This is a genomic window from Pseudomonas sp. NPDC096950, from assembly GCF_044762525.1.
In the GTDB taxonomy this organism is placed as follows: Bacteria; Pseudomonadota; Gammaproteobacteria; order Pseudomonadales; family Pseudomonadaceae; genus Aquipseudomonas.
The window spans coordinates 19,534-73,689 of sequence record NZ_JBIWEL010000018.1 but is presented as its reverse complement, the minus strand read 5'-3'; the positions used below and the strand labels follow the sequence as shown (position 1 = coordinate 73,689).

55 protein-coding genes, 2 tRNA genes and 1 pseudogene (1 of these 58 only partly in view) are annotated in these 54,156 nt (G+C 58.8%); 28 read left to right on the top strand and 30 right to left on the bottom strand.

Features of this window, described 5'->3' with window-relative positions; genetic code table 11:
* The 3 genes from ACIQY3_RS24140 to ACIQY3_RS24130 form a co-directional block, all read left to right on the top strand.
* A protein-coding gene (locus ACIQY3_RS24140) for an ATP-dependent DNA helicase RecQ (RefSeq protein WP_403024536.1) crosses the window boundary here: on the top strand, positions 1–702 show its final stretch. The gene continues 1,233 nt to the left of window position 1, outside the view; the window shows 702 of its 1,935 coding nt (coding positions 1,234–1,935); its start codon lies off the left edge, out of view; the stop codon is at positions 700–702.
* A 231-nt stretch (positions 703–933) separates the two neighbouring features.
* The gene (locus ACIQY3_RS24135) at positions 934–2,160 is read left to right on the top strand and encodes a 3-hydroxyacyl-CoA dehydrogenase NAD-binding domain-containing protein (protein ID WP_403024531.1); all 1,227 of its coding nucleotides are present in this window, start codon (positions 934–936) and stop codon (positions 2,158–2,160) included.
* 147 nt (positions 2,161–2,307) lie between these two features.
* On the top strand, positions 2,308–2,739 hold the full coding sequence (locus ACIQY3_RS24130; protein ID WP_403024528.1) for an acyl-CoA thioesterase: 432 nt from the start codon (positions 2,308–2,310) through the stop codon (positions 2,737–2,739).
* A gap of 69 nt (positions 2,740–2,808) precedes the next feature.
* Here the strand turns inward: ACIQY3_RS24130 and ACIQY3_RS24125 are convergent, their stop codons facing one another.
* From ACIQY3_RS24125 to ACIQY3_RS24110, 4 genes are all read right to left on the bottom strand, one after another.
* Positions 2,809–3,294 (bottom strand): glycine zipper domain-containing protein, encoded by a 486-nt coding sequence (locus tag ACIQY3_RS24125; protein WP_123402668.1) that lies wholly within the window; start codon positions 3,292–3,294, stop codon positions 2,809–2,811.
* A 326-nt stretch (positions 3,295–3,620) separates the two neighbouring features.
* Positions 3,621–5,969, bottom strand: coding sequence for an FdhF/YdeP family oxidoreductase (locus tag ACIQY3_RS24120; protein ID WP_403024524.1), 2,349 nt, complete (start codon positions 5,967–5,969; stop codon positions 3,621–3,623).
* Positions 5,966–6,805, bottom strand: a complete 840-nt coding sequence (gene fdhD / locus ACIQY3_RS24115) for a formate dehydrogenase accessory sulfurtransferase FdhD (protein ID WP_054047742.1) — start codon at positions 6,803–6,805, stop codon at positions 5,966–5,968. The genes ACIQY3_RS24120 and fdhD overlap by 4 nt, the downstream gene beginning before the upstream one ends.
* A 94-nt stretch (positions 6,806–6,899) precedes the next feature.
* Positions 6,900–7,787, bottom strand: coding sequence for a LysR family transcriptional regulator (locus ACIQY3_RS24110; RefSeq protein WP_403024520.1), 888 nt, complete (start codon positions 7,785–7,787; stop codon positions 6,900–6,902).
* 136 nt (positions 7,788–7,923) lie between these two features.
* On the opposite strand from ACIQY3_RS24110, the gene lysM reads away from it, so the two are divergent.
* On the top strand, positions 7,924–8,373 hold the full coding sequence (lysM, locus tag ACIQY3_RS24105) for a peptidoglycan-binding protein LysM (protein ID WP_054047738.1): 450 nt from the start codon (positions 7,924–7,926) through the stop codon (positions 8,371–8,373).
* Positions 8,374–8,500: 127 nt separating this feature from the next.
* Here the strand turns inward: lysM and yrfG are convergent, their stop codons facing one another.
* Positions 8,501–9,163, bottom strand: a complete 663-nt coding sequence (gene yrfG / locus ACIQY3_RS24100; RefSeq protein WP_401328751.1) for a GMP/IMP nucleotidase — start codon at positions 9,161–9,163, stop codon at positions 8,501–8,503.
* 89 nt (positions 9,164–9,252) lie between these two features.
* Between yrfG and nudE the strand changes: the two genes are divergently transcribed.
* Positions 9,253–9,819 (top strand): ADP compounds hydrolase NudE, encoded by a 567-nt coding sequence (gene nudE / locus ACIQY3_RS24095; RefSeq protein ID WP_054047735.1) that lies wholly within the window; start codon positions 9,253–9,255, stop codon positions 9,817–9,819.
* The gene (gene cysQ, locus ACIQY3_RS24090) at positions 9,816–10,643 is read left to right on the top strand and encodes a 3'(2'),5'-bisphosphate nucleotidase CysQ (protein ID WP_403024516.1); all 828 of its coding nucleotides are present in this window, start codon (positions 9,816–9,818) and stop codon (positions 10,641–10,643) included. The genes nudE and cysQ overlap by 4 nt, the downstream gene beginning before the upstream one ends.
* A gap of 129 nt (positions 10,644–10,772) precedes the next feature.
* Here cysQ and ACIQY3_RS24085 read toward each other — a convergent pair whose 3' ends face one another.
* The 4 genes from ACIQY3_RS24085 to rfbC form a co-directional block, all read right to left on the bottom strand.
* Positions 10,773–11,228 carry a YiiD C-terminal domain-containing protein gene (locus ACIQY3_RS24085; protein ID WP_401328755.1) on the bottom strand — a complete coding sequence of 152 codons (456 nt, stop codon included), beginning with the start codon at positions 11,226–11,228 and terminating at the stop codon, positions 10,773–10,775.
* A gap of 40 nt (positions 11,229–11,268) precedes the next feature.
* Positions 11,269–12,663, bottom strand: a complete 1,395-nt coding sequence (locus ACIQY3_RS24080) for a sigma-54-dependent transcriptional regulator (protein WP_403024512.1) — start codon at positions 12,661–12,663, stop codon at positions 11,269–11,271.
* Positions 12,660–14,468, bottom strand: a complete 1,809-nt coding sequence (locus ACIQY3_RS24075; RefSeq protein WP_403024507.1) for an ATP-binding protein — start codon at positions 14,466–14,468, stop codon at positions 12,660–12,662. Before ACIQY3_RS24075 ends, ACIQY3_RS24080 begins: the two co-directional genes overlap by 4 nt.
* A gap of 105 nt (positions 14,469–14,573) precedes the next feature.
* Positions 14,574–15,119, bottom strand: a complete 546-nt coding sequence (gene rfbC / locus ACIQY3_RS24070) for a dTDP-4-dehydrorhamnose 3,5-epimerase (protein ID WP_403024504.1) — start codon at positions 15,117–15,119, stop codon at positions 14,574–14,576.
* Positions 15,120–15,285: 166 nt separating this feature from the next.
* On the opposite strand from rfbC, the gene ACIQY3_RS24065 reads away from it, so the two are divergent.
* The 4 genes from ACIQY3_RS24065 to ACIQY3_RS24050 all read left to right on the top strand — a co-directional run bounded on the left by ACIQY3_RS24065 (position 15,286) and on the right by ACIQY3_RS24050 (position 20,889).
* Entirely contained in the window at positions 15,286–18,198 is a 2,913-nt protein-coding gene (locus ACIQY3_RS24065) for an aminotransferase (protein ID WP_403024501.1), read from the top strand.
* Positions 18,199–18,442: 244 nt separating this feature from the next.
* Positions 18,443–19,321 (top strand): N-carbamoylputrescine amidase, encoded by an 879-nt coding sequence (gene aguB / locus ACIQY3_RS24060; protein WP_403024498.1) that lies wholly within the window; start codon positions 18,443–18,445, stop codon positions 19,319–19,321.
* Positions 19,322–19,325: 4 nt separating this feature from the next.
* Positions 19,326–20,432: an agmatine deiminase gene (aguA, locus tag ACIQY3_RS24055; protein WP_403024495.1), complete on the top strand. Its 1,107-nt coding sequence runs from the start codon at positions 19,326–19,328 to the stop codon at positions 20,430–20,432.
* 244 nt (positions 20,433–20,676) lie between these two features.
* Complete coding sequence (locus ACIQY3_RS24050; protein WP_054047717.1) at positions 20,677–20,889, top strand: hypothetical protein; 213 nt, start codon at positions 20,677–20,679, stop codon at positions 20,887–20,889.
* Positions 20,890–21,073: 184 nt separating this feature from the next.
* Here ACIQY3_RS24050 and ACIQY3_RS24045 read toward each other — a convergent pair whose 3' ends face one another.
* On the bottom strand, positions 21,074–23,170 hold the full coding sequence (locus tag ACIQY3_RS24045; protein WP_403024492.1) for a TonB-dependent receptor: 2,097 nt from the start codon (positions 23,168–23,170) through the stop codon (positions 21,074–21,076).
* 254 nt (positions 23,171–23,424) lie between these two features.
* Here ACIQY3_RS24045 and ACIQY3_RS24040 point away from each other — a divergent pair, with 254 nt between their 5' ends.
* The 6 genes from ACIQY3_RS24040 to ACIQY3_RS24015 all read left to right on the top strand — a co-directional run bounded on the left by ACIQY3_RS24040 (position 23,425) and on the right by ACIQY3_RS24015 (position 28,096).
* On the top strand, positions 23,425–24,093 hold the full coding sequence (locus tag ACIQY3_RS24040; RefSeq protein WP_403024489.1) for a DsbA family protein: 669 nt from the start codon (positions 23,425–23,427) through the stop codon (positions 24,091–24,093).
* Between the two features lie 279 nt (positions 24,094–24,372).
* Positions 24,373–25,659, top strand: a complete 1,287-nt coding sequence (locus tag ACIQY3_RS24035; protein WP_403024486.1) for an OprD family porin — start codon at positions 24,373–24,375, stop codon at positions 25,657–25,659.
* 230 nt (positions 25,660–25,889) lie between these two features.
* Positions 25,890–26,636: a 2OG-Fe dioxygenase family protein gene (locus ACIQY3_RS24030; protein WP_403024483.1), complete on the top strand. Its 747-nt coding sequence runs from the start codon at positions 25,890–25,892 to the stop codon at positions 26,634–26,636.
* Between the two features lie 13 nt (positions 26,637–26,649).
* Positions 26,650–27,087, top strand: coding sequence for a GNAT family N-acetyltransferase (locus tag ACIQY3_RS24025; RefSeq protein ID WP_403024480.1), 438 nt, complete (start codon positions 26,650–26,652; stop codon positions 27,085–27,087).
* Positions 27,084–27,800: an AzlC family ABC transporter permease gene (locus ACIQY3_RS24020; protein ID WP_403024477.1), complete on the top strand. Its 717-nt coding sequence runs from the start codon at positions 27,084–27,086 to the stop codon at positions 27,798–27,800. Before ACIQY3_RS24025 ends, ACIQY3_RS24020 begins: the two co-directional genes overlap by 4 nt.
* A complete protein-coding gene (locus ACIQY3_RS24015; protein ID WP_054054336.1) occupies positions 27,779–28,096 on the top strand; it encodes an AzlD domain-containing protein in 318 nt (105 codons plus the stop codon). Before ACIQY3_RS24020 ends, ACIQY3_RS24015 begins: the two co-directional genes overlap by 22 nt.
* On the opposite strand, the gene ACIQY3_RS24010 is transcribed toward ACIQY3_RS24015, so the two are convergent.
* Positions 28,013–28,939: a LysR family transcriptional regulator gene (locus ACIQY3_RS24010; RefSeq protein WP_403024473.1), complete on the bottom strand. Its 927-nt coding sequence runs from the start codon at positions 28,937–28,939 to the stop codon at positions 28,013–28,015. The two genes, ACIQY3_RS24015 and ACIQY3_RS24010, sit on opposite strands and share 84 nt — an antisense overlap.
* A gap of 487 nt (positions 28,940–29,426) precedes the next feature.
* Here ACIQY3_RS24010 and ACIQY3_RS24005 point away from each other — a divergent pair, with 487 nt between their 5' ends.
* From ACIQY3_RS24005 to ACIQY3_RS23985, 5 genes are all read left to right on the top strand, one after another.
* Complete coding sequence (locus tag ACIQY3_RS24005; protein WP_403024470.1) at positions 29,427–29,717, top strand: type II toxin-antitoxin system RelB/DinJ family antitoxin; 291 nt, start codon at positions 29,427–29,429, stop codon at positions 29,715–29,717.
* A complete protein-coding gene (locus tag ACIQY3_RS24000; protein ID WP_403024467.1) occupies positions 29,677–29,997 on the top strand; it encodes a type II toxin-antitoxin system YafQ family toxin in 321 nt (106 codons plus the stop codon). The genes ACIQY3_RS24005 and ACIQY3_RS24000 overlap by 41 nt, the downstream gene beginning before the upstream one ends.
* Positions 29,998–30,249: 252 nt before the next feature.
* Positions 30,250–30,660 carry an antitoxin Xre-like helix-turn-helix domain-containing protein gene (locus ACIQY3_RS23995; protein ID WP_403024464.1) on the top strand — a complete coding sequence of 137 codons (411 nt, stop codon included), beginning with the start codon at positions 30,250–30,252 and terminating at the stop codon, positions 30,658–30,660.
* A complete protein-coding gene (locus tag ACIQY3_RS23990; protein WP_403024461.1) occupies positions 30,660–31,337 on the top strand; it encodes an RES family NAD+ phosphorylase in 678 nt (225 codons plus the stop codon). Before ACIQY3_RS23995 ends, ACIQY3_RS23990 begins: the two co-directional genes overlap by 1 nt.
* 449 nt (positions 31,338–31,786) lie before the next feature.
* Positions 31,787–32,134: a type II toxin-antitoxin system RelE/ParE family toxin gene (locus ACIQY3_RS23985; RefSeq protein WP_403024458.1), complete on the top strand. Its 348-nt coding sequence runs from the start codon at positions 31,787–31,789 to the stop codon at positions 32,132–32,134.
* Here ACIQY3_RS23985 and ACIQY3_RS23980 read toward each other — a convergent pair.
* Entirely contained in the window at positions 32,131–32,454 is a 324-nt protein-coding gene (locus tag ACIQY3_RS23980) for a helix-turn-helix domain-containing protein (protein WP_403024455.1), read from the bottom strand. The two genes, ACIQY3_RS23985 and ACIQY3_RS23980, sit on opposite strands and share 4 nt — an antisense overlap.
* Positions 32,455–32,678: 224 nt before the next feature.
* On the opposite strand from ACIQY3_RS23980, the gene ACIQY3_RS23975 reads away from it, so the two are divergent.
* From ACIQY3_RS23975 to ACIQY3_RS23965, 3 genes are read left to right on the top strand one after another with little or no spacing between them, the layout of a single operon-like run.
* A complete protein-coding gene (locus tag ACIQY3_RS23975) occupies positions 32,679–32,900 on the top strand; it encodes a 4-oxalocrotonate tautomerase family protein (protein WP_403024452.1) in 222 nt (73 codons plus the stop codon).
* Complete coding sequence (locus ACIQY3_RS23970) at positions 32,897–33,553, top strand: DsbA family oxidoreductase (protein WP_403024449.1); 657 nt, start codon at positions 32,897–32,899, stop codon at positions 33,551–33,553. The genes ACIQY3_RS23975 and ACIQY3_RS23970 overlap by 4 nt, the downstream gene beginning before the upstream one ends.
* 43 nt (positions 33,554–33,596) lie before the next feature.
* Positions 33,597–34,307: an SDR family NAD(P)-dependent oxidoreductase gene (locus tag ACIQY3_RS23965; protein ID WP_403024446.1), complete on the top strand. Its 711-nt coding sequence runs from the start codon at positions 33,597–33,599 to the stop codon at positions 34,305–34,307.
* A gap of 136 nt (positions 34,308–34,443) precedes the next feature.
* On the opposite strand, the gene ACIQY3_RS23960 is transcribed toward ACIQY3_RS23965, so the two are convergent.
* The 8 genes from ACIQY3_RS23960 to ACIQY3_RS23925 all read right to left on the bottom strand — a co-directional run bounded on the left by ACIQY3_RS23960 (position 34,444) and on the right by ACIQY3_RS23925 (position 41,386).
* On the bottom strand, positions 34,444–35,274 hold the full coding sequence (locus ACIQY3_RS23960) for a TIR domain-containing protein (protein ID WP_403024443.1): 831 nt from the start codon (positions 35,272–35,274) through the stop codon (positions 34,444–34,446).
* 616 nt (positions 35,275–35,890) lie between these two features.
* Positions 35,891–35,966 (bottom strand) — tRNA-Thr (locus ACIQY3_RS23955).
* Positions 35,967–36,044: 78 nt separating this feature from the next.
* Entirely contained in the window at positions 36,045–36,869 is an 825-nt protein-coding gene (locus tag ACIQY3_RS23950) for an FkbM family methyltransferase (RefSeq protein WP_403024439.1), read from the bottom strand.
* 310 nt (positions 36,870–37,179) lie between these two features.
* Positions 37,180–38,412, bottom strand: a complete 1,233-nt coding sequence (locus ACIQY3_RS23945; RefSeq protein WP_403024436.1) for a methyltransferase — start codon at positions 38,410–38,412, stop codon at positions 37,180–37,182.
* Positions 38,393–39,082, bottom strand: coding sequence for an ABC transporter permease (locus tag ACIQY3_RS23940; RefSeq protein WP_054054362.1), 690 nt, complete (start codon positions 39,080–39,082; stop codon positions 38,393–38,395). The genes ACIQY3_RS23945 and ACIQY3_RS23940 overlap by 20 nt, the downstream gene beginning before the upstream one ends.
* Positions 39,079–39,774: an ABC transporter permease gene (locus ACIQY3_RS23935; RefSeq protein WP_403024433.1), complete on the bottom strand. Its 696-nt coding sequence runs from the start codon at positions 39,772–39,774 to the stop codon at positions 39,079–39,081. Before ACIQY3_RS23935 ends, ACIQY3_RS23940 begins: the two co-directional genes overlap by 4 nt.
* A 78-nt stretch (positions 39,775–39,852) precedes the next feature.
* On the bottom strand, positions 39,853–40,599 hold the full coding sequence (locus ACIQY3_RS23930; protein WP_054054366.1) for an ABC transporter substrate-binding protein: 747 nt from the start codon (positions 40,597–40,599) through the stop codon (positions 39,853–39,855).
* A 13-nt stretch (positions 40,600–40,612) separates the two neighbouring features.
* Positions 40,613–41,386 carry an ABC transporter ATP-binding protein gene (locus tag ACIQY3_RS23925; RefSeq protein WP_027922189.1) on the bottom strand — a complete coding sequence of 258 codons (774 nt, stop codon included), beginning with the start codon at positions 41,384–41,386 and terminating at the stop codon, positions 40,613–40,615.
* 562 nt (positions 41,387–41,948) lie between these two features.
* On the opposite strand from ACIQY3_RS23925, the gene gabP reads away from it, so the two are divergent.
* A complete protein-coding gene (gene gabP / locus ACIQY3_RS23920; RefSeq protein WP_403024430.1) occupies positions 41,949–43,340 on the top strand; it encodes a GABA permease in 1,392 nt (463 codons plus the stop codon).
* A 74-nt stretch (positions 43,341–43,414) separates the two neighbouring features.
* Here the strand turns inward: gabP and ACIQY3_RS23915 are convergent, their stop codons facing one another.
* Genes ACIQY3_RS23915 through ACIQY3_RS23900 form a run of 4 tightly spaced genes read right to left on the bottom strand, consistent with a single transcriptional unit; the run spans position 43,415 to position 46,418 of the window.
* Complete coding sequence (locus ACIQY3_RS23915; protein WP_403024428.1) at positions 43,415–43,867, bottom strand: hypothetical protein; 453 nt, start codon at positions 43,865–43,867, stop codon at positions 43,415–43,417.
* A gap of 6 nt (positions 43,868–43,873) precedes the next feature.
* Entirely contained in the window at positions 43,874–44,290 is a 417-nt protein-coding gene (locus ACIQY3_RS23910) for a hypothetical protein (RefSeq protein WP_403024426.1), read from the bottom strand.
* A 37-nt stretch (positions 44,291–44,327) separates the two neighbouring features.
* On the bottom strand, positions 44,328–45,302 hold the full coding sequence (locus ACIQY3_RS23905; RefSeq protein ID WP_403024424.1) for an alpha/beta fold hydrolase: 975 nt from the start codon (positions 45,300–45,302) through the stop codon (positions 44,328–44,330).
* 48 nt (positions 45,303–45,350) lie between these two features.
* Positions 45,351–46,418: a YhcG family protein gene (locus ACIQY3_RS23900; RefSeq protein ID WP_403024421.1), complete on the bottom strand. Its 1,068-nt coding sequence runs from the start codon at positions 46,416–46,418 to the stop codon at positions 45,351–45,353.
* 262 nt (positions 46,419–46,680) lie between these two features.
* Between ACIQY3_RS23900 and ACIQY3_RS23895 the strand changes: the two genes are divergently transcribed.
* Positions 46,681–47,130: a carboxypeptidase regulatory-like domain-containing protein gene (locus ACIQY3_RS23895; RefSeq protein WP_403024418.1), complete on the top strand. Its 450-nt coding sequence runs from the start codon at positions 46,681–46,683 to the stop codon at positions 47,128–47,130.
* Positions 47,131–47,162: 32 nt separating this feature from the next.
* On the opposite strand, the gene ACIQY3_RS23890 is transcribed toward ACIQY3_RS23895, so the two are convergent.
* From ACIQY3_RS23890 to ACIQY3_RS23865, 6 genes are all read right to left on the bottom strand, one after another.
* Entirely contained in the window at positions 47,163–47,513 is a 351-nt protein-coding gene (locus ACIQY3_RS23890; protein WP_403024415.1) for a hypothetical protein, read from the bottom strand.
* A 124-nt stretch (positions 47,514–47,637) separates the two neighbouring features.
* Positions 47,638–47,713 (bottom strand) — tRNA-Phe (locus ACIQY3_RS23885).
* 103 nt (positions 47,714–47,816) lie between these two features.
* Entirely contained in the window at positions 47,817–48,089 is a 273-nt protein-coding gene (locus ACIQY3_RS23880; RefSeq protein WP_054054381.1) for an oxidative damage protection protein, read from the bottom strand.
* Positions 48,086–49,153 carry an A/G-specific adenine glycosylase gene (gene mutY / locus ACIQY3_RS23875; protein WP_403024411.1) on the bottom strand — a complete coding sequence of 356 codons (1,068 nt, stop codon included), beginning with the start codon at positions 49,151–49,153 and terminating at the stop codon, positions 48,086–48,088. The genes ACIQY3_RS23880 and mutY overlap by 4 nt, the downstream gene beginning before the upstream one ends.
* Positions 49,150–51,381, bottom strand: a complete 2,232-nt coding sequence (locus ACIQY3_RS23870) for an AsmA family protein (RefSeq protein WP_403024408.1) — start codon at positions 51,379–51,381, stop codon at positions 49,150–49,152. The genes mutY and ACIQY3_RS23870 overlap by 4 nt, the downstream gene beginning before the upstream one ends.
* Before the next feature lie 76 nt (positions 51,382–51,457).
* Entirely contained in the window at positions 51,458–51,862 is a 405-nt protein-coding gene (locus tag ACIQY3_RS23865) for an acetyl-CoA sensor PanZ family protein (protein ID WP_403024405.1), read from the bottom strand.
* Between the two features lie 274 nt (positions 51,863–52,136).
* Between ACIQY3_RS23865 and ACIQY3_RS23860 the strand changes: the two genes are divergently transcribed.
* Positions 52,137–53,801, top strand: a complete 1,665-nt coding sequence (locus ACIQY3_RS23860; protein WP_403024402.1) for an OFA family MFS transporter — start codon at positions 52,137–52,139, stop codon at positions 53,799–53,801.
* A 267-nt stretch (positions 53,802–54,068) separates the two neighbouring features.
* Positions 54,069–54,156 (top strand): annotated as a pseudogene (locus ACIQY3_RS23855) (imidazoleglycerol-phosphate dehydratase); the annotation flags it as partial.

The following is a 54,156-nucleotide window of genomic DNA, read 5'->3' as shown; positions in this document are numbered from 1 at the left end:
AAATACTTGCAGGAGCCCGAAGCGTTGCTCGCTCGTTTCGAGGGTGAACGCAAGGACTTCGTCTCGGCAATCATCCAGACCTCCACCCGTGCACGAACCTGGGCGACGGTGAATTTCGATGCACTGTACGAGCTGCATTCAGCCGAGCGTAATCGGGTGGTCAAGGCGCTGGATTACTTCCAGGAAAAGGGCTGGGTCGAGCTTGAAAGCAAGCAAATGACCGAGGTCTACAGCCTGCTGCAAATCGGTTTCGATGCCCAGGCTTTGAGCGAAGAGCTGCACGCCTACTTCACCCGCCACGAACAAACCGAGATCGCGCGGATTCACGCCATGCTCGATCTGTTTGCCACGGATCATTGCCTGGGTTATCGCCTGGCCGAGTATTTCGGCGATGAAAACGCGCCTCGGCAGTGCGGGCATTGCTCGGTGTGTCACGGGAATGTGGCGCGACTGCCTGCACCGCCGGAGTTGCCGGTGCTTGTGGATAAAAACTTCGAAGCGATGTGTGGTGATTTTATCCACAGGCATGAGCAGTACACCGGGCAGGTGCCGTCAGCGGAGCGGGTGACGCGGTTTTTGTGCGGGATCAGCGTGCCGTTGTTTACCAAGCTCAAGGCGCGGACGATTCCGGGGTTTGGTGTCCTGGAGGATTATCCGTATGCCGAGGTGCGGGGGTGGGCCGAACAACATCTGTCTGGTTGAACGATGTCCACCCTGTGGGAGCGGGCTTGCTCGCGAAAGCGGTATGACAGTCAGCAATGATGTCGACTGACACCGCGCCTTCGCGAGCAAGCCTGCTCCCACAGGGATTTTCAGTGGTCTTGCGGGCGCATCCATCCCCTGAATGTCCCCCATCACAGGAATAAATTTCAAAAAAGCCCTGTGGCTGACTATGGTGAAGGCTGTCTTTGGATCGCCAACAAGAGAACAACAATGAGCCAGACGCCGTTCAATATTCAGCGCGCCGCCGTGATCGGCGCGGGCACCATGGGTCGCGGGATTGTCATGTGCCTGGCTAACGCCGGGGTGCCGGTGCAATGGGTCGATAACAATCCGCAGATGCTTGAACAGGCGTTGGCCGCAGTCGCCGAAACTTATGCCCACAACGTGCGCCAGGGCCGGATCGATCAGGCCGAGGCAGACGCCCGCCTGGCGCGAGTGACCAGCGCCGCCGATTACGCGGCGATCCGCGATGTGGATCTGGTGATTGAAGCGGTCTACGAAAACCTCGAACTGAAGCAGAAAATTTTCCGCGAACTCGACGGCCTGCTCAAACCCGAAGCGATTCTGGCCAGCAACACCTCGGCGCTGGACATCGATGCGATTGCCGCTGCCACTCGCCGTCCGAAACAGGTCCTGGGCCTGCATTTCTTCAGCCCGGCGCACATCATGAAACTGCTGGAAATCGTCCGCGGCGCGCAAACCGCGCCGGTGGTGCTCGATGCGGCGCTGGATCTGGGTAAGCGCATGGGCAAGGTCAGCGTGGTGGCGGGCAACTGCCATGGGTTTATCGGCAATCGCATGCTCAATACCTACGTGCTTGAGGCGCGCAAGATGCTGCTCGAAGGGGCTTTCCCGCATCAGGTGGATGCCGCGCTGCAAGGATTCGGTTTCGCCATGGGGCCGTTTCGCATGTATGACGTGGTCGGCATCGACCTCGGATGGCGAGCCCGCGAACTGGCGGGTAAAGGTCAGGATGCGCCGGAAGTCCAGGTCGACAATCGGCTGTGCGAGCTCGGGCGTTTCGGCCAGAAGAGTGGCGACGGTTATTACCACTATGAACCGGGCAGTCGGCAGGCCGAGCACGATGTCGAGGTCGATGCGCTGGTGCTGGAGATCAGCGAGGGTTTGGGCTTCCAGCGCCGCGAGATCAGCCCTGAGGAGATTCTGGAGCGCTGCTTGCTGGCACTGGTCAACGAAGGGGCGAAGATCCTCGAGGAAGGCATTGCCGGCTCGGCTCATGACATTGATCTGGTGTACCTCAATGGCTATGGCTTCCCGGCGGACAAGGGCGGGCCGATGGCCTGGGCGGATCAGCAGGGATTGGCGGATATTCATCAGCGGTTGCTGGCGCTGGAGACACGACAGGGTGATCAGTGGAAACCGGCGCGGTTGATTGGGGAGTTGGCGGCGGTAGGGAAGGGGTTTGCTGACAGGTAAGTGATGCGGCGTCTGTAAGGACGCCTTCGCGAGCAAGCCCGCTCCCACAGTTGATCGCATTCGTCCTGTGGGAGCGGGCTTGCTCGCGAAGAACGATAACGCGGTTTTCACCTTAGACTGGCCACCCAATCCCAGGAACCAATACTAATGTCCAATCCGATGCCCCAACGCACCGACTACCCGCACTTCCAGCCCATTACCACCCGCTGGCACGACAACGATGCCTACGGGCACGTCAACAATGTCACCTACTACAGCTTTTTCGACACAGCGGTGAACACCTACCTGATCGAAGTCGGCGGGCTGGATATTCATGACGGTGAAGTCGTGGGTTTTGTGGTGAGTTCGGCTTGCGATTACTTTGCGTCGATCGCTTTCCCGGATCGCATCGAGATCGGCCTGCGGGTCGGCAAGTTGGGCAACAGCTCGGTGCAATACGAATTGGCGGTGTTCAAGCAGGGCGACGATGAAGCCTGTGCGGCCGGGCGCTTCGTGCATGTGTTTGTGGATCGTGCGTCCAATGAGCCAGTGGCGATCCCTGCCGGGTTGCGCGGGGCGCTGGAGCGGTTGGTGGTTTGACGGGCAAAAAAAATCGCAGCCCTGAGGACTGCGATTTTTGCTCTACCTGACCGCGAAGCCGTTCAGGCCTCAGCGATGACGATAGTATTTGTGATGTTTACGGTGACCGTAGGCATGACCACGGCCACGATGGTCATCCCGGTAGTAGCGACGATCATCACGGCCGCGATAGGAACGACGATCGTCATCCTCATCGCTCTTGTTGCCCATGTAGTTACCCAGCGCACCGCCGGCACCACCGCCGGCTGCCGAGCCGATCAAGCTGCCGGTGCTGCCACCCAGGCTGCGACCGACCACGTTACCGCCTGCCGCGCCCAACGCACCGCCAATGGCGGCTTCGCCACGGCTGCGTTTGTCTGCGCCGACGGCACTACCACCTGCGCCGCCCAGGGCTGCGCCGATGGTGGAACCTGTATTGCCGCCTAGTGACTGACCGACGACCGAGCCCAAAACCCCGCCCAATGCGCCGCCCACACCTGCTTCGGTGGTGCCTCCGGCAGAAGCAAAGCCACTGGCCAGGCTAAGGGACAACAAGAGAATCGAGGAGAACTTCATAGAGGAACCTCAAGGGGATGACGGCGCGATCCTGAGGCTGTGTCTGGATTGTGACAATCGAAATCCGACGAGTAACACGACTTGTACACAATTCTATAAGTTACTGTTTTTTGGGCGGAACTTAAGGCTTTTTCGCCGGTCTTTAGCTACTTCGGATAGGCCGTTTCTTTACAGAAACGGCCTTTTTTGTGGGCGATTGGAAAGTATCAGCTTCGAGAGATTCATTGCATGATCCACCGCTTTCGCGAGCAAGCCCGCTCCCACATTGAAATGCATTCCAATGTGGGAGCGGGCTTGCTCGCGAAGAGGCCGGACCTGCTGCCGCGTTACGCCGACTTGGCCAAAATCAACCCGGTCTCGCTGGCCATTTCCAACCGGATCGCCACAAACTTCGACGTCGGCGTATGGCTGCCATCCCCGGTGCTTTCCAGCGGCACCAGCGGGTTTACTTCCGGGTAGTACGCCGCCGCCTGCCCGGCAGGAATATCAAACGCCAACAGCGTGAAGCCCTTCACCCGACGCACACGGCCATCGTCCCAGATCGAAATGATGTCCGCCTTCTGCCCAGGTTTGAACCCCAGGCGAATGATGTCCGCCTCGTTGACGAACAACACATCCCGCTGACCCTTCACCCCGCGATAACGGTCATCCAGGCCATAAATCGTGGTGTTGTACTGATCGTGGGAGCGCATCGACTGCATGATCAGGTCCGGCAACACGCCGGTGGCGCGGGTGCGTTCGTGCACCAGGTCTTTGGGCAGGGTGTTCGGACGGAAATTGGCGCGGCCCGACGGCGTGTTCCACTTGCGCGCGCCGGCACTGTTGCCGAGGTAGAACCCGCCAGGGTGCTTGACCCGCTCGTTGAAGTCGCGGAAGCCCGGAATGGTGTCGGCGATCAGGTCACGGATGCGGTCGTAATCGGCCACCAGCCAGTTCCAGTCCACCGGTTTGCTGCCCAGGGTCGCGGCGGCGATGCCGGCGATGATTGCAGGCTCCGAGCGCATCTGGTTCGACAGTGCCTGCAACTGGCCGTTGGAGGCGTGGACCATGCTGAACGAGTCTTCGACGGTTACCGCTTGCGGGCCTTCGGTCTGGATGTCGATGTCGGTCCGGCCCAGGCACGGCAGGATCAGCGCTTCCTTACCGTGGGTCAGATGGCTGCGATTGAGCTTGGTGCTGATCTGCACGGTCAGGTCGCAATTACGCAGGGCCTGGAAGGTGCGCGGGCTGTCCGGGGTGGCTTGGGCGAAGTTGCCACCCAGGCCGATAAAGACTTTGGCACGACCTTCGGCCATGGCGTGAATCGCCTCGACCACGTTGTGACCGTTTTCGCGCGGCACCTTGAACTGGAAGCGACGCTCAAGAGAATCGAGGAACGCCACTGGCGGACGCTCGTTGATGCCCATGGTGCGGTCGCCTTGCACGTTACTGTGGCCACGCACCGGGCACAGACCGGCGCCGGGCCGGCCGATGTTGCCGCGCAGCAGCATCAGGTTGGCGATTTCCTGGATGGTCGCCACCGAATGGCGATGCTGGGTGATGCCCATCGCCCAGCACATGATCACGTTCTTGCCTTTGGCGTACATGCGCGCCGCCTGCTCGATTTCCACCAGGGGCAGGCCGGATTGCTCGACGATCTGCTCCCACGAAGTGTCGTCGACGATGCCGAGGTATTCCAGCACGTTGGCACTGTGTTCATTGAGGAAGTCGTGGTCGAACACCGCCGGCTCACCAGCCTTCTGCGCATCGCGCTCCCATTGCAGCAGGAACTTGGCCATGCCGCGCATGATCGCCATGTCGCCGCCCAATGCCGGACGGAAGTACGCGGTGTTGGTTGGCTTGTCGCCGTTAGTGAGCATTTCGATCGGGTGTTGCGGGTGCTGGAAGCGTTCCAGGCCACGCTCTTTGAGCGGGTTGATGCACACCACCTGAGCGCCGCGTTTCACCGCTTCGCGCAGGGGTTCAAGCATCCGCGGGTGGTTGGTGCCGGGGTTCTGGCCCCAGACAAAAATCGCATCGGCGTGTTCGAAGTCGTCGAAGGTCACGGTGCCTTTGCCGACGCCGACACTTTGCGCCAACGCCACACCGCTGGCCTCGTGGCACATGTTCGAACAGTCGGGGAAGTTGTTGGTGCCATAGGCGCGCACGAACAACTGATAGAGGTACGCCGCTTCGTTGCTGGCGCGGCCCGAGGTATAGAACTCGGCCTGATTCGGGCTCGACAGGCCCTGCAAATGCTTGGCGATCAAGGCGAACGCCGCTTCCCAACTGATCGGCTTGTAGCGATCGGTCTCGGCGTCGTAGCTCATCGGCTCGGTTAAGCGGCCCTGATACTCAAGCCAGTAATCACTTTGCTCCAACAACGCACTGACGCTGTGCTTGGCGAAGAACGCGCCATCGACACGCCGTTTGGTCGCTTCCCAGTTCACCGCTTTGGCGCCGTTCTCGCAGAACGCCACCATGCCGGCTTCATTGGAATCGCCCCAGGCGCAACCGGGGCAGTCGAAGCCGCCGTTCTTGTTGGTCTTGAGCATCATGCGCAGGTTTTTCAGCGCGTTGTCGCTGGTCAACCAGGCCCGGGCGACGCTGGCCAGCGCGCCCCAACCACCGGCCGGACCTTTGTAAGGCTTGTAACGCGGAACAGGTTTTTGGTCGGCTTGATTGTGTTGACTCACGCTTGATTCTCCAACGCAGGGCTGTAGACCCGCGGCGCACTTTTTTGCGGCAGGTGGATGAGATTGAGGTTGTGGCGACGGGCCCATTGCACGGCAAGGCCCGTGGGCGACGACAGGCTGACGAGGGTCTGGATGCCCGCGCGCAGCACTTTCTGGATCAATTCGAGGCTGCAACGGCTGGTGACAATCGCCAGGCCGCCGGCCGTCGGGATGTTCTGGCGGATCAAGCCGCCGATCAACTTGTCGAGGGCGTTATGTCGGCCGATGTCTTCGCGGCCCAGCAGCAACTCGCCTTGGCCGTTCATGAACACCGCCGCATGCACCGCGCCGCAATGCTGACCCAGCGGCTGAAACGCGCCGATACGCTGGCGCAAACCGTCGAGCCATTCGGCGGGCGGCAGTGGTGCGCCGGGCAATACCTTGAGATCGGGCAATGCCTGCTCGACCGCTTCCACGCCGCAGAGCCCGCAACCGCTGGTGCCGGCCAGTTGTCGACGTTGCTGCTTGAGGTTCCAGAAGGCGCGGTTGGCGATGGTCACTTGCGCGTATTGCGCCGAACCTTCGCCGGTCAATTGCAGGTCATAGATATCGGTAGCGTCTTCGATGATGCCGCTGCCTAGGCTGAAACCGACGATGAAGTCTTCAAGATCCGTCGGGGTGACCAGCATCACCGCCTGGCTGATGCCGTTGTACGCGATCGCCAACGCCACTTCCTCGGCGAGCGCGGTGCTGGCCGATTCGGTGTATTGAAGGTCGCTGTAACTGTAGGTCTGGCTGGCGGCGGGCGCGGGCGTTTCGAGTGCGGGCGCCGCGCTTGCAGGGCGCTTGGCGTTCATTGGGCATCACCGACGGTTTAGTCAGCTCTAAGCCTATGCGCGTCAACTTGTCGCGTCTAATCGCTATTACTGATCCGCCGATAGATGCCGTCGATCAAGACTCTGCCTGCGATTGTTGATAGATCGCGAAACAGGCTTCCGCCAACGCCGAACGCGGAGCGCTGCGACGCATGATCAGGCCAAGCCGGCTGAGGGTTTGCGCGTTTTCGATGGGGTGCAGACGCAAATGGTCGGTGAGATTTTCCAGGCCGCTGTCCAACGGCATTACGGCACAGCAGAACCCACCGTGCACCGCTTGTAACAATTGGTGCACCGCGTCGGTTTGCAGCAATGGTTGTGGCGTCAGCCCGCGACTGTGGAAATTGTGATCGATGGACTGGCGAAAGTGCATGCCGCTGGTGAGCATGCCCAGGGGCAGTTCGATCAGCGATTCCCAACTCAGTGGTGCCTCGCCGAAGCTATGAAAACGCTGGTCATAGAGCAGGCCCATGCGGGTTTCGCTGAAGGCCAGGGAGTCGAAGCGCTCACCGTCGAGACGTTCCAGATAGGAAACGCCGAGGTCCAGGCGATTGTTCGCCAATTGTTCGAGGATCTGCTCGGAACTCAGGGCCGAGAGTTCGAAGCGCAGGTTCGGGTGTTCGGCGTGCAGGCGTTGCATCAGGGGCAGTGGATCAAAACTCGACAGCGGCACCACGCCCAGGCGCAACGTACCCACCAGATTGCCGCGACAGGCAGCGGCTTCGGCCTGCAAACCGTCGTAAGCCGCCAGCACCGTGCGCGCCCAGGCCAAAACCCGCTCGCCCGGCGCGGTAAAGCCTTCGAAGCGCTGGCCGCGATTGACCAGCGGCAACTCGAGCTCTTCTTCGAGGCTGCGCAGGCGCATGGACAGGGTTGGCTGGGTAATGTGGCAGCGCGCAGCGGCTTGGCCGAAGTGTCGGGTTTCGTCGAGGGCGATGAGGAATTTGAGCTGCTTGATGTCCATCTTCGCTCCAGGGCGTGGGCAGGGTTTGCGATTCTAGCGCTTGCGCGGGGTGGGGTCATTGGTCGGCTGGGAACCGGGCTGCGGGAGTCTGGTCTAGTCTTTTGCGTCTGGACCCTTATCCCATGGAGAGAACACGATGAGCCTTTTCAGCTTTTTAAAAGATGCCGGAGAAAAAATCCTCGATGCGCTGACGCCGGACAAGGCCGAAGCCAATAGCGAGGCGCTGACCAAGCATGTGAAGGATGCACTGACGGGTATCGACACTTCGAAAATTCAAGTGAAGGTCGAAGGCGAGAAAATCATTGCCACGGGCGAAGCCGCCAGTCAGGAAGAGAAAGAAAAAATCCTGTTGGCCCTCGGTAACGTGGCGGGTATCAGCGGCGTGGATGACCAGATCACCGTGACCGGGCCGGTGGCCACGCCGGCGAAGTTTGTCACGGTGGAGAAAGGCGACACGCTCAGCGCCATTTCCAAGCGTGTGTATGGCGATGCCAACAAGTACAACAAAATCTTTGAGGCCAACAAGCCGATGCTCAAGGATCCGAACAAGATCTATCCGGGGCAGTCGTTGCGGATTCCTGAGTAAGGCTTAAGACTGTGTGATGGCCTTCGCGGGCAAGCCTCGCTCCTACAGGTTTTGTGTCGTTTTCGTCATGTGCGTACGACACAAAACCTGTGGGAGCGTGGCTTGCCCGCGATGCAGGCGACTCGGTCTAGAGCCCTGCAATCAACTCCCGATAATCCCCCACCGCCGCAAACTCCGCCGTGTCCTTCGGCCCTTTGCGACTGTCCGGCTCGCTCACGGCTAGCAGATGCGCCACGCCAAAATTCCGCGCACTGCGCAGGATCGGCAAGGTGTCGTCGATAAACAGGCTGCGCGCCGGGTCAAAACCGATGTCCGCTTGCAAGGCGTCCCAGAACTGCGGGTTCTCCTTGGCAAAGCCGTAATCGTGGGAGCTGATCAAGCGCTCGAAATACGGCGCCAGTTCAATCCGCTCCAGCTTCAACGACAGCGAATCGCGATGGGCATTGGTGATCATCACCACCCGCTTGCCGGCTTGTTTGATCGCCGCCAGAAACGTATCCGCATCCGGGCGCAGGGCGATCAGGTGTGCGGTTTCCAGTTTCAGCTCGCGCACCGGGATTTTCAGCTCGGCGCTCCAGAAGTCCAGGCAATACCACTGCAACTGGCCGGCGTTACGTTCGAACAGCGGCTGCAATTCCATCTCGGCCATGGCCCGGCTCACCCCGTGCAGCTCGGCATAACGCTGGGGCAGGTGCTCCATCCAGAAATGGTTGTCGTAGTGCAGGTCCAGCAGCGTACCGTCCATATCCAGCAGAACGGTGTCGATGTCGCGCCAGGGCAGCAGGGACATAAAAAACTTCTCCAGCGGTAAAAAGATATCCGAGGTAAACAATCAGGATAGGCCGGGTATAGTAACCCGCTATCGCCAAGGAGCCGCTCATGCGCCAGAAACCCACCGTACTCGCCCGCGAGATTGTCGCCACCAGCCGTTTATTCTGCGTCGAAGAGCTGAAGCTGCGCTTTTCCAATGGCGTGGAGCGCACGTACGAGCGTTTGGTCGGTAAAGGCGCCGGGTATGGCGCGGTGATGATCGTGGCGATGCTCGATGCGGACCACGCGGTGCTGGTTGAAGAATATTGCGGCGGCACCGATGAATATGAGCTGTCCCTGCCCAAAGGCTTGATCGAGCCCGGCGAAGACGTGCTGGCGGCGGCTGAGCGTGAGCTCAAGGAAGAGGCCGGGTATGGTGCGCGGCAGTTGGAGCATCTGACCGAGTTGTCGTTGTCGCCCGGTTACATGAGCCAGAAGATCCAGGTGGTGTTGGCCACCGATCTGTACGAAGAAAGCCTTGAGGGTGACGAGCCCGAGCCGATGCGGGTGGACAAGGTCAACCTGCGCGAGCTGTCGGCCCTGGCCCAGAACCCGCAATTCACTGAGGGCCGCGCCTTGGCGGCGTTGTATCTGGCCCGTGATCTGCTGACTCAGCGTGGGGTGTTCCTGCCATGAATTTCCCGCATCCGTTGATGGCGCCGGTGGTTGAACTGGCGTTGAAGGCCGGCGAAGCAATCTTGCCGTTCTGGCGCACCGGCACGGCGGTGACCGCCAAATCCGATGATTCGCCAGTCACGGCCGCTGATTTGGCTGCCCACCATTTGATTCTGGCCGGGCTGACGGCGCTGGACCCGAGCATCCCGGTGCTGTCTGAAGAAGACGCCAACATCCCCCAAAGTGTGCGCGCCGGATGGCAGCGCTGGTGGCTGGTGGACCCGCTGGACGGGACCAAGGAGTTCATCTCCGGCAGCGAAGAATTTACCGTCAACATCGCGCTGATCGAGCAGGGCCGCGTGGTGTTTGGCGTGGTGTCGATGCCGACCAATGGCCGCTTCTACGTCGGTGGCGCCGGGTTGGGCGCGTGGCGTGGCGATCAAGGCGCAACGCCGCTGCCGATCCAGGTACGCGACGTACCGGCGCCGGGTGAAGCGTTTACCGTGGTGGCCAGTCGTCGGCATTCCAGCCCCGAGCAGGAACGCTTGCTGGCCGGGTTGAGTGCCAGTCTCGGTGAGCTGCAATTGGCGAATTTCGGCAGTTCGCTGAAGTTCTGCATGTTGGCGGAAGGGGCGGCGGATTGTTATCCGCGCCTGGCCCCGACCTCCCAGTGGGACACGGCAGCGGCGCAAGGCGTGCTGGAAGGAGCGGGTGGCGAGGTGCTGGATTTGAGCGGTGCGCCGTTTTGTTATCCGGCGCGGGAATCGTTGCTGAATGAATTTTTTTTGGCGCTGCCGGCGAAGGCGGCGTGGCGTGAGAAGTTGTTGGAACTCGCGCGCGGATAAGCTCGTTACGCGAAACCCATGTGGGAGCGGGCTTGCTCGCGAATGCGGTGTGGTAGTCAACATTGATGGTGAGGCTGACGACCCCTTCGCGAGCAAGCCCGCTCCCACAGGTTTTTGTGGCGTCCCGGCTTATCGGTGTAACACGTACTGCCCCGTAAACGTCACCGCATCCTCCTCGGTCCCCACATTCACCACCCGCGAATGCAGCGCCAGCCGCGCCCGGCCATAGCGCTTGTACATCGCCAGAAATTTCTTCCAGACCACCGCACTCGGGGCCTGGCAAATCGCGACGGCGTCGCTGGTCACCGGCAGCGGATAGTTGATCTGCCCTTCGTGAATCACGATGTGCCCGTCTTCAATGCCTTCTTCACGCAAACGCAAATGCAGCCAGCCCCAACCCGCCAGCACCGCGCCGCAATACAGGCTGCCGCCGAACATGGTGCTTTTGTGATTGACGTTGGGGTCCAGCGGCAAATGCAGACGCAATTGTTGGTCGTGCCAGTCGAGCACTTTCACGCCCATCTCCCGTGTCAGGGGAATGTCGCGATGGAGAACGGATTCCAGGTGACGACTGTCGCGGCTCATTCACGGGTCTCTTGTTTGGAAGTGATGATTTGACGGTAGCTCAATCGAGCTCGTCAGTGTGGCTGTGGGCGCCGCTGTCGGCGAAGTTCAGCCCATGCTTGCGCAGCTTGTCGTGCAAGGTCTTGCGCGGAATGCCCAGGGCTTCGGCGAGGCTACGCACCGAGCTGTGGGGCCGGGCCAGTTCGGCGGCAATCAGGGACTTTTCGAAGTTTTCCACCTGCTCGCTCAGACCACCGCTGATCACTTCCACCGTGGTGCTGACGCCGCCGTCCGGCGCACTGTTATCCAACGCCAGTTCCAGCCCGAGGGCGAAGCGTTCGGCTGCGTTCTGCAATTCGCGCACGTTGCCCGGCCAGGAGTGACGCAGCAGAAGCGCGCGTTGCCCCGGTTGCAGTTCGTGGGGCGGCAAGCCGTGGCGGGCGCTGGCTTCGTCGGCGAAATGCTGGAACAGCATCAACGCATCTTCGCCGCGTTCGCGCAGCGGTGGAATGCGCAGCGGCGCGACGTTCAGGCGGTAATACAAGTCGGCACGGAAACGACCCTGATCAGCGGCCTGGCGCAGGTCTTCCTTGGTGGCGGCGATCACGCGGATGTCCAGCGGGATCAGCTGATTGCCGCCTAACCGTTCGACTACCCGCTCTTGCAACATGCGCAGCAATTTGACCTGCACATCCAGGCTCATGCTTTCGATTTCATCGAGGAACAGCGTGCCGCCGTTGGCGAATTCGAACTTGCCGATGCGGCGTTTTTGCGCGCCGGTAAACGCGCCGGGCTCGTGACCGAACAGCTCGCTTTCCACCACCGACTCGGCCAGGGCCCCGGCGTTGATCGCCACGAACGGGCCGTTACGGCGACTCGACAAATCATGCAGCGCCCGCGCTACCACTTCCTTGCCGGCACCGGTTTCGCCAAGGATCAGCACGTCGGCCTTGGTCGCCGCCAGCGCACCGATTTGCTCACGCAAACGCAGCATCGGTGCCGATTGCCCGACCAGTCGGGTGCTCAATTCATTGCGATCGCTCAGGGCCAGACGCAGGCTGCGGTTGTCCAGCACCAGGCGGCGCAGGGCCAGGGCGCGGCGCACGCTGTCGAGCAAGGCGTCGCTGGCGAAAGGTTTTTCGAGGAAGTCATAGGCTCCGGCGCGCATCGCTTGCACCGCCAGCGGAACATCGCCATGACCGGTGATCAGCAGCACCGGCAGCTCCGGGTCCTGGGCGTGCAGTTCGGTCAGTAGTTCGAGGCCGTCCATACCCGGCATGCGGATGTCACTGACCACCACGCCCGGCCAGTCGCGCTCCAGTTGCCCGACCACACCCTTGGCTTCCGACAGCGGCAGGATTTTCAGGCCGGCCAGGTCCAGGGTCTGGCTCAAGGCCTGGCGCAAATGGGGATCGTCGTCGATCAACACGACCTGGATACGGTTATCGATGGTCATGCACTTCGGTCCTCGGACGGTTGCAGGCTCACACCCGGCGCGCCGGCGCGTAGCTTCAGGGTAATCAGGGCGCCGCCCTCCTTGTGGTTGGCGAACGACAGTTCACCGCCGAAGGCGCGCATCAGGGTGTCGCAAATCGCCAGCCCCAGTCCCAGCCCTTGCGTGCGGGTCTTGGTGGTGTAGAAGGGCTCGCCGGCGCGACCCAGCGCTTCCAGGCAAAACCCGGGGCCGTTGTCGCGAATGTACAGGTTGACGCCCTCGCTGGTAGATTGGGCACTCAACCAGAGTTTACGCGGCGGGCCTTTTTCGGTCAGGGCGTCGAGGGCGTTGGCCAACAGATTGCCGAGCACCTGGCGCAGACGGGTTTCCCCGGCCTCGACCCACAACGTGGCAGCCGGCAGGTCACGGATCAGCTCGACTTCCATGCTCCGTCGACGTTTGGCCAGCAACGCCAGGGCATCGTCCAGCGCCGGTTGCAGGGCGACGCTTTCCGGGGCGTGGCGATCGCGGCGAGCGAAGGCGCGCAGATGCGCAATGATCGAGGCCATGCGCCCGGTCAGTTCGCTGATCAATTTAAGGTTGCCGCGAGCATCGTCGGTGCGTTGATGATCGAGCAGCACTTCAGCGTTTTCCGCGTAGCTGCGGATCGCCGCCAATGGCTGATTGAGTTCGTGGCTGATGCTCGCCGACATCGTCCCCAGCGCCGACAGCTTGCCGGCCTGCACCAGATCATCCTGGGCGCGCACCAGTTCCTGCTGGGCCTGTTCCCGCTCCAGCACTTCCTGTTTCAGGCGTCGGTTGAGGCCTTCGAGGTCGCTGGTGCGCTCGGCCACCCGGCCTTCCAGTTCGCGCCGGGCCTTGGCTTCGAAGGCGATTCGTTCGAGGTAGTGGCGGCGGCGCTGCATCATCAGGCCGAGCAACAGCATCAACACCAGCAGCGTCGCGCCACCGATGGCCACGACCGTGCGCACCGGGCGATCGATCAGGGTGCGGGGCGCAAGAATGCTGACGTTCCAGCCGGTTTCCGCGATCGACTGAGTCTGGGTCAGCCAGGCGTTGGGATTGAGCTTCAACGGCTTGGGATCGCGGGTCGGATAGGGCTGAATCGCGCTGATGGCTTTGTTCTCGTCGTCGCTCAAGGTGCGAGTCGAGCGGAAGCGCCACTCGGGCCGCGACGTGAGAATGACCACGCCGTTGTGATCGGTCAGCAGCAGTTGTTCCGGAGTTTTGCCCCAGAGGCTTTCGGTGTGGTCGAGATCGACTTTGACTACCAATACGCCGATGACTTTCTCACCCTCGCGCACAGCGGCGGCGAAGAAGTAACCGCGTTTGGCCGACGTGGTGCCCAGCCCGAAAAAACGCCCAAGCCGCCCAGCCATGGCTTCGCTGAAGTACGGCCGGAATGAAAAATTGCGCCCGACGAAACTGTCGTGTTTATCCCAGTTGGACGCCGCCAGGGTCTTGCCGCTGGTGTCCATCAGGTACATGACTTCAGCGCCGGTCTGGGCGCTGATGTTTTTCAGCAGGCGGTTGGCGTTGCCCTGAGTGACGCCATCGTCGGGCGCACCGAGCACGGCGCGCAGGGCGGGCAGGTCGCCGAGGATCTGCGGCAACACCTCATAACGGTGCAGGGTGCCCAACAGGTTGGCGACGTAGAGGTCGAGGGTCTGACGGTTCTGCCCGGCCAGTTCGCTGCGATAGTACCGCTCGGCCAGATGCTGCAACGGCCACAGCAACGGCGCCAGGCACAGGGCAAGCAGGGCGAGGCTGCGCCAGCGGGGTCTGCGGGGGAGGGTCGGAGTCATGGGCATCGAGCGCCTGGGGGGACAGGCGCATTATGCCTAGGGTTGCGGGCGCAGTCTGCGCACCTGAAGTCGGCGGGTTGTTGAAATCAAGATTCACACAGCGATTCAGGAAAAGACGTCAGCGTCCTTGAAGAATGCGGCGGCCTGGTCCTTGCCCGACAGCTGTGGTGCTTCGTCCAGTTGCCAGTCGATGGCCAGGTCCGGATCGTCCCAGCGAATGGCCCGCTCGGCCGCCGGGGTGTAGTAGTCGGTGGTTTTGTAGAGAAACTCGGCGAACTCGCTCAGCACCACGAAGCCATGGGCGAAACCTTCCGGAACCCACAGTTGACGATAGTTTTCGGCGGACAGACGTACGGCGACCCATTTGCCAAAGTGTGGCGAGCTGCGACGAATATCCACCGCCACGTCGAGGACTTCACCGGCGGTGACGCGAACCAGTTTGCCCTGGGTGTGTTCCAGTTGGTAATGCAGGCCGCGCAGCACGCCTTTTTGCGAGCGGGAATGGTTGTCCTGGACAAACTGCACGTTCAGGCCCGTTGCTTCTTCGAAAGCCTTGGCGTTGAAGCTTTCATAAAAGAAGCCACGTTCGTCACCAAATACCCTGGGCTCGATGATCAGAACACCGGGCAGGTCAGTGGTGACTACATTCATGGGGTTTCTCCTGCGATAGATATTGATGGTCGACATTCTTGCGCAAAGTGCCGTCTGGGGCGAGGGCTGCGAGTGTCTTTTGAGGTTTGCGGTCGGAGGCTGGGGGTTGCGTATCGCTCCAAGCAGTGGCGATATAAGCGCCTAATAAAATCTCAGGGGTCGTTGTATGCCGCTCGCCACGTTGATTCACCGCGCCAGTTTGCCCAGCCCGCAAGTGTCTGCGGAGCAAGCGCTAGAGCTGTTGCAGGCACATTACGGGTTGAGCGGGACATTGCAGTCCCTGGGCAGCCAGCAAGACCTCAACTTTCGCGTCGACAGTGAGCGCGGACGTTTCGTCCTGAAAATCTGCCGGGGTGATTACTCGGCGCTGGAACTGCAGGCCCAACACGCGGGGCTCAAGCATTTGGCCGAACATTCGGGCGTGCCGGTGCCGAAAGTGATTCCTGCGCTGAATGGTGAAGACCTGCTGTCCGTGGAAGTCGGCGGTCAGGCCGTGCATGTGCGCCTGCTGGATTACATCGAAGGCCAGTCGCTGACTCACCTCGATCATTTGCCGGGTGCAGTGGTCGCCGGTTTCGGCCGGCTCTGCGGTGAAATGGACCTGGCCCTGGCCGGTTTCGACCACGCCGGGCTCGAACGCACATTGCAATGGGATGCTCGTCACGCCAACGCCTTGATTGCCCATTTGCTGCCCGTCATCCAGGACGACCCGCAACGCGCGTTGATTGCCGAGGCCGCCGCACACGCTGAACGCCGCTTGCTGCCGTTGGTGGCGAAGCTGCCGGTGCAGGCGATTCACATGGACATCACCGACGACAACGTGGTCTGGCGCCGGAATTCGCAGCGCCATTGGCAATTGCAGGGTGTGATCGATTTCGGCGATCTGATCCGCACCTGGCGCATCACCGATCTGTCGGTGACTTGCGCGGCGTTGCTGCACCACGCCGATGGCGATCCGTTCTACGTCCTGCCGGCGGTCCAGGCTTATCACGCGATCAACCCGTTGCAGCATGAAGAGTTGCAGGCGCTGTGGCCGTTGATCGTGGCCCGCGCGGCAGTGTTGGTGCTCAGTGGCGAGCAACAGGTCAGCATTGATCCGGGCAATCAATACAGCCGCGATAACCTGACCCACGAATGGGAAATCTTCCGCGTTGCCACTTCCGTGCCGTTGGAGTTGATGGAAGCGGCGATTCTGGCGTCCGTTGGACAGGCACTGCCGGATATCGGCAGCGAAGGTTTCGCGCCGTTACTGCCAAGTCTGGTCGGCCGTGAATTCGCCCTGATCGACCTGGGCGTGCTCAGTCCGCATTTCGAGGCGGGCAACTGGGAGCAAGAAGGCATCGATCAGCGTCTGTTGACCGAAGCCGCTGCGGCTCACGGTTTGGCGGCCAGTCGTTATGGCCAGTACCGTTTGTCCCGCACTCGGCCGGACACGGCCACCGAGCCGGACACCTGCCCATTGCATGTCGAGTTGCGCGTGCCGCACGGCACTCCGGTCGAATCGCCATTTGCCGGTGTTATTCACCAACCGTCGGCGGGCGTGTTGCAACTCGACGGCCCGCAACTGAGCGTGCGCCTGTGGGGCGTGACCCCGTCGCTGCACACCGGTGCGGCGCTGGTCAAAGGTCAGGTGCTGGGTTCGGTCAGCGGGCCGCTGATCGTGCAGTTGTGCCGAGGTGCTGCTTTTAATGCGCCGCTGTTTTGCACGCCGTCCCGCGCCTTGGCCTGGCAGGCGTTGTGCCCGTCGCCGGCAGTGCTGCTTGGGCTGGCGTGTGATGCTGAAGAAGAACTCGATTCCCAGACTTTGCTGGCCCGCCGCGCCGCGAGTTTTGCCCGCACGCAAAAACACTATTACGTCGATCCGCCCCGCATCGAGCGCGGCTGGCGCAATCACTTGATCGACATGCAGGGCCGCTCCTACCTCGACATGCTCAACAACGTCGCGGTGCTCGGCCACGGTCACCCGCGCATGGCTGCGGTCGCCAGCCGCCAGTGGTCGCTGCTCAATACCAACTCACGATTCAACTACGCGGCGGTGGCCGAGTTCTCCGAGCGCTTGTTGAAGCTGGCGCCGGACTCCATGGACCGCGTGTTCCTGGTCAACAGCGGCAGTGAGGCCAACGACCTGGCGATTCGCCTGGCGTGGGCCTACAGCGGCGGGCGCGACATGCTCAGCGTACTTGAGGCCTATCACGGCTGGACGGTGGGCGCGGACGCGGTCTCGACATCGATTGCCGACAACCCCAAGGCCTTGAGCAGCCGTCCGGACTGGGTGCACCCGGTGACCGCGCCGAACACCTATCGCGGCGAATTCCGTGGCCCGGACAGCGCGCCGGACTACGTGCGCAGCGTCGAACACAACCTGGCGAAAATCGCCGAGCAGAAACGCCAGTTGGCCGGTTTTATCTGTGAACCGGTGTATGGCAACGCGGGCGGGATCTCGTTGCCGCCGGGGTATTTGCAGCAGGTGTATGCACTGGTCCGCGCCCAGGGTGGTGTGTGCATCGCCGATGAAGTGCAGGTCGGTTACGGGCGCATGGGCCACTTCTTCTGGGGTTTTGAAGAGCAGGGCGTGGTGCCCGACATCATCACCATGGCCAAGGGCATGGGCAACGGGCAGCCATTGGGTGCAGTGATCACTCGTCGGGAAATCGCCGAAGCGCTGGAGGCCGAGGGTTACTTCTTCTCGTCGGCGGGCGGCAGTCCGGTGAGTTGCCAGATCGGCATGGCAGTGCTGGATGTGATGGAAGAGGAAAAGCTCTGGGAAAACGCGCAAATCGTGGGCGGCTATTTCAAGGAACGGTTGGAGGCGCTGATCGACATTCACCCGCTGGTGGGCGCGGTGCATGGTTCCGGTTTCTACCTGGGGGTCGAGCTGATCCGCAACCGCGAAACCCTGGAACCGGCGACCGAAGAAACCACGGCGCTGTGTGATCGCCTGCGTGAGCTGGGGATTTTCATGCAGCCGACGGGGGATTTCCTGAACGTTCTCAAGATCAAACCGCCGATGGTGACCTCGCGGCAGAGTGTGGATTTCTTTGTCGATATGCTCTCCAAGGTCCTCGCAGAAGACCTGTAAACACCAAACCCCTGTGGGAGCGGGCTTGCTCGCGAAAGCGGTCTGTCATTCAACAGTGATGTCGACTGATCCGACGCTTTCGCGAGCAAGCCCGCTCCCACAGGGACTGTGTTTTAAGTTCGATTGTTATCGGCTTTTTTCTGGGAAATTTAGACAGAAGGCATTCCTGTGGCTTTTAAAGCCGATATTTATCGGCTATAAAGTCGCCATTGCCTTCCTATAAAAATGACCCAGGAGATGATTCATGAGCCGTATCGTTACCGTCGCCGCCACCCAGATGGCTTGTTCATGGGATCTCGAAGCCAATATCGAGACCGCTGAGAAGCTGGTCCGTGAGGCCGCGGCCAAAGGTGCGCAGATCATCCTGATCCAGGAGTTGTTCGAGGCGCCGTACTTCTGCCAGAAGCCGAACCCGCAATACCTGCAACTGGCCACGACCGTTGAAGACAACGTCGCCATCAAGCACTTCCAGAAAGTCGCCAGGGAACTGCAAGTGGTGCTGCCGATCAGCTTCTACGAACTGGCCGGCTGCGCGCGTTTCAACAGCATCGCGATTATCGATGCCGACGGCTCCAACCTCGGGATTTATCGGAAAAGCCACATCCCGGACGGCCCTGGCTACCACGAAAAGTACTACTTCAACCCGGGCGATACCGGCTTCAAAGTCTGGAACACCCGTTACGCGAAAATCGGTGTGGGCATTTGCTGGGACCAGTGGTTCCCGGAATGCGCCCGCAGCATGGCGCTGCTCGGCGCGGAAATCCTGTTCTACCCGACCGCCATCGGCAGCGAGCCTCACGACAAGTCCATCTCGTCCCGCGACCATTGGCAACGCGTGCAGCAGGGCCATGCCGGCGCCAACCTGATGCCGCTGATCGCCAGCAACCGCATCGGCAACGAAGAGCAGGACGGCTACGACATTACCTTCTACGGCTCGTCGTTCATCGCCAACCAGTTCGGCGAGAAGGTCCAGGAACTCAACCAGACCGAAGAAGGCGTATTGGTCCAGCGCTTCGACCTCGATGAACTCGAACACATTCGCAGCGCATGGGGCTCGTTCCGTGATCGTCGCCCGAACCTATACAATGCGCTCAAAACCCTCGACGGTTCCCTGGAGTCCTGACCGCATGACCACTTTAAACAGCACCCCGCGCGCCGACGGCTTCTATATGCCCGCCGAGTGGGCGCCACAAACCCAGACCTGGATGATCTGGCCCGAGCGCCCGGACAACTGGCGCCTGGGCGGCAAACCGGCGCAAGCCGCGCACGTTGCGGTGGCCAAGGCCATCGCCCGTTTTGAACCGGTGACCGTGGCGGTATCCGCCGGCCAGTATGAAAACGCCCGCGCCCGTCTCGACGTGCCGAATATCCGCGTGGTCGAGATGTCCAGTGACGACGCCTGGGTTCGCGACACCGGCCCGACGTTCGTGATCAATCACAGCGGCGAAGTTCGTGGTGTGAACTGGGATTTCAACTCGTGGGGTGGTTTTGACGGCGGTTTGTACTCGCCGTGGAACCGCGATTCCCAGGTCGGCGGCAAGATCCTCGAGATCGAGCGCAGCCAACGCTATCGCACCGAAGGCTTCGTGCTCGAAGGCGGGTCGATTCACGTTGACGGCGAAGGCACGCTGATCACTACCGAAGAATGCCTGCTTAACCGCAATCGCAATCCGCATCTGAACCGGGCGGACATTGAAGCGGTACTCAGCGCCAATCTGGCTGTGGATAAAATCATCTGGCTGCCGGACGGTTTGTTCAACGACGAAACCGACGGTCATGTGGATAACTTCTGCTGCTACGTGCGTCCCGGTGAAGTACTGCTGGCCTGGACCGATGACCCGCAGGACCCGAACTACCCGCGTTGCCAGGCGGCGATGAAAGTGCTGGAAAGCAGCACCGACGCCAAGGGTCGCCCATTCACGGTGCACAAAATGCCGATTCCGGGGCCGCTGTATGCGACCGAAGAAGAGTGCGCCGGTGTCGATCCGGTGGACGGCACTCAGGAGCGCAATCCTACCCTGCGTCTGGCGGGTTCCTACGTGAACTTCTTGATCGTTAACGGCGGCATCATCGCGCCAAGCTTCGATGATCCGCTGGACGGCCCGGCCAAGGAGATTCTGCAGAGCCTGTTCCCGCAGCACGAAGTGGTGATGGTGCCCGGCCGCGAACTGTTACTGGGCGGCGGTAACATCCACTGCCTTACCCAACAACAGCCCGCGCCGCACAACGAGTGAGTGGGGTTGTAACAGCCTGAGTTGATTACATAATCACTCGCGCAAACGTTTCCCCGCTTCGTTTTACAGAAAGCCCGCAGCCCGTCAGGACCGCGGGCTTTTTTGTATCCGCTCATCGACAGGTCGGAAACATTGGCACAGCTCTTGTATCTGTCATGGCGCAATACAGGGAGGGGAGAACGGCGACGTTCTGTCATAAACCTTGGATAAGTTAGCCGCTCACAAACCGGGAGAGAGCGCCGAAATGAACGCCGAAGTGAACGTAGTGAGCGAGCGGGCATTGCATCCCCTGGCAGTCAATGGCGAATCGCTCCAGATCCTTGCGCACTGGTTGAAATCCAATGGAACGCGTCAGATCAGGGAACCTGATCCGCGCCGGATGATGATCGAGCGCTACCCCGCTGGTTTATTCAGCGAGGCGGAACTGGAAGCGTTGTGGGATGTGATGGAAGGATAAAAAGAACAACAAAGGATTGCCGAAAGCGCTGCCGGGAGGGCGGCGCTTTTTTATGGGCGATGGTTTTATGAACACCGGAGATCAAATGTGGGAGCGGGCTTGCTCGCGAAGGCGGAGTGTCAGTAAACAATTCTCTGACTGGCACACCGCTTTCGCGAGCAAGCCCGCTCCCACAGGGTATCGATTAGAAGCTGTAAGTCCCGGTCACCACCAGGCTACGCGGCGCCCCTGGCTGAATCTGATATTGGCTGGTGGCCGACGAGTAATAAGTCTTGTCGCTGATGTTGTTCAACGCCGCGCGCAAGTCCCAGTCCTTCTGCCGGAACCCGGCCAGGGCATCCCAGCGGCCATAACCCGGCAGGGCGGTGGTGTTGAGGTTGTCGGCATAACGCTCGCCCACGAACGTCAGGCCGGTCTCCGCGTACCAGCCCATCTCCGGTTTCCAAGTCAGGAACAGGCTGCCGTTGTGCTTGGCCACGTTGGTGACGCGTTTGCCTTCCAGGCCGTTTTTATCTTTGACCACGGTCGCGTCCTGCACACCGACGCCGCCGCGCACGTACCAGTTGCCTCCGAGTTTGCCGGTGCTGGTCAATTCGATACCACGGGAGCGTTGCTCGCCGGTGAGCAAGGTAATGGTCGGGTTGAGCGGATCGCTGGTGCGGCGGTTGTAGAGTTCCAGTTCGTAGATCGCCAGGGTGGTGCTCAGGCGATCGTCGAGCCAGTCGCTCTTCACACCGATTTCCTTTTGCTTGGTCAGCTCCGGGCTCAAGTCGTTGCTGTTACCGGCCACGCCAGGCGTGATGCCGATCAAGCCACCGCCCACAGGCGAAAACGTCTTGGTCCAGGAAGCGTAGAAGGAATGATTCTGCAGCGGTGTCCAGACGATTCCTACGCGAGGGCTGGTGCTGTGGCTGTCACGGTCTTCGGAAATGTCCCGCAGCTTGTTGGTCGACTCGATGTCGAAGGTGTCGTAGCGCAAACCGGCGAGCAGTTGCCATTGATCGTTCAGGCGCAGTTGATCCTGAACGTACACCGCACGGCTTTCGACTTCGGTGTGGCTGTTGCTGAACGCTTGCATGCGCCCGGTGTGGCGCACATCGCGATTCGGGTTGTACAGATCCAGCGCGGGCACAGGAGAGCTGCCAGCCCCCGATGTGGCGGCGTTGTACAGCTTCGGGTCGCGACGCTGGCTGCCGATCTCGATACCTGTCAGCAAGCGATGCTCAAGCCCGAAAGTGTCGAAGCCACCTTCCAGCTCGACGTTGTTGAATACGTTGCGGGTGGTCAGGTCTTGTTGCCAGTGCTGGCGTGCGACTTTGTTGGTCTTCGGGTCATAACCCGTCAGGTAGGTGTTGTCGAAATCACTGTCGAGTTTAAACACGCCCAGGGTATGGCGCAGTTGCCAGTTGTCGCTCAGTTCATAGCTGAGTTTCGAGCGTAGGGATTGTGACTTGTCGTCGATGAAATCGTGATCGTTGCCGTAGGTCGTATCCCGTCCTACATCCGCCGGGCGTCCGTTTACCCCGGGAACGCCGCGATCCGGCGTACGGTTGTAGCGGCTGTATTCGTACTGCACCAGCCAGTTCAGGTCCGGCGTCAGTTGCCAGCTCATGGACGGCGCGAATAGTTGGCGATTGCCGCTGACACCGTCGCGGAAGCTGTTCTCGTCCATGTTGCCCATGTTCAGGCGCAGGCTGATGTTCTCGCTCGGGTCGGTGCTGAGGTCGGCATAAAGACTGCGCAAATCTTCGCTGCCGCCCTGGGCTTCAATGGTCGAACGACGACCGAATTGCGGCAGCTTGCTGACGCGGTTGACGATCCCGCCCTGGCTGCCACGGCCATACAACACGGCGGCCGGGCCCTTGAGCACTTCGATTCGCTCGATGTTGTGCAAGTCGCGCACGTATTGGCTGTCGTCCCGGATGCCATCGAGGTAGAAGTCGTTGCTGGCGTCGAAACCACGGATGCGCAGGCCGTCGAAACGGGTGTCCGCGCTGCTGCTGACGTTAGGAATGCCGCTGAGCGCGGTGCCCAGGTCATTGGTACCGTAATCCGCGATATTGGCGGTTTTTATCGAGTCGATGGCTTGCGGCACATAGCGCACTGGGGTCGCCGTGCGCGTGGCGGTGCTGGTTTCTTTTACCCGTGGGTCGTCGGCTTCAGCTGTTTCGGCGCTGATGGATGTTTCAGGTAAAACGGTGGTCGCGGCACCGGCGAAACCGGCAGACAACAAAGCAGAAAAGCCAAGGGTAATGGGCGTTAAGCGGAACGGGGCAGGCATCTGAAGCGCATCCGAAAGGGGGAAGGAATTCGAGGTTGCGAATGGTAATGCTTGCTATTTACTTCTGTTAATTATTCCTGAAAAGTTCCCCTGAATGATTGTTTCAACTTGTGTCGAGGTTGATACCCCAACGCTGAGAAGTTATTCGACCGATTCCCGAAACAGACTGAAAGCCATTCCAGCGTTTTTCCGAAATGGTCCGAGGGCTAGTCTGCCGGCATCGATTTTTCCCACCTCTTCGCCGGAGTCTTCCCATGACCCTTCACTACATTTACGACCCGTTGTGCGGTTGGTGTTATGGCGCCAAACCTTTAGTGCAAGCCGCCCAAGCCGTATTGCCGGTAATCGCCCATGGCGGCGGCATGATGACCGGCGCCAACCGCCAGACCGTTTCGCCACAACTGCGCAATTACGTCATGCCTCACGATCGGCGCATCGCTGAATTCACCGGCCAGCCATTTGGCGAGGCGTATTTCGAAGGCTTGTTGCGCGACCAAACCGCTGTCTTCGATTCCGCACCGCCGATTGCCGCCGTGTTGGCCGCCGAGCAAATCGCCGGCCGCGGACTGGAATTGCTGGGGCGTTTGCAGAGTGCTCATTATCTGGAAGGGCGCCGCATCGCTGATGAAGCGGTCCTGTTGGAACTGGCGAACGCCCTCGGTCTTGAACCTCAAGCCTTTCAGAGCGCGTTTAAAGATGTCGACACCGATCGCCACATCAAGGAAAGCCGCGCACTGTTGGCCAACGTCGGTGGCCAGGGCTTTCCAACTTTCGCGTTGGAACAGAACGGCCAATTCACCTTGATCGACATCGGTCCATGGCTAGGCAAACCAGAAGCCTTCGCCGCTTGGTTGAGTCAGTCGCTTCCAACCCAAGCGCAGTCCGCGTTTCAGGCCTGTGGCCTCGACGGCTGCATCCACTGAATTCCCGCCAAATCCTGCAACTGAAGCTCGTAGACAAGTGAATTCTTAGACGATTTTTGCCTATTCTCAGACGATTCATGAAATTGACATAACGTTGAGGGCGCGGATAGGATTCGCGCCAACGCCTGTGGCCAACCGCCACGACTCACAAAACAATAAAAAGGCCCGCCGCGATTGCTCGTGGGCGGGTCTTTTTTGTTTCAGGGTGAAAAAAGAGCGCAATAGCGCCGTTTCAGCCGTTCGGCACAGCGCGTATCAACCAGTAATAAGGAAAATAAAATGTTGAACAAGCGAATCAGCCTGATCGCTCTGGGGATGTTGAGCGCTACACAGGCCATGGCTAACGACCAGGCCGAAGCCAAGGGATTTGTTGAAGACAGCAGCCTCAAAGTGCTGCTGCGCAATGCCTACATCAACCGTGATTACAAGGACGGCAACCCAGACAGATCCGAGTGGGGCCAAGCGGCCATTGGTACGTTCTCGTCCGGCTTCACCCAAGGCACCGTCGGTGTAGGTGTGGACGCTTTCGGTCTGTACGCACTGAATCTGGAACGCAGTGAAGACCGCAGCGGTGCCCAGGGCATCGACTTCTTCAAGAAGGGCGACAGCGGCAACCCAGCCAACGACCTGTCCAAGGGCGGCGCAGCCGTCAAATTCCGTCTGTCGAGCACCACGCTGACCTACGGCGACCAGATGCCGGCGCTGCCGGTGCTGAACTACGACAACTCGCGGCTGCTGCCGGAAAGCTACACCGGCACGTTGATCACTTCCAAGGAGATCAAAGGCCTGGAACTGAACGCCGGTCGTTTCACCGCCGAATCGCGTAAAAGCGCTGAAGGCCGTGACAGCGGTGGCTTGAAGTCGATCAACGTGTTGGGCGGTAGCTATCAGTTCACCGAACAATTCAAGGCTGCGGTCTACGCGTCCGACGTCGAAGACGTGCTGAAGAAGCAATACGTGAACGCTAACTACGTGTTCCCGATCGACAAGGATCAGTCCCTGACCCTGGACTTCAACGGCTACCGCACCAAGCTGGACAATTCCTACGTCCGCGAAAACGGTATCACCGGCGACGACAACAAGATCTGGAGCCTGGCAGCGACCTTCGCCACCGGCCCGCACTCGTTCACCCTCGCTCACCAGCGCAGCACTGGCGACAGCAACCTGGGCTACGCCTACGGCGGCTATCAGAAAGACCAAGGTCGCGTCGGCGATGGTGGCAACACCATCTACCTGGCCAACTCCTACTGGTCCGACTTCAACGCCGAAGACGAACGCAGCTGGCAACTGGGCTACGGCCTGGACTTCAGCGCATTCGGCGTTCCAGGCCTGAGCTACAACTTCGCTTACGTGCGCGGTGACAACATCACCACGTCCACCAGCGAAGGCGGAACCGAGCGCGAAATCTTCAACCAGTTCAAGTACGTCGTGCAAAGTGGCCCGGCCAAAGACCTAAGCGTGAAACTGCGCAGTTCGATCCTGCGCGTGTCGCAGAAATCCAGCGAGTACAACGTCAGCGGTAACGAAGTGCGTGTGTTCGTGGATTACCCGATCAACATCTTCTGATGATCGATTGAGTTAATAAAACTCACTAAAAAACCCCGACTGGCTCGGGGTTTTTTTTTGCTGCTTTTTGGTAAAAACGTTCTAAAAACGCTTTTTTGAGCATAAAAAAGCCGATTCAAGACATGTTTTAACCGCGCTTCAAGCAACGCTTGAGATGCCTGAAATTCTTTCTCATGGACGGAAATCCTGCACCTAATAGATTAGGCCGCTCAACGCAGCGGAGACTTGTAATGATCGTTTTAAACAGAGAAGTTGGCGAATCGCTAAGGCGCGACAAATTTGTCAACGTCCAGGGTGGTGACTTCAATCTCTACGGTCATTTCGCCGACTTCGTCAGACTGACCAGAAGTTGGGAAAACATGGAGCCGGACAGCTATTACGGCCAGGCCGAATCCGGTATGCGTTTCCGTCGCTACAGCGATTTTGAATACAACCCGGTGACCCGCGAGTTGAAGCAGCTGGAACACCGTGCCTATGTGCAGTCCAAGGCCAACAACAGCTACGTCGGCGGAATGATTCGTCACTTCCAGGACTTCTCCGATGAAGTGATTAATTCGCCGGTGATGCGCAGTCTTATCGACATCGATTTTGAAGTGTACAAAAACGTCCTGCCGCCGGAGTTGCACGATGAAATCTGGCAATGCCAGATCCATCAGATCCGCATCGAGATCAAGCCGGGCAAACAACTGGAAATCACCCCTGAAGGTATCCATTGCGATGGTTACCCGTTCAGCGGCGTGCACTTCTGGGGACGCAACAATGTAGAGGGCGCCGAGAGTCGTCTCTACAGCGCCCACGAAGAACAGTTGGCGTCGACGACCTATCAGGAAATCCTCGACACCACGTTCTTCCTTGATCGCGATATGCGCCACTACGTGACCCCGGCGCGCAATGTCCATACCCACGACATGGCGTATCGGCAAATCCTGGCGATTTCTTTCTCGCGGCCCGGGACCGCTTTCGACATTGTTCGCTGAACAGCTTGACCTCATGGATAGCGCCTCGGCATCAGTGATGCTGTGGCGGGCCAATGCCAAGGATGCGCTGCGCCTTGAGCGCTTTTTCCGGCAGTTCGACGAGGTGTCGTTCTGCGACTGGCAGGACGCCAAATGCCTGCGCGGCGTATTGGTACAGAAGACCACCACTGCGTACCTGGCGCTCGACCTCAGTGGCGAAGTGGTCGGCGCGGTGCTCGGCGGCATGCTCGGCAGTCGTGGCACCATCAACCACTTGGCGGTGAGCCCGCAGTATCGCGCCCAAGGCGTGGGCCAGCGTTTGGTGGAAGCGGCCTCGGCGGACATGAAGCGCGTCGGTGTGCTGCGGATGTTCCTGTTCGTCGACGATGCTAACCTTGCCGGCAAGCGATTTTGGACTGCCCAGGGTTTTTGCGAGCCGCGTGGCGAAACGACCTTTGAGAGGGACCTATGAATGAGACGTCCAGCACCCAGCCGCTGATGGTCGAGCCGCAGCCTTCGCGCACTTTTGCTGAAGCCAGCCCGGTTGTGGCCGGTTACTTCACGGTGTCGTTTGTGTTTGGTTTGATGGCCGTCAACGCCGGGTTGCCCGTGTGGTTGCCGGTCGCAATGTGCCTGTTCGTGTATGCCGGCGCTTCGCAGTTCGCCGCGTTGGCGCTGATCTCCAGCGGCGCTTCGCTGACCACCATTATTCTCACTACGTTTTTGATCAACGCGCGGCACATGCTGATGTCGGTCTACATGGCCAAGGCATTGCGGGCGCTGGGGCTCAGTCGTTTCGAGCGCTGGTGTTACGCCGGCGGGCTGACCGATGAATCGTTCGCCTTCCACAGCGTGAAACTGGGCAGCGGCGCACCGGTCAACGTGCGTTACCTGATCGGCTTCAACCTGTTTTGCCACACCTCGTGGGTGATCGGCGGTTTGCTTGGGGCGATCTGCGCGCAGTACGCGTCGCACTTGATCAAGTACCAACTCGACTACGCCCTGACCGCGATGATGCTCTACGTGCTGGTGTCGCTGTGCAACACCCGCAACAAGCTGATCGCCGCTGCGGCCGCAGTCGCCTGCATGGGCGCCCTGAGCCTGGTTGGCAGCTCGCCGTTCAACGTGTTTATCGCCACGTTCGTGGGTTGCGGGGTGGGTGTATGCCTGACCAAACGTTCCTGATTCTCGTCGTCGTGCTGATGATGGCCGTGACCTTCCTGCCGCGTGCGTTGCCGCTGCAGGTCAACACCGACCATTGGCCACCCTTCGTTGCGCGAGCGCTGGAATACCTGCCGGTGGCGATCGTGGCTGCAATCAGCCTCACGCCCTTGTTGATCAAGGACCAGCATGTGCAGCTCGATCGCCCGGAATTTTATGCCGCGATTCCGACGTTGTTATGTGCGTATTTCAGCAAAAACCTCTTTCTCAGTGTGGCGGTTGGGACGGCTGCGTACATTGCGCTCGGCTCGTTCCTGTAGGCGCAGGTCGACCACATCACTGAGCGCCTGGCCCGACAGCTCAGGGTTATTGACCGCCAGCCGCACTTCGAGGAAATCCTCGAAATCCGGGAAAATGGTCAAGCCGTTACGCTGGGCTGCCTCGCGGGACACCATGCCGATGCCGTCCATTTGCGGGATCAGCGACAGGGTCAGGGTCTCGCTGCAGGAGTAAATCGTCCGTTGCCCGGTTTCGTAATTGCCCAGGCCCGCGTCGAGAAAGCGCAAAAAGCTGTGGGAATACGGACAATCGTCCGCCGGACGAACTTGAAGCTTGTCGCCGAGCATCACCAGCGGATCGTTCTCCTGGCCGCAGTGCGCACCGACCACCTGAACGTGCACGTCTGGCAGCAAAATACTGGGCAACCCGGGCTTTTGCGGGCCGATCAGCACGGCCAGGTCGAAGTCTTCATTCTTCAGCTTGCTGAGGTTTTCCATCGACTCGGCGTAGGAGAACTCCAATTGATGATCCGGAAAAACCTCAAACAGGCGTCCGATCATTCGCCGATTGAAGTCCTCCGACAGCGTGGTATTCAGTGCCACTTTCAGCGTGCGCTGACCGGGCACTTTCAACGCGGCGACTTTCTCTTCCATCTGCCGCGTGGCGACCAGGACCTTGTCGATATAAGGCGTGAGCTCCGTGCCCTGCGCCGTCAGGGTCAAGCCCTTGTTGGAACGTCGAAACAGGCGAAAACCAAACTGCTCTTCGACCTTGTTCAACTGCGCGGCCAATGCCTGCACCGTCAAACAGGAATGCTCTGCCGCCGCCGACAACGAGCCGGTCTGCACAATGCGCATGAGGTTGCGTAAGGTTCTGCTATCCATGGGGTAATGCCCTCTAAAGTGGGCTGGCAATTGTTGTGTACTTAGCGGCCGATCCTGCGCCTATGCCGGCTATATTCCTGCACCTGAGCATAGTTGTCGCGGGTTTAGTAGCGAATTGATTCCGCAGCCGATGGCTGGAGGCTTACACAGGATCGGGGTTTTTGGCGGGGGCGGGATGATTGGGGTCAAAAAAGATGCCTGGGCCGGGGAGGTTTGGGCATTTTTTGGAGGGTGGGGCTTACGGCTGTGGTGGATTCTTCCTGCAATGGTCTCGGACGTGTCTTAGGGAGCGTTGCGATCGGGCTGATGGTTGCCGCTAACCGGAGCGGTTTTAATAGGTCGAGAAACCTCCAGTCGATACCCGAGACGTTTTTCCATTGAGTCGATGTTAGGCCGCTTATCAACTTGGCATTGACCGAAAATGAGCCCCCGCCCACAATCAGAGGTAGCGCTAATGTAGCTACAAATAAACAGTGAGGTAATTAACATGGGTGCATTACTGAAAACCACTGACGTGCGTTGCCGCATTGATGAGGATCTGAAAATGCGTGCTACAGAAGTATTGAGCGCTTGCGGGCTGAGCATCAGTGACGCCATGCGTCTTTTTCTCCGCCAAGTGGTGGCGACACAAGGGCTCCCGTTTGAGGTTCGCGTCCCTTCTGAGAAGACTGCCCGCGCGATGTTGGAAGCGCGAGATATTCGCCAGCGGTTCGACTCGATAGACGACATGCTAAGGGATGCTGATGGCGAAACCGGAAAAAAAGCAAAAACGCGCTGAGTTGCCTAAACAGTGCGCACAAACTTCAGAATTCAAGAAGTCTTGGGAACGATACAGGCGGGCTGGGCGTCGTGACATGAATGAAGTCCGCCAATTGATGGTCATGCTGTTTCTTGGTGAGCAACTGCCGGCTGAGTATCTGGATCACGCTTTGACCGGCGATTGGACTGGATTTCGGGAGTGTCATATTGGTGGCGACTTTTTGCTGGTCTATGAGCACACACGGCCCGATTTGATTACGTTTGTTGATCTTGGAAGTCACTCCGAGCTATTCAAATAGATCTTGTGTAGTGGTAATTACGCGGTTCTTACTCTAAAAAAGCAGCCCAATAAGGCTGCTTCATTCGCCCCCCGGAACACCAATTTTCGATACCTGAAGACAGTCGGTCCCGTACTCGTGGTCATTTCTCTGTAACGGATCATATCTGTGCCAACGTGCCTGCATTAGGTAAGTCCGTTTGCGGATTAAATTCACATATCTATCCGTATCTGTACTAGTCTGAACCCAAGACATTACAGCGGAGGCGATCACATGCCTACCTCAGCACCAGCCCTAAGCCCACAGCAGCAACTCGACTCCCCCGAAGCCGGACGGGTCGCGCTCAAGTTTTTCTTCAACCTCATGGAACGCTGGGGCTGCAGCGCCGAGCAACAGCGCACGCTGCTGGGCAAAGTCGGCAACACCACGTTCTACAAGTACAAACACCTACCTCCCAATGTGCGTTTGCCCCACGACACCCTGGAACGCATTTCCTACCTGATGGGCATCCACAAAGCGCTGAGCATCATCTTCAGCAACAGCCGCGAGCGCGCTTACAAATGGGTCAGCAGCCCCAACACCGCTGCGCCGTTCAACGGGCAAACTGCTTTGGATTACATGTTGGTCGGGCGCGTAGTGGACATCGCTGACGTGCGCCGCTACCTCGACGGAGTGCGCGGTTGATGACGCCGGAACTGGTCGATCCGCAATGGCCGCGTGCCTATCGGATTGTGAACAGCTGCTTTCCGCCGATCTCGTTGTTTGAAGATGTGCTCGATCCGGAAGACTTGCCCACCGCCTATGCGCTTGAAGCGCTGACCAACGACCGGTTGATGGAAGAGGCGGGTGTGCTCTCCCGAGTCCGTCCTGAAGATCGAATTTCAGGTCCCGGCTCTACACCCGTGATGGCCGCGTTCACTCACATCGGCAAAACCAGTCGCTTCACTGATGGCACGTTTGGCGTCTACTACGCGGCCAGTAGCCAGGCTGCCGCCATTGCCGAGACGAGCTATCACCAAGAACGATTTCTCGCTGCGACCAATGAGCCGGATCTTGAGCTGACCATGCGGACTTACGTCAACAAGGTCGTCAAACCGCTGCATGACATTCGGCAGAACTATCCGCACCTGCATGATCCAGACCCTACTGCGTATGGCCCGTCTCAAGCGTTCGCGAAGCAACTGCGCGAAACACTGTCGTGGGGATTGCTCTACAACAGCGTTCGGTTGCCGGGGCATGAATGTGTTGCCGCGTTTCGACCGCCAGCGGTGTCGATTCCGAAGCAGGGGAAGCACATTCGGTATGTTTGGAGTGCGAGTAGTGGGAGGATTTCGTTTGTGTTTGAGGTGAGTGAGGTTTGAGCGGGGAGGCCCGAAATTGTTAGGAATTGCGACTGATTTGGCCGATTTCTAAACGTTTTTATGCAAAGGCCTGATTTATAATCGTTTTTGAGCAGCAATAATCGATTTTATGCAGGAAGCTGGATTTCTAACGATATTCATCAAGCCAAGGAGCCTCGAGCAATGCGAGGTTTTTTCATGCGTGCAGAGTGGATTATGAGGCGACGTTACTGCGGCAATTATTCCCCGGAGCGTCGAGCCACCTTTACCACGTCATCGATGATTGCTTTGCTCTGATTTTTAGGGCGCTTTGAAACTCAAGTTTCGTCGGCGACACATAACTGAACGGACTACAAAAAAGGGGCTAGGTCCTACTGCTCAATCAGTCCGTGATAACTACTCAAAAGCACGTCATCAATCGTCTACTGAGACATTCGGAAAGCACCGACTGTTTGGTAGGAATTCATCTTTTGAAGAGATTTGCGTTTGTAAGTGAGGCGGCAGTGCGTGAATACAGGGACTTGCCAAGCTGGGTACAAGATGAGTTTGGGAAGGATCTGATGCGTGTGCAATACAGTGGGGATCCTGAGCTGTCAGTAAAGCAGCTGAGTTCCGTGGGGGCCGGTGCCATTGAGCTGATCATCAACGGCAGCCCGGCATATCGATGCGTCTATATTGCAAAGTATGCGGACACCATTTTCGTCCTGCATTCTTTCGTGAAAACCACAAATCGAACCGATCGTCATGCGATGGGGGTTGCGGAGGATCGGTTGAAGGAACTGAAAAGAGAGCTTCGAAGGATGGGGCACAACGTCTAGCAGACTCGAGCCTGTGAAATGACGATCTGAGGTAACTCGCCAACATCGTTGGAGGGCAGGGTAAACGTGCTGCGAAAGCCAAGCTTATCCAGCATGTCCATCATTGCATCGATTGTGAATTTCTCGATCTTGCCTGTTGTGAGCTCAGAAACACGAGACTGCGTCACCCCCAGTTTGGCAGCGGCCTCATTTTGTTTGAGGCCCAGTTTTTTTATGCAGTCAGTGATGAATATTGAAAGCTCCATTTTCAATGCCATTTTGCTGGCGACTTCCTCGTCATGCGTGACGTGAAACGGGCTATCGAAGAATTGAATTGCCATATGCCGTTACTCCATTTCTGGCGATATCTAAAATTTACGATAATCGTAGATTAGCCGATTGATCATTTCCTAGGCAAACTTTTTCCACCCGAAGTCGTAACTCATTACGCCACGTAACTAATGATGTTCCCGCCCCCACCTTTATCCCCCTGACCCAACCCCCTACATTCATCTCCAACGCCTCCCCATCATCCCGACGGGGCAGGTCACAGGAGATTTTCCTCATGCCTTTCGTAAGCGTTCGCATCACCCGCGATGGCGTTACCTCGGAGCAGAAAGCTCAGGTGATCGCCGAAATCACTGAAATCCTGGAACGCGTCCTCAAGAAGGACCCGCACCTGACCCACATCGTGATCGAAGAAGTCGACACCGATAACTGGGGTTACGCCGGGATGACCACGACCAAGTACCGCAAGCAACTGGCTGACGCGGAGGGCAAATCGTGACTGCTTCCGTCTCTATCGATTTCATCTCCGACGTGGTGTGCCCGTGGTGCGCGTTGGGTGCGACGGCGCTGGAGCAGGCGATCGAGAACGTGGCCGGTGAAATCTCGGTCGAGCTGACCTACAAGCCTTTCGAGTTGAACCCGGACATGCCGGCAGTCGGCGAAAAAGCCGTCGAACACCTGATGCGCAAATATGGACGTACCGCCGAAGACGTTGCCGCCGGCAAAGCGATGCAGATCGCTCGCGGCGAGGCCCTCGGTTTCACGTTCGATCTGGAGAAACGCAGCCACTTCTACAACACCTTTGAAGCGCACCGGTTGCTGATGTGGGCGTTGCAGGAAGGGCTGCAGGTCGCACTGAAGAAAGCCTTGCTGCGTGGTTATTTCGCTGACGGCCAGAACCCGAGCGATCGCGAGACGCTGGTTCGTCTGGCAGAGGAAGTGGGGCTGGATGCGGAGGCTGCCCGTGAGGTGTTGGCGTCCGGAGCGTTCGCCAAGGAAGTACGTGAGCTTGAGGCGTTTTATCGCCAGCGCGGCATCAACTCGGTCCCGGCCATGGTGCTGAACGGTCGCCACCTGGTGTCCGGTTCGCAGTCGGTCGAGTACTACGAACAGATGTTGAGACAAATGGCGCAGGCGCCTGTTGAAGCCTGATTAATCACTTATCCAAACCATTATTTATTAGTTGAGGTTCATCATGAGCAATTCGAAAAAAGTCATCGTTATCACTGGCGCCTCCCAAGGTCTCGGCGCAGGCATGGTTAAAGCGTTCCGCGATCTGGATTACAAAGTCGTTGCCACTTCGCGCTCGATCAAACCGTCCACTGATCCAGATATCCACACCGTGGCGGGCGACATCGGCGACCCGGCAGTAGCGCAGCAAGTTATCCGTGAAGCGATTGAACGTTTTGGCCGTGTCGATACTTTGGTCAACAACGCCGGGATCTTCGTTGCCAAACCGTTCACTGCATACACCCAGGAAGACTACGCCGCTGTGCTGTCGGTGAACTTGAATGGGTTCTTCTACATCACCCAACTTGCGATTACCGAGATGGAAAAGCAGGGCAGTGGTCATGTCGTCAACATCACTACCAGCTTGGTGGACCATGCGATTGATGGCGTGCCGTCGGTATTGGCTTCGTTGACTAAGGGTGGGTTGAATGCGGCGACCAAGTCGCTGGCGATTGAGTATGCCAAGCGTGGGATTCGGGTGAATGCGGTGAGCCCTGGCATCATCAAGACGCCGATGCATGGAGAGGAGACTCATGAAGCGCTGGGGAATCTGCATCCGGTTGGGCGTATGGGGGAGATCAGCGACATCGCGAAGGCTGTGGTTTATCTGGATGGCGCGAACTTTGTTACTGGGGAGATTCTGCATGTGGATGGTGGGCAGAGTGCGGGTCACTAAGAGCTGATTTTACAAACCGCAGAAACAACAAAGCCCTCGTATTTCTATGAGGGCTTTGTTTTGTATGGTGCCGGCAGCAGATAGAAAAAATCCGCCCCTTTTTACTCGTATTACTAAGCAAGGCTGCTAGGGTTCGCTAGAACGGGATGTCATCATCCATATCCACTGAAGCCGTCGGCTCAATGGCCTCGTACGTTAAAGCGTCGAATTCGCCGTACAATTCGCCTATTGCTGGTGAGCTGTCTTTGTATTTTTTGGCTATATACCTCACCGCTCTAGACATTTCTTTCAAAATGTCTAGAGAGTCTTGATAGCCGCCCATCCGATTTGCATCAGTTTCATGAGCTTTTATAAAGCCGGTAAGTAGTTCTTCAATCACCTTAGGCGGAAAGGGTTGTGATGATTGGCGGGACGCAACGCGAGAGAGACTCAAGATCTCATCAATAACCTCTCTATCTGACCTTACCGGGCCGTCGACAATAGTGATGGATGAGAGTATTTCGTTGATTTTTTCTTCGAGGTCTGGCCACCATTTATCGAAGACATTATCGAGCGTTTTTGCGGGAAGCTTACTGTCCCCAAGCCTATTGTTGATTAAGCTGATCAACTTGTGAAAGTCGGGTTTGCTGAATTCGGTCGTTTGGAATTGCTTGAGGGGGCCCGAAAGATCGGTGTTACTGATTCCGAATAGGATCGGGCAGACATACGATTTGTCCAAGCTTTTGGATAATGCCCCAGCCTCGAACAATATCCAGTCACTATGAATGTTATCTCTAGTGATACATAAAATGCCGATTTCGGAGCTGGAGAGCTCTTTCGCAATGTCACTGGCCCATCTGCCACCCTTTTCTATATCAGAAGGGGTGAAATATGGTGTTACCAACTGCAAAACTCCCGGAAGCCAGTCTCGTATTGCTTCCCCCAAACGCCGACTTACAGGTCCCGACCAGCTGATAAACACTTTCATGCGACGCTCCTTTTTAGTCATGAAAGTCTATTTGTTTCCTGATGTTGTTGCCACAGTCGCGCTATGGACAAAAAGGCTCTTAGCAAAATTGTTTCTATTTGCCCTCCATGGCAATCGTTTAGTCGGCCGATGGTTGAGCGACAGGAAGACTCAGGTCATCTAACACTTTTCGAATCACGATGACCAATGGCTTCCTGCTTATCTGCGTTTGCTCCGGTTGATCGGTATCCCTTCTTGCAGCTCGCTGGCGTCCGTGAGAGTGAGAACCTCGATACTTGCGGAGATCGGGGACAGATCAGGATATTGATCCAGGAAAATGGGAATGATTTATTTAGCGACGTTGTCTCCCGTATAGCTTTCATAAGGAAGAGAAACCGTAAGATTCGAGCTTGCTGACTGAGTCAACCTAGGTTTGGCGGGTATCTTGGGGTGCATTTAAATAGGTGAGCCGCACAGTCAACGGGTGTGCTTATTTGGAATTGTAACCAGTAGGGAAGTAACGATTAGCACCAATGAGGAATAGAAACCATGGCGCTGGTATGGCTCAGGCAGGACGAGCTTTACAAACCCCAGAAACAACAAAGCCCCTGCATTTCTGCAGGGGCTTTGTTTTGTATGGTGCCGGCACCAGGAGTCGAACCCGGGACCTACTGATTACAAGTCAGTTGCTCTACCAACTGAGCTATACCGGCGTGTTAGGGCGACGATTATAGCGATTGCGTTGGTTCTGTAAACCCCTGAATTCAGACTATTTTTACGCGACCCTCAGGTTACCCGCGAACCAGTGCTTTTCTGAGTTTCTGAAGCGCTTTCCAGCCCCGGCTATTTTGCATCGCGCGCAGCTGTGCTTCGGCGTGTTCGGCCCGTTGCAGGGCGGCGGCGAGTTGTTGTTCCGCGTTGCTGACGGGGTAGCTGAGGGCGTGGCCGTGGCACAGTTGGAAGTTGTCGAGGTTGCACGGCGGGATGTAGAAGGCGGGTTTGAGGTTCAGGTGTTCGTTGGCGAGGAACCAGGTGTTGATGCCGTCGAACAGGATGGCTTCGTAGCCGGCGTCGGTGACGAGGTGTTCCCAGGTGTGGTCGCGGGCCCATGGGGTTTCGATGAGGATGATCCAGGGGCACCAGGTGGTGAGGTCCATGCCGCGCAGGACGGTTTCTTCGTGGCCCTCGACGTCGATTTTCAGGAAGTGGATGGGGCGATTCTGGGCGTGTTGCTCGCAGATGGAGGTGAGGGTGCGGGCCTTGACGGTTTGACGGTGGACGTCCATGCCGAGGGCTGTGCGTTCCTGGCCGGTGGCCGGGTCGACAGTGGAGAGGCCGGTGCCAGGAATGCCGTAGAGGGTGAGGTCGTCGGCGCTGTCGCTGGCCACGCATTGCAGATTGATGTCGTTGGGGCGTTGTTGGCACAGGGCGTCGTAGTAGGTTTGCATCGGCTCGACATTGATGCCGGTCCAGCCACGGTCGTGGAAGGCTTTGGTGACGGAATCGTGGGTGGGGTCGTTGGCGCCCACGTCGATGTAGAAGCCGTTTTCGAACTGTTTGAGGGCGCGCCACAGGCGGATGTCTTCGAAATTCTGTGCGTAAGAAATGAAGGTCACTGCGGCGTCCTGTCAGTCGGATTGTCTGCCTGTATATCAAGGGCGATTGCCGGGTGCAATTTTCCGTTCAAGGCGTCCGGGATTAGGCGGTTATGTCCTTTTGCTTGAATGCTTATGCACAACGGGACGTTTGCCGGGCTCGATCAGCTCCGCTTTTGTGGACTCGTTCTCATTTGTTCGCAAATCCCTGTTTTTAGGGTTTTTTATTCATGTGTACGAAAAATGAACAGTTATGTTTCAGCCGCGAAACAGCGCATTTATTGGATCCATGGGAATTTCATCAACAGAGTTATCCACAGGCTGCGACAGTTTAAGGACGTTCGGCCAAGAGCAGTAAATTGCGCGGTGTGAGTGGGGTTTCGCAGAAGGTACCGAGGCGAACGGTGTAACCCTGTTCCGTGAGGAAAAGTGCCCGATCAAGTACCAGCCACAGCTCCAGCGGGCGTCGGAAAAGTCCCCGTAGCAGCTCCAAGTTGCGCACTTCAGCCAGTCGCTGCCAACCGGCTGCTTCAAGAGCCGGCCAATCCTGCGCGCCAATTGTGGATAACTCCTTAAGTGCGGCCAAATGATGGCAATAGTCGGGGAAGGATTTATCCAGCCAGGCGCTGGGCAGGGAAGGCGTTGGCAGGTATTCGTCGACGCCACGCAGTTGCCGTTGCAGCAGGTCGAAGCCCAAGCGCCGGGCCATGGAGATATCGCGCTGACGTCGGACTCGAGCACCGGCGGTGACGGTTTCGCTCATCGGCAACGCGAGATCTTCGAGGGAAAGCTGTAGGCCGGATCGCGAACCTGCCGAGGACAATGCCTCATACGTGGTCAGACTGATCCGGTTATAACAGCAAGGTGCGACAGCCAGTTGTTTGCAGCCGACGGCGCTGGCGAGCTGGAGCAACCGTACATGCAGGTCACCACAGGCGTGCAACGCCACCGGCGTGTGCTCGGCATCCAATAAGGACACCGCGCCAGCCGCGAGCACGTCTTGCTCTACATGCAGCGCATGCAATTGATGACGTTGGCTGAGTGCCTGGCCGCTCAGCACCAAAGAAGGGTCATATTCCAGGCAGGTCAGTTGTTGCCCGGTTTGCAGCAGACGTCGGCCCAAGTGGCCCTTGCCTGAACACCAATCCAGCCAGTGCTTCGGCGGCTTAGCAAACGACAAGCAACTGGCAAACGCCTCGATCTGCTGCCATTTGCGCCCTGGCACATCGACATTCAAACGATGCCCGGCCACCGCCAGAGCATGCCCTGGCAACTCAGCCACCGAACTCAACTCAAGCGACAACGCCGCCAATGCAGCAACCGGCTCCGGTGCATCCAGCAAACAAGGTTGGTTATGACTGTTTTCCGCATCCTCCAACGACCGTCCTCGTAGCCATAAAGACAAAGACGGGTAGGACGCTTCCCAGGGAAGTTGCAGATGAGTAAACGGTCGAGGCTTCCACAACGCCTGATGCTCAATCAGAAAAGCATCCAGCGCGGCGAAACGGGCGAGTAGGGCCTCGCCCGTCAGCACGCAGGAAGAATCAACGCCCTTGGCAGGCATCGACGCGCAGCCAGCGCTCCAGCAGCTTGAAGCCGCGAACCAGCACATAAGCCATCAGCAGATAGAACATGCCCGCGGCGAAGAAGATCTCCACCGGCAGGTAGGTGCGGGCAATGATGGTACGGGCCATGCCGGTCAGTTCCAGCAAGGTCACGGTGCTGGCCAGGGCGCTGGCCTTGAGCATCAGGATCACTTCGTTGCTGTAGGCCGGCAGGCCAATGCGCGCGGCACGAGGCAGGATGATGTAGAACAGCGCCTTGGGCTTGGACATGCCCAACGCCCGCGCCGCTTCGATTTCGCCCGGCGGAATCGCCTGGATTGCACCGCGCAGGATCTCGGCGATATAGGCCGCCGTGTGCAAGGTCATGGTCGCCGTGGCGCACCAGAACGGATCGCGCAGGTACGGCCACATCGAGCTGTTACGCACTGCATCGAACTGGGCCAGGCCGTAGTAGACGAGGAACAGTTGAACCAATAACGGCGTGCCACGGAAAAAGAAGATGTAGGCGTAGGGCAATGACCGCACGTACCAGCGTCGCGACGAGCGCGCGATGCCCAGCGGAATCGCCAGCAGCAACCCGGCGATCACGGCGATGGCCACCAGTTCCAGGGTCAGCGTCGCGCCTTGGGCCAGTTTCGGCAGCCACTTGATGATGACTTCCCAGTTCATTGGGTGCTCCTCGCGAAGCCGCGAGCGGCGCGTCGTTCCAGAAAGTACATGCCGGTCATGGCCAGGATGGTCAGGCCCAGGTACATGAACGCCGCCACCATAAAGAAGGTGAACGGCTGTTTGGACACGGTCACGCCGATTTGCGCGTGACGCATGATTTCTTCCAGGCCGATCACCGACACCAGCGCGGTGTCTTTCATCAGGATCATAAACAGGTTGCCCAGGCCCGGCAGGGCGATGCGCCACATCTGCGGCATGATCAGTCGTGTGAAGATGCGGAATTTCGACAGGACCAGGGCCACGCCGGCTTCACGGTGACCCTTAGGGATCGCCAGAATCGCGCCGCGAAACACTTCCGTGGCGTAGGCGCCGAAGCACAGGCCCAGCGCGATCACGCCAGCAGCGAAGGCATTGAGTTCGAGGTCGGGATTGCCGAAAAACTCGCCCAGGGCACGCATCAGATTGACCGTGCCGAAGTAGATCAACAGCACCCAGAGCAATTCCGGAATGCCGCGAACCAACGTCGAATAAGTGCCGCCCAGCCATTGCAAAGGCTTGTGCGGAGAAGTCTTGGCCAAGGCGCCGAGCAGACCGAGCACCAGCCCCAGGCACAGGGCCGAGAGTGCCAGTTTCACAGTCATCAGCGCGCCAGCGGCGAGCGCCGGGCCGAATCCGTAGAGGTCGATAATCATGGATTTCTTTTCAAATCGCGGCAGGCAATGCCAAAGACTGGCGCCGTCAGCGAACGGCGCCGGTCAGGCAGGTCAGAATCAATAGATGCTGAACGGGAAGTACTTGTCGTTGATCTTTTTGTAGGTGCCGTCTTCAACGATTTCTTTCAGGGCGAGGTTCAACTTCGCGCGCAGAGTGTCGCCTTTTCGTACAGCGATACCGATTTTGTCGCTTTCCTCCACCGGATCGCCTTTGAATTCGTAAGGGCGACCGGCGTCGCTTTTCAGCCACTCGTAGTTGACGTATTTGTCCGCCAGGATGCCGTCCAGACGACCGGAGGTCAGGTCGAGGTAAGCGTTTTCCTGGGTGTCGTAGAGTTTGACTTCAACGCCTTCCATGTTGTCTTCCATCCAGGTGCCGGCGAGGGTCGCACGTTGTGCGCCGATCACTTTGCCTTGCAGGGAAGCCTTGTCGGTTTTGAAGTCGACGTCTTTCTTGGCGATGAATTGCAGCTTGTTGGAGTAGTACGGGTCGGTGAAGTCCACCGCTTGCTTGCGCTCGTCAGTGATCGACATCGAGGAGATCAGGAAGTCGAACTTCTTGGCGTTCAGCGCCGGGATGATGCCGTCCCAGTCGGACGTAACCACGGTGCAATCGACTTTCATCTTGGCGCACAGGGCATCGCCGATTTCTTTGTCGAAGCCGACGACATTGCCACTGGCATCTTTGTTGTTGAACGGCGGGTAGGCCGCTTCGATGCCCATCTTCAAGGTCTCGGCGACGGCACCGGCACTGAAGGCCAGGGTGACGGCAGCCGCCAGGAAGATTCTTTTGTAGTTCTGCATGCGGGTAGCTCCGTTAGCGGTTGCTGGACATGAATTGTTTGCAGCGCGCCGAAAGCGGGTTGTCGAACACCTGCTGTGGCGATCCTTGTTCTTCTACCAGGCCCTGGTGGAGGAACACCACTTCGCTGGACACCTGACGGGCAAAGCCCATTTCGTGGGTGACGAGCAACATGGTACGGCCTTCTTCGGCCAGGGCGCGGATGACATTAAGTACTTCCTGGACCATTTCCGGGTCAAGGGCGGAGGTGGGCTCGTCGAACAGGATCACCTTGGGTTGCATCGCCAGCGTGCGGGCAATCGCCGCCCGTTGTTGCTGGCCGCCAGACAATTGCGCCGGGTAAGCGTGGCGCTTGTCGGCGATGCCGACCTTGGCCAGCAAGGCTTCGGCGACTTCGATGGCTTCGGCCTTGCTTTGGCCGAGCACCCGGCGCGGGGCTTCGATGATGTTGTCGAGCACGCTCATGTGCGGCCACAGATTAAAGTTTTGAAACACAAAACCTATCTCACTGCGCAGGCGATTGATCTGTTTGCCGTCGGCGGCAACCAGTTCGCCGTTCTTCGCGGCCTTGAGTTTGAGTTCTTCGCCGGCCACGAGGATCTGGCCCTGGTGCGGGTTTTCCAGCAGGTTGATGCAACGCAGGAACGTGGACTTGCCGGAACCGGAGGAACCCAGGATCGAGATCACATCGCCGTCGCGGGCGGTCAGCGAGATGCCCTTGAGCACCTCAAGCTGTCCGTAGCGTTTGTGCAAGTTGCGGATTTCAAGCGCGGGCGTGGCCTCAGCCATGTGCGTTCCTCATAGTGTTTCGCTCCTGCTGTTGGCGGCCTTCCTGGCGAGGCGGCCAAGCTAGCATAGCGTTCGAATGGCAGCCAACAGCGCTACGGGCGGTAAACGGATGGCGTGTGGCAGGTTGTCGCATCGCTACAGCAGACTGTCGCACTGCTATCAACCGAACAGCCGTTTGAACCCCTGTTAAATACAAGGCGGCCGCGGGAGTCGCGTAAAAAAGGCGCGATGTTGCCAGCTTTGGCGGGGTGTTGGAAGCGCTAACCGGCCAAACGTTCCGGATCTGCACTTTTATTGTGCATCCCACATTTTTTCAGTGTGTTTCTGGTGCGCTGGTTCGTTCTACAAGTGGGTCGCTGGGTAACGCTCTGGCGAATTGCCATTAATCTCAATGACTTGCGATGACCGTCCGGTCAGGCGGAGAGCCGCGGTTCTGGGGAGTCTGTAACATTTTGGCGCAATTATTGCGTGCAGAATACGGAACGCCCCGTTGGATTCTTTTTACGAGAAAGAAAAGCCAGACGCGGTGGACTGAATCGCTTTCTTTGCAAAGGTAGTTTCAATGAGCAGTACCCAAAGCTCTAATGGCCTCGAACAGGGGCTCAAACCGCGTCATGTGACCATGTTGTCGATCGCCGGGGTTATCGGCGCCGGGCTGTTCGTCGGCTCGGGCCATGCCATTGCCGCTGCCGGTCCAGCTGTGCTGCTGGCCTACGCCGCTGCTGGCGCTCTCGTCGTGCTAGTCATGCGCATGCTTGGCGAAATGGCTGTCGCCTCGCCGGACACCGGTTCCTTCTCGACATATGCCGATCGCGCGATTGGTCACTGGGCCGGTTTCACCATCGGCTGGTTGTACTGGTGGTTCTGGGTGTTGGTAATTCCGCTGGAAGCCAACGCCGCCGCGACGATCCTGCATGCCTGGTTCCCGAATGTGGCGATCTGGGCCTTCACTCTGGTCATCACGCTGCTGCTGACGGTAACCAACCTGTTCAGCGTGAAGAACTACGGTGAGTTCGAATTCTGGTTCGCCCTGGTCAAAGTCATCGCGATCATTGGCTTCATCGGCCTCGGCATCATGGCGATTTTTGGCTTCCTGCCGAACAGCCAGGTGAGCGGCGTTTCGCACCTGTTCGACACCCAGGGCTTCCTGCCAAACGGCATGGGCGCTGTGTTGGGCGCGATCCTGACCACCATGTTCTCCTTCATGGGCACCGAGATCGTGACCATCGCGGCCGCGGAATCGAAGAACCCTGGCCAGCAAATCTCCAAGGCCACCAACTCGGTGATCTGGCGGATCGGCTTGTTCTACCTCGTGTCGATCTTCATCGTTGTGGCCCTGGTGCCATGGAATGACCCGGTCCTGGCTGCGGTCGGTTCCTACCAGACCGTGCTTGAACGCATGGGCATCCCGAATGCCAAACTGATCGTCGACATCGTGGTATTGGTCGCTGTAACCAGCTGCCTGAACTCGGCGCTGTACACCGCTTCGCGCATGATGTTCTCCCTGGGCAAACGCGGCGATGCGCCGGCCGTTTCCCAGCGCACCAACAAAAGCGGCACGCCGTACTGGGCTGTGATTCTGTCCACTGGTGCAGCGTTCGTCGCGGTATTCGCCAACTACGTGGCTCCGGCCGCCGTGTTCGAATTCCTGCTGGCCACTTCCGGCGCCATCGCGCTGCTGGTGTACCTGGTGATCGCGATCTCGCAACTGCGTATGCGCAAACAGCGCATGGCACGCGGCGAAAAAATCGCCTTCAGCATGTGGCTGTTCCCGGGCCTGACCTACGCGGTGATCGTCTTCATCGTCGCGGCCCTGACCATCATGCTGTTCCAGGAAGCCCACCGCGTGGAAATCCTCGCGACCGGGTTCCTGAGTTTGCTGGTCGTGGCGGTCGGGTTATTCGTGGCCCGTCGTCGCAAGCTGCAGAAGGTTGGCGCGGTGGTGTTGAACTGATTCACACCGCGTAATGCAAAACGGCCGCTGTCAGTGATGACAAGCGGCCGTTTTTGTTTCTACTCGAAGGCTGATTACTCAGCCTTTTCTTCCTGGGTTTCCAGCGACTCGCGATAGCTGTCGAGCGCGGTGCCGAAGTCGGTGATGAATTGTGGGTCGGTCAGCCAGGCCTGGGCGGTGTCGCGGTCCATGCCGTCGGCCCACATGCGGTAGTCGATCAGCATGTCGGCGGCCAGGTGAGTGGCGGCCATGGCTTCGTTGTCGGCGTTTTCCATGTCCAGCAATTCTGGATGGTCGCTGATGATGTCGGCGAGGTTCGACAGCAGGGTCAGCAGCATGTCGTTACGGCCGATGGCTTCGGCGTCACGCATTTTGCTGAACATCGCCAGTGTGTATTCCGGGATCGGTTCGCCGATTTCGCCCAGGTCATCGTCCAGTGCGGCGGGTTTGCGACCGTGGATGTTGATTTGCTTGGCTTTGATCTTGGCGCGTTTGGCGCGTTTCTGTTGCTTGTTCAGGGATGCCATGGGAACTCAGTTCGCTTTCTGTTGGGTTTGGGCAGCGATGATTTCGGACGCCGCCACGTAATCAGCCTGGAAGGCCGGGGATTCGATCCACGCGAGGGCGGCGGCCTCGTCGGCTTCGGCGGACCATTGGCGATACTCGATCAGCGCCGCGATGATGAAATCTGTCGCTGTTTCTTCGCCTTCCTGCGTTAGCACCAGACCGAGCAACGGGTGTTCGAGAAAGGCTACGCACATCGCCTGCTGGCTGATCTTTGCCGCATCGATCATCTCTTTGAACAGCTCGGTCAGGTCCACCGATTCGAAGTCGATGCGATCATCGTTTGGGTCCAGCTCAACCGGCGCGGCGGCCCGTTGGGTGCGGTTCTGCTTGGCCTTGGCTTTGGCGCGGGTGGCGCGTTTTTGCTGCTTGTTGGCGGAGGCCATGGGCGTCGTTCCGTATTTCGTTGAGAGGGCAGGTCACTCAGCTGCGGTGCACTCGCCGCCCGGGGGTATCGGGGGCCAGTTCGCCGTTTTGCAGCCAGGACAATGCAATGGGCCATAGTGTGGCTTGGTATGGGCTACGAAAAAAGGCGAAATGTCCGACTTCTTCTTCGCCGATGTCTTTCGGCTCGATTCGCAGATGGGTGGTCGTGCCGCCGGTGAAGTAGTCGAGCAGGCGTTCGATGGCCGGGATGGTGCCGTAAGGATCGTCGCTGATGCTGATGGCCAGGGTTTTCGCGCTGACGTTGGCGAACGGCAGCCGCCCGTGTTGTACGTGGATCACGCGGCCGCTGGGGCGCTTCTCGTAGCGCTCGGTGGGCGTGCTCCAGTCGCGAACGACGCCGGCGGGCGTGTCTTCCAGCCAGCCGAGGCGTTTGCCGGGGAAGTAGCCGCAGATCATCGTTACCAACGGCATCACCACGTGCCACTTGCCGAACATTCGCCAGCGGTGAGCCGGCGCATAGTCGCGCCAGTCAGCGAATTGCGCGCCGACGGTCACCAAGTGCCGGATCAGGTGCCCAGAGGCTCCCAGGCCCGCTGCACAGCCGCCAAAGCTGTGGCCGACCACATCGATGGGCTGGTCGGGGAACTCACGTTGTGCGCGCTTGAGAATCGCTTCGAAATCCAATACACCCCAATCGGACCAGGTGGCATCGAGTCCTTTCAGAGATGCCGGCCGCGATTCACCGATGCCACGGTAGTCGTAGGTGATGACGTCAAAGTTATTGGCGAACAGGTAATCCGCGAAGCGCGAATAGTGGCGGCACCGGACCGAGGTGGCGGCGTTGATGATCACGACCGGGCGATTCGCGTCGGGTTGAGCGTGCCGCCAAGTGAAGCCGCCGAGGATGAAGCCGTCTGCGGCGGGTTCCTTGAACGGTTCGCCGGGAGCGGAGGTTGGCAGTGGCAGCTCGATTTGAGTGGATGCCAGTGAGGGCATGTCCTGCAAATTCATCGGCTTCGAACCTTTGCGGGTGGCTGTCAACGATAGTCTTCGCGCAGCTCATGGACAATCCTGTGTTTGTTGTGTGGGTAACCGTTTTTCAAGGGCTGCCCGCTCTCGATCCATCTCCGCCCGCAGTTCATCCTCGCTCGGCAGCACCAGTTTGTACTTGCTGGCGAACAGTTGTTCGTTTCCCTGTAACACCGAGTAGCGCACCACCGATTCGTTTTTCTGCGCACACAGAATGATGCCGACGGTCGGTCCGTCTTCGTCGCTGCGCTTGAGGTCGTCGTACATGCGCACATACATGTCCATTTGCCCGACATCCTGATGGGTTAATTCCCCGCGCTTGAGATCGAAGATGACAAAGCATTTGAGCAGGTAGTTGTAGAACACCAGATCGATGTAGAAGTCTCTGCCTTCGGTGCTGATACGTTGCTGGCGGGCGACAAAGGCAAAACCTTTGCCCAGCTCAAGCAGGAAGCCCTGGAGTTGCTCGATGAGTGCTTGTTCAAGTTCGGTTTCCAGAACCAGTCCTGCATTGGGCAGGCCTAGAAACTCCAGCATCACTGGATCGCGGATGAATTCCCGAGGGCTTTCGCTCATCGCCTGGATGTTGGTAGCGGCCTCCGCCATGACAGGAGCCTTGTCCCGACTCAACAGCAAACGCTCGTAGTAGAGGGTGTTGATCTGGCGCTCCAGGGCGCGGCTTGACCAGTTCTGGTTGGCGGCTTCGTCCATGTACCACGTGCGGGCGCTGTCACTGTCTACTCGCAGCAGCCGGCGGTAGTGGGTCCAGCTCAATTCGTGACGCAGTGCGTCACAAATCGGGAATGCCTGGTAGAACAAGCGCATGTAGCGAAGATTGGAAGCATCAAAGCCTTTCCCAAATTGCGCAGTCAGATCCTTGGCTAGCGTCGACAGCAACTGCTTGCCATACACCGCGCGCCGAGCCCCTGCCTGCTCGAACTCCACAATATGCCGTCCAATCTGCCAGCAGGTTTGCACCTGAGCGGTATCAACCGCTCTCAGCACTTTCTGGCGCGCCTGGCGAATCAGCTCGCCAAGATTGCCGAGCAGTGAGGCGAGATGTGGGTCTTGAGTGTCTTCGGGTTTGAGGTTGCTCATGAAGTCTTCCGCAGCTGGATGAACTGACGGAAAAGAATGCCAACGACACATTGGTCAGCGATGCCGGGCGCGGCTGATAAATTGGAAGGAAATCCCAGATTCGTTTCGCGGGATCAGGCCGACGACGGCCGAGGTATTCGGAATACACCGTGTAGTCCCATTCGCAGTGACCCCAAGTCCTAATCAATCTAAAACTTGAGTATCTCGCCCGAAATCTAAGGGGAGTAGCCAATGGGCTCTATAGCGCCCGGGAGTCGCCCCCATGAAACGTGTCCATTCATTCGTATTGCCACTCGCCGCCCTTGGCGTGTTGATGTTCCCGGTCCTGTTGCATGCCGCCAGCCTTGATCCGATCGACAGCTCAGGCGTGCAAGTCCAGCCGCAGCAACAGGACGGGATTACTTACCTGTCCGGTGGTATCGGCGAGGACGAATCCAAGGCCATTCAGCAGGCCAAGGGTTACAACCTGCACATGACGTTCTCTGTCGGCGTGGATAACAAATACATTCCCGATGTCGATGTGGTTATCCAGAAAACCGAAGGGCAAACGGTACTGACCCTGAGCCAGGCTGGCCCGTTGGTATACGTTCAATTGCCCGCCGGCAAGTACACCGTCATTGCGACGCGCAATGGCGAGGCGAAGCACGACACGACCGATGTCGGAAGCGGCACTGCGCGTAACCTGGTCTTTCACTGGAATGGGGATCAATAAGCGGATAGGGCATTTACGGTGATCAGACCGGGTTAACGCCGTACGCGTTTGCGCTTCGGCTTGTCCGGCGCCGCCAGCACGATTCGATGCAGCCAGAACGCCCCGGCGCCCAGGGCCAGTAAGCCAAGGGCGCTGGCGCTGTGCCAGACAATCAGAAACCAATACATCCGCGGTTGCTGCGCCAGCTTGTAAATCACCACAGGCCCGTGTCGATTCATGGTGCTGATCGAGCCATGGATCAAGCCATCAACGACGGCGTAACCGAGCAGGCCGGCGGAGCAGGCGATCAACAGGTACACAAGGTTCATCAGCCACAAGGTGATTCGGCTTTCGCGGTAGGGCGGCGGGTGGGGCAGGGGGATGCGGGTTTTCTTCTGGCTCATGACGTTGGTTACCCTTTTCCGTAAGGGGAGGCAAAAGTGCCGCGGATTGGACGGACAAACCGTCGCTGATTAAATCGCAGGCATAAAAAAACCCTGAATCTTGCGATTCAGGGTTTTCGGTATTTGGTGCCCAGAGACGGAATCGAACCGCCGACACGGGGATTTTCAATCCCCTGCTCTACCGACTGAGCTATCTGGGCAACGGGGCGCATTAAACTGGTTTTTCAGGGGGTCGTCAAGAAAGTTTTCAAAAAAATTTTAATTATTACCGTCGCTTACGTTCCGACCCCCACAAGAACGGGATTATTCAGCCGGCGGAACGTAGCCTTCAGCCTGGGCGTATTCCTCGCCGGAAAAGAACTTGTCCATCTCGCCCTGAAGATATTTGCGATCTTCGGCGTTCATCATGTTCAGGCGTTTTTCGTTGATCAGCAGCGTCTGGTGTTTCTGCCAGTCGGCCCAGGCCTTGGCGGAGACGTGGTCAAAAATGTCCTGGCCTTTTGCGCCAGGGAACGGGGCGCGCTCCAGGGCGGGCAATTCTTCTTTGTACTTGCGGCACATGATGGTGCGGGTCATGACGACTCTCCTGCGTTCAATACGGCGGCCGCGCGTTCGAGCAAGGTTTTGACCGGGGCGGCAAGGCCCAGGCGCGGCGGGGTGGCGAGGTTATACCAGAGCCAGTCGGCCTCGGCCACGTGATGGCCGGCCTCCTGGACCTGAACCAGCCAGGGTTCGATGGACAACTGGAAGTGGCTGAAGGTGTGCACCAGGCTCGGCAACGCCTGTTGGCTGCCGAGTTCCAGCGAGTGCTGCGTGGCCAGGTGTTGCAGGTCATCGAGATCATCGAGTTCCGGCAAGCTCCACAAACCGCCCCACAGGCCCGTGGAAGGGCGACGGTAAAGCAGAATCGCGCCTTCGCGGTTGGCGAGCATTGGCATCAGCGTGCGCTTCTGCGGCACGGCTTTGCGCGGCTTGGGGATCGGGTAGCGGGTTTCCAGGCCGAGCATGTGTGCTTCACAACCCTTTTCAAGCGGGCAGAGCAGGCAACTCGGTTTGCTGCGGGTGCAGAGCGTCGCGCCCAGATCCATCATCGCCTGGGTGTAGGCGTTGACCCGATCATGGGGCGTAAAGCGCTCAGCGTTCGCCCAGAGCTGTTTGGCGACCTTCGGCTCGCCCGGATATCCCTCTTGCGCGGTAAAGCGCGCCAGCACCCGTTTAACGTTGCCGTCGAGGATCGGTGCGCGCAGGCCCATGCTCAGGCTGGCGATCGCACCCGCCGTGGACAAGCCGATGCCGGGCAGCTCCACCAGTTTTTCCACATCACGGGGAAACTCGCCGCCATGTTCAGCGACGACGATCTTCGCGGTCTTCTGCAAATTGCGCGCGCGGGTGTAGTAACCCAGGCCCGTCCACAGGTGCAGCACTTCGTCTTCCGGCGCGGTGGCCAGGGCTTCGACCGTCGGCAGCGAGGCCATGAAGCGGTCGAAGTAATTCAGCACGGTGCTGACCTGGGTCTGCTGCAACATGATTTCCGAGACCCACACCCGATACGGGGTGATGCCCTGTTGCCAGGGTAAATCGTGGCGGCCGTGGCGGTCGTACCAATCCAGCACCGCCGATGAAAACTGCTCGGCTCTCATCGCTTGAACAGCCCCTTCAACGCGTTTTTCAATTCCGGGCTGACCTTGTCGCCGAGCTTCTCGTCGATCTTGTCGCTGAGCTTCTCACCCGCCAGTTTGGCTGCGACCTGGCCCATGCGTTCGTTGTCTACGCGGCACGCCTTGGCGCCGAGTTCCAACGGGCCACGGCAGCGCAGCGGCCACTCGATGCCGACGAATTTCTCTCCGACCTGACAGGCTGGATCCGGCATCGCACTGGTGTCGCCTTCGACGATGATGCCGACGCGATAGTCCATGCCCAGCACCCGCAGATCGACGTCGCCGTCACCATTGACGGTCATGCCCGGGATGCGCACTTTCATGTCCGGGTTGCTGGCCACGCCGTTGCGGAAGGTCAGGTTGCCCTTGAGCTCCTGGAACGGCGTGTCCTTGCCCCGCGGTTCGCCGCTGAGGGTTTTGCGGTTCAGGGTGGCGATGCCTTTGCACAGTTGTTGTTCAAGGTTGGCGTTGAGCAGCACGCCGTTGTTGATGACAAAACTGGCGTTGCCGTTGAGGGTTTCGACCAACGCTTTCTGGCTGTTGCCGCTGCCGGTCAGTGCACTGGTAAGCGTCACCAGGCCTTTGACTGGCGGATTCTTGCCCTGGCTTTCGAGGATTTTTTCCACTGGCACTTTGGTGATGTGGGTTTGCATGCTCAGTGCCGGCACTTGCTGACGCACATCGAGGGTGCCCTTGGCTTCGAAGTTGCCGTTGTACAAGTCGCCGCGCAGGTTCTCCAGGGTCAGCAAGCCGCCCTGGCCGTTAGCCTTGAGCGCTGCGTTCTGGATCGGCAGTTTGTCGAGGGTCAACTGGCCGAAGGTCAGGTCGGCATCCACGTCGAGTTTGGCCAGGCGTTCCACCGGCAACAGGCGCTCGGTGCTCCACGCGCCTTTGGTCGGTGATTCCGGCAGCGGCGTGCTGCCCGCACCCGCCATGGCATCGGCCTCGGTGCTGGCTACTTCGGCCTGACGCACTTGCGTGGCGCTGTTGGCTTCGGCGGATTTTGGCGGCAGGTAACGGTCGACGTTGAACGTGTCAGCCTTGAGGATGGCGCGCAGGGATTGTTTGGCGAAGTCCTCAACGGCGATACGGCCGCTGAAGGTGCTGTCGTCGACTTTCAAGTTGATGTTGTCGAACGAAAGGCTGGTCGGCGTACCGGCCAGACGGCTGACCAGCTCGACTTTGCTCAGGCTGCCCTCGGCCATGGCCGGGAGTTTCTGGCCGATGCTGTCGACGAATTTCGCCAGGTCAAACTGGGCAATCGACAGCCCGCCATTGATCTGTGGTGTCTTGTCGAGGTCGTTGACCTTCAGTTCACCCAAGGCGCGCAACTGGTTGGCGGAGATCTTGATACCGGTCCATTCGGCGACGTTGGCCGCTTTATCCAGCAGCAACTGGCCCTGGGCGGCGAAGGTCATGGTCTTGCCTTGCAGCGGGTCGCCGGTTACTTCGCCCGACAGTTTCATGTCTTCGAACTGGTAACGCTGGAGGGCGCGGGCAATGCGCAATTCACCGTTCAACTCGGTACGCACGCGCAGCGCAGGTTGGTTGGAGGACAGGAATGCGGTGAGTTTGAGCGGAATATTGGTCGAATCGTGAACTGCTCCGGTGCTCATCTGGATGCTTTCGGCGGTGTAGCTCTTGCCGGTTTTCTCATCGTTGTATTCAACCCGCGCGTTGTTCACGGTCAGGCTGTCGATGTCCAGGCGGATGGGTTGCGGCGGTTTTTCTGCGACGACAGGCGCCGCTGGCGCAGGTTCGCCGGCGGGCACGGCAGGCGGCGTCTCGCCAGTATTGGCGGGTGCCGGGATCTTGCCGATGTCTTCCCAGTTGCCGTGGCCGTCCTTGTCGCGATTCAGGCGCAGGTTCAGGCCTTCGACGCGTACGTCGCTCATCTGTACTTCACGGCGTAGCAGCGGCAGCACGCGCACCGACAGGCCGAGCATCTGCAAGTCAGCGAACGGTTCGGTAGGTTTGACCAGGGTCGCGACACTGGCTTCGTGCAATTCCAGGCCCAGCCACGGGAACAGGCTCCAGCCGATGTCGCCATTGAGCGTCAGCTCGATGTGGGCCTTGTCGCGGGCAATCTGGCGAATCTCGTCTTTATAGTCGTTGGGATCGAAGAGGTGGGTCAGGGCAAAGCCCAGCGCCACAATGATCAGCAACAGCCCGAGAAGTACCAGACCCAGGATTTTGCCGAACGCTTTCATGGGCGAGTCCTTGTAGTTAGTCGAATTCAAAATTTAGCCGGGGAGTATAGCGCTCCGAAACTGACGACCGGTCAGTTCATATGGGCAGCACGTCCAGCGGCACGTTCAGTTTGGCCGCCAATGCCTGGGCTTCCAGGTGCCCGGCAGGCGCCAACAAACGTAATGTCGCGCCCGATTGCGACGCCATTTTCTGTGCTTCGTTCACCAGACGCTCCGCCACCCCACGGCGACGGGTAATTTTTCGCACGCAAATTTGAGACAAGTGCCAGACCTCCTGTTGACGTTGCAGACGGCCCGCGCCCAGCAACCGATCATTGAAGCGTCCGGCGATCAGCGAGCCGTCCTGCAGGCAACCTTCAATCAACTGCACCTCGCCGGCAAACGGCGCAAACAGCCAGTCCGGGGCGTCGCGGTAGATCTTTTGCAGATCCTGCTGATCCTGGTAAGTGGCTTCGTTCAGCGGCTCGACGATGATTGGCATGGCGGTTCCTGTAAGAAATTTTTACAGATATCACCTCTGTTGGCGCTGCCGAAGGCCGCGCCTACAGAGAAAAGAGGTCAGACGACATACAAAAGGTGATGTCAGTTTGGTTTTTCTGTCACGAGCAAATGGTAACCTCTGCGGGTTCGTCCGTCCTTCTGCGACTTAACGTCGCGCCTAAATGGAGCTTCACTTAAAAAAGGTCATGCCTGCGTGCATAAGGCCGGAGGTGAGGAGTGGCTGGCGAACCATACTAATAATTGGGGGATACACAATGAGCACGAGCATCACGGCGGACGGCATCAAAGCCAGCCGGCCCGGGTTCCTGTCCAAGGAACGCATTATCGCCAAGCCCGGTTTCAACCGTTGGCTGGTACCACCGGCCGCTTTGGCCATTCACTTGTGCATCGGGATGGCCTACGGCTTCTCGGTGTTCTGGTTGCCGCTGTCCAAGGCCCTGGGCGTTACCGCTCCGGTCGCTTGTGCGCCGGACATGAGCTTCATCTCGCAAATCTTCTCGTCCCAATGCGACTGGCCGATCTCGATGCTCGGCTGGATCTACACCCTGTTCTTCATCTTCCTCGGCTGCTCGGCAGCAATCTGGGGTGGCTGGCTGGAGCACGCCGGGCCGCGTAAGGCTGGTGTTGTATCGGCTTTGTGCTGGTGCGGTGGCCTGCTGATTTCGGCGCTGGGGATTTATACCCACCAGATCTGGCTGATGTGGATCGGCTCCGGAGTCATTGGCGGTATCGGCCTGGGCCTGGGTTATATCTCGCCGGTCTCGACCCTGATCAAGTGGTTCCCGGACAAGCGCGGTATGGCGACGGGCATGGCAATCATGGGTTTCGGTGGTGGCGCGATGGTCGGTGCTCCACTGGCCGCAGCCTTGATGAGTCACTTCGCTTCGCCGACCGGCGTGGGCGTGTGGCAGAGCTTCCTGGTGATGGCCGCGATCTACTTCGTGTTCATGATCGGCGGCGCACTCTCCTACCGCGTTCCGCCAACCGGCTGGAAGCCTGAAGGCTGGACCGCTCCGGCGAAGAAAGTGGCGAACGCGATGATTACTCATCGCCACGTCCACGTGAACGTCGCGTGGAAAACCCCGCAATTCCGTCTGGTGTGGCTGGTGCTGTGCCTGAACGTATCCGCCGGTATCGGCATCCTCGGCATGGCTTCGCCACTGTTGCAGGAAGTGTTCGGCGGCAAATTGATCGGTGTCGACCTGCCATTCGGCAAACTGGACGCCGGGCAACTGGCTTCGATCGCCGCGATTGCGGCCGGTTTCACCGGTTTGCTGAGCCTGTTCAACATCGGTGGCCGGTTCTTCTGGGCTTCGTTCTCCGATTACCTGGGTCGTAAAAACACCTATTTCGTGTTCTTCGCCCTGGGCTTTGCCCTGTACGCGCTGATCCCGAACCTGGGTCACTTGGGTAACGTTGCCCTGTTCGTGGCGGCGTTCTGCATCATCCTGTCGATGTACGGCGGCGGTTTTGCGACCGTTCCGGCTTACCTGGCGGACCTGTTCGGTACGCAAATGGTCGGCGCGATCCACGGTCGTCTGCTGACGGCGTGGGCGGCGGCGGGCGTGTTGGGTCCGGTGTTGGTGAACTACCTGCGTGAGTATCAACTGAGCATCGGCGTTGAACGTGCCGCGGCTTACGACATCACGTTGTACATCCTCGCGGGCCTGCTGGTGCTGGGTTTCCTGTGCAACCTGCTGGTGCGTCCGGTGGCCGACAAGTACTTCATGACCGACGCTGAACTGGCCGCTGAACAAGCGCTGGGCCACGACAAAGGTGCTGACAGCAGCACCGTGCTGGAGTGGAAAGCCGCACCGGGCACCAAACCATTGGCGATAGCCGCTTGGCTGGTAGTGGGGATTCCGTTGGCTTGGGGTGTTTGGGTGACCTTGCAGAAGACGGCGGTGTTGTTCCACTAAGTCTGTAAACGCATCACCCCTGTGGGAGCGGGCTTGCTCGCGAAGAGGGCGTGTCAGTCGACATGAATGTTGGCTGACACACCGCCTTCGCGAGCAAGCCCGCTCCCACATTTGTTTTGTGTGTGCGGCAAAACGCTTGTATGGACATGTCTATCCCCGACAACCCGGGAGTCTGTCCGTCAGCCATATCACGTATCGTGTTTCTGTTTCCGGCCCGCGCCCCTATAATGGCTGCCTTTTTCGCCCAATGATTTTGCGGAGCTGGTGATGGCCGAACGTAAGGCGTCTGTTGAGCGCGACACTCTGGAAACCCAGATCAAAGCCTCGATCAACCTGGATGGCACCGGAAACGCCC

Excerpts from the sequence above, each read along its gene's own strand:
- ACIQY3_RS24135 (WP_403024531.1), top strand. The coding sequence starts at position 934 with ATGAGCCAGACGCCGTTCAATATTCAGCGCGCCGCCGTGATCGGCGCG.
- ACIQY3_RS24130 (WP_403024528.1), top strand. The coding sequence starts at position 2,308 with ATGTCCAATCCGATGCCCCAACGCACCGACTACCCGCACTTCCAGCCC.
- ACIQY3_RS24125 (WP_123402668.1), bottom strand. The coding sequence starts at position 3,294 with ATGAAGTTCTCCTCGATTCTCTTGTTGTCCCTTAGCCTGGCCAGTGGC.
- fdhD (WP_054047742.1), bottom strand. The coding sequence starts at position 6,805 with ATGAACGCCAAGCGCCCTGCAAGCGCGGCGCCCGCACTCGAAACGCCC.
- ACIQY3_RS24110 (WP_403024520.1), bottom strand. The coding sequence starts at position 7,787 with ATGGACATCAAGCAGCTCAAATTCCTCATCGCCCTCGACGAAACCCGA.
- lysM (WP_054047738.1), top strand. The coding sequence starts at position 7,924 with ATGAGCCTTTTCAGCTTTTTAAAAGATGCCGGAGAAAAAATCCTCGAT.
- yrfG (WP_401328751.1), bottom strand. The coding sequence starts at position 9,163 with ATGTCCCTGCTGCCCTGGCGCGACATCGACACCGTTCTGCTGGATATG.
- nudE (WP_054047735.1), top strand. The coding sequence starts at position 9,253 with ATGCGCCAGAAACCCACCGTACTCGCCCGCGAGATTGTCGCCACCAGC.
- cysQ (WP_403024516.1), top strand. The coding sequence starts at position 9,816 with ATGAATTTCCCGCATCCGTTGATGGCGCCGGTGGTTGAACTGGCGTTG.
- ACIQY3_RS24085 (WP_401328755.1), bottom strand. The coding sequence starts at position 11,228 with ATGAGCCGCGACAGTCGTCACCTGGAATCCGTTCTCCATCGCGACATT.
- ACIQY3_RS24080 (WP_403024512.1), bottom strand. The coding sequence starts at position 12,663 with ATGACCATCGATAACCGTATCCAGGTCGTGTTGATCGACGACGATCCC.
- ACIQY3_RS24075 (WP_403024507.1), bottom strand. The coding sequence starts at position 14,468 with ATGACTCCGACCCTCCCCCGCAGACCCCGCTGGCGCAGCCTCGCCCTG.
- rfbC (WP_403024504.1), bottom strand. The coding sequence starts at position 15,119 with ATGAATGTAGTCACCACTGACCTGCCCGGTGTTCTGATCATCGAGCCC.
- ACIQY3_RS24065 (WP_403024501.1), top strand. The coding sequence starts at position 15,286 with ATGCCGCTCGCCACGTTGATTCACCGCGCCAGTTTGCCCAGCCCGCAA.
- aguB (WP_403024498.1), top strand. The coding sequence starts at position 18,443 with ATGAGCCGTATCGTTACCGTCGCCGCCACCCAGATGGCTTGTTCATGG.
- aguA (WP_403024495.1), top strand. The coding sequence starts at position 19,326 with ATGACCACTTTAAACAGCACCCCGCGCGCCGACGGCTTCTATATGCCC.
- ACIQY3_RS24050 (WP_054047717.1), top strand. The coding sequence starts at position 20,677 with ATGAACGCCGAAGTGAACGTAGTGAGCGAGCGGGCATTGCATCCCCTG.
- ACIQY3_RS24045 (WP_403024492.1), bottom strand. The coding sequence starts at position 23,170 with ATGCCTGCCCCGTTCCGCTTAACGCCCATTACCCTTGGCTTTTCTGCT.
- ACIQY3_RS24040 (WP_403024489.1), top strand. The coding sequence starts at position 23,425 with ATGACCCTTCACTACATTTACGACCCGTTGTGCGGTTGGTGTTATGGC.
- ACIQY3_RS24035 (WP_403024486.1), top strand. The coding sequence starts at position 24,373 with ATGTTGAACAAGCGAATCAGCCTGATCGCTCTGGGGATGTTGAGCGCT.
- ACIQY3_RS24030 (WP_403024483.1), top strand. The coding sequence starts at position 25,890 with ATGATCGTTTTAAACAGAGAAGTTGGCGAATCGCTAAGGCGCGACAAA.
- ACIQY3_RS24025 (WP_403024480.1), top strand. The coding sequence starts at position 26,650 with ATGGATAGCGCCTCGGCATCAGTGATGCTGTGGCGGGCCAATGCCAAG.
- ACIQY3_RS24020 (WP_403024477.1), top strand. The coding sequence starts at position 27,084 with ATGAATGAGACGTCCAGCACCCAGCCGCTGATGGTCGAGCCGCAGCCT.
- ACIQY3_RS24015 (WP_054054336.1), top strand. The coding sequence starts at position 27,779 with ATGCCTGACCAAACGTTCCTGATTCTCGTCGTCGTGCTGATGATGGCC.
- ACIQY3_RS24010 (WP_403024473.1), bottom strand. The coding sequence starts at position 28,939 with ATGGATAGCAGAACCTTACGCAACCTCATGCGCATTGTGCAGACCGGC.
- ACIQY3_RS24005 (WP_403024470.1), top strand. The coding sequence starts at position 29,427 with ATGGGTGCATTACTGAAAACCACTGACGTGCGTTGCCGCATTGATGAG.
- ACIQY3_RS24000 (WP_403024467.1), top strand. The coding sequence starts at position 29,677 with ATGCTGATGGCGAAACCGGAAAAAAAGCAAAAACGCGCTGAGTTGCCT.
- ACIQY3_RS23995 (WP_403024464.1), top strand. The coding sequence starts at position 30,250 with ATGCCTACCTCAGCACCAGCCCTAAGCCCACAGCAGCAACTCGACTCC.
- ACIQY3_RS23990 (WP_403024461.1), top strand. The coding sequence starts at position 30,660 with ATGACGCCGGAACTGGTCGATCCGCAATGGCCGCGTGCCTATCGGATT.
- ACIQY3_RS23980 (WP_403024455.1), bottom strand. The coding sequence starts at position 32,454 with ATGGCAATTCAATTCTTCGATAGCCCGTTTCACGTCACGCATGACGAG.
- ACIQY3_RS23975 (WP_403024452.1), top strand. The coding sequence starts at position 32,679 with ATGCCTTTCGTAAGCGTTCGCATCACCCGCGATGGCGTTACCTCGGAG.
- ACIQY3_RS23965 (WP_403024446.1), top strand. The coding sequence starts at position 33,597 with ATGAGCAATTCGAAAAAAGTCATCGTTATCACTGGCGCCTCCCAAGGT.
- ACIQY3_RS23960 (WP_403024443.1), bottom strand. The coding sequence starts at position 35,274 with ATGAAAGTGTTTATCAGCTGGTCGGGACCTGTAAGTCGGCGTTTGGGG.
- ACIQY3_RS23945 (WP_403024436.1), bottom strand. The coding sequence starts at position 38,412 with ATGCCTGCCAAGGGCGTTGATTCTTCCTGCGTGCTGACGGGCGAGGCC.
- ACIQY3_RS23940 (WP_054054362.1), bottom strand. The coding sequence starts at position 39,082 with ATGAACTGGGAAGTCATCATCAAGTGGCTGCCGAAACTGGCCCAAGGC.
- ACIQY3_RS23935 (WP_403024433.1), bottom strand. The coding sequence starts at position 39,774 with ATGATTATCGACCTCTACGGATTCGGCCCGGCGCTCGCCGCTGGCGCG.
- ACIQY3_RS23930 (WP_054054366.1), bottom strand. The coding sequence starts at position 40,599 with ATGCAGAACTACAAAAGAATCTTCCTGGCGGCTGCCGTCACCCTGGCC.
- ACIQY3_RS23925 (WP_027922189.1), bottom strand. The coding sequence starts at position 41,386 with ATGGCTGAGGCCACGCCCGCGCTTGAAATCCGCAACTTGCACAAACGC.
- gabP (WP_403024430.1), top strand. The coding sequence starts at position 41,949 with ATGAGCAGTACCCAAAGCTCTAATGGCCTCGAACAGGGGCTCAAACCG.
- ACIQY3_RS23915 (WP_403024428.1), bottom strand. The coding sequence starts at position 43,867 with ATGGCATCCCTGAACAAGCAACAGAAACGCGCCAAACGCGCCAAGATC.
- ACIQY3_RS23910 (WP_403024426.1), bottom strand. The coding sequence starts at position 44,290 with ATGGCCTCCGCCAACAAGCAGCAAAAACGCGCCACCCGCGCCAAAGCC.
- ACIQY3_RS23905 (WP_403024424.1), bottom strand. The coding sequence starts at position 45,302 with ATGAATTTGCAGGACATGCCCTCACTGGCATCCACTCAAATCGAGCTG.
- ACIQY3_RS23900 (WP_403024421.1), bottom strand. The coding sequence starts at position 46,418 with ATGAGCAACCTCAAACCCGAAGACACTCAAGACCCACATCTCGCCTCA.
- ACIQY3_RS23895 (WP_403024418.1), top strand. The coding sequence starts at position 46,681 with ATGAAACGTGTCCATTCATTCGTATTGCCACTCGCCGCCCTTGGCGTG.
- ACIQY3_RS23890 (WP_403024415.1), bottom strand. The coding sequence starts at position 47,513 with ATGAGCCAGAAGAAAACCCGCATCCCCCTGCCCCACCCGCCGCCCTAC.
- ACIQY3_RS23880 (WP_054054381.1), bottom strand. The coding sequence starts at position 48,089 with ATGACCCGCACCATCATGTGCCGCAAGTACAAAGAAGAATTGCCCGCC.
- mutY (WP_403024411.1), bottom strand. The coding sequence starts at position 49,153 with ATGAGAGCCGAGCAGTTTTCATCGGCGGTGCTGGATTGGTACGACCGC.
- ACIQY3_RS23870 (WP_403024408.1), bottom strand. The coding sequence starts at position 51,381 with ATGAAAGCGTTCGGCAAAATCCTGGGTCTGGTACTTCTCGGGCTGTTG.
- ACIQY3_RS23865 (WP_403024405.1), bottom strand. The coding sequence starts at position 51,862 with ATGCCAATCATCGTCGAGCCGCTGAACGAAGCCACTTACCAGGATCAG.
- ACIQY3_RS23860 (WP_403024402.1), top strand. The coding sequence starts at position 52,137 with ATGAGCACGAGCATCACGGCGGACGGCATCAAAGCCAGCCGGCCCGGG.